Origin of the sequence: Helicobacter aurati, from assembly GCF_003364265.1 — a bacterium.
GTDB classification, from domain to species: domain Bacteria; phylum Campylobacterota; class Campylobacteria; order Campylobacterales; family Helicobacteraceae; genus Helicobacter_A; species Helicobacter_A aurati.
Map to the genome: position 1 here is coordinate 1 of NZ_NXLW01000009.1, position 57,671 is coordinate 57,671.

Consider the following 57,671-nt stretch of genomic DNA (forward strand, 5'->3'; position numbering starts at 1 on the left):
CGTTATGAGATTCCATTCTGTGTTGCAAATCGCAGTAGCGAAAAACTTGATTTTTTTAAATCTTATGCAGAAACGAAGAACTTCACGGAAATTGTGTATGAAGTAACCCACGCAAAACATGATATATTGGAATATGACATCATTGTTAATGCAACAAGTGCTGGTCTTAGCAAGAATCTACCATTACCTAAAGAAATATTACAGTCATTATTCACGCGTTCAAATTTAGCATTTGATTTAATGTATCAACAAGGCGAATTAACAACATTTTGCAAACTAGCAAGTCAGTGTAATATCCCGTTCTTGGATGGTAAAAATATGTTAGTATATCAGGCTGCAATATCCTTTCTGTATTTTCATTGCAACGAAAATTTAGAGCATGAAGCAAGGAATCTTATACTTCAAGATATTATCACGTTGATGAATAGCGCGCTTGGCATACAATGAATTATTGTAAATTGTATTCTCCTGCTGCATATTGGTGCGCATCGCCACAGATTCTAATAAATTCAGCTATATTAGAAATTTCTATATTTACCGTATAGTTATTAGGAGAATTGCCGCGAGAATTATCTTGCCGAGTAAGAAGAATCACTGTTTGCGGAATCAGATTGGGTCGCAGGAGAAATTTTTTCTGTTTTTTATTTTTTTCTTGTGCTTCATCTACAAGCATGCCCTTTGCGTATAGCCCGCAGTTTTGCGATTTGCCCGTATATATAAAGGTAAAATCAATTTTAAAATCCACGTAATTATTTAATGCACTTAAAGAAACTTTTTCCCAGCTTGAATCATTAATATTTCGTATATATTGCCTTTCAAAAAGCCATTGTTCCTCTTGTAACGAAGCCTTTGAAGAAACCGCTGTATCATAAGAATCTTTTTTCTCACAACCAACTACTACTATCCCCACAAAAATAACAAGCAAATACAAATATCTATTCATCCACATCCATTACTGTTTTGCAGAATTATACTTAACTTCCAATTGTTATAAGAAAAAATTCTCACTTTTATTGCGTTATATAAAGCAACAGCAAAACAAAATATTCGCTTGCCGCTTAACAGCCGCACAAGAGTAATCATAAACACAAATAACAAGTTTCGCTAGTGTGCCTTAAAAAGTATATTGCAATTCAGTTCTTGTTTTAAGAAATTCAATATCTCCTAGAAATGTTGCCGCAAAGAAAGAAATTTCTAAATTATTAGTAAATTTATAGTTAATTGACGGAGTAATCTCTACAAATGCAGCGTTCCAAATAAATTGTTGTGAAAGGGTGGAATGCGTAATAGTATTAGGACTCGCCGAAGAAGCTTTTAAATGTGGCATATTAGTATTGCCAAAAATATAGGCAATATCAAGTCCAATTTGTAATGGAATTTTAAACCCATATTTGGCAACCATATAGGCAACATTGATACTACTATTATTAAAGCTACCAGATCCTAACAAACCCAATCCTTCATAAGTTGCAGTAAGATTCCCATTCCAGACCTTACCCCCTGTAGATATGCCTCCTTTATAATCTACAAGAACACCATATCCATCACCAAAGCTCCCTAGATAACCTATGCTTAGAGAAGACTTGGCAATTTTAAATTGTGTTTGCAAATTATAAATACCTCTAAACTGTGCCGCACTACTTAATTCGGTATCAAATTTACTAGTAGCAGCATTGCCTTTAAAACCAAGCTCTAATCTCGCATTGCGACTAAGTGATGCTAAGCTTGTTTGTGCAAGAAAAACAAGTTGCATGCTATCGCTCAATTTCATCTTATAGCTCACATCACCATACGAAACAATATCCATAAATCCCCAAATGTTCCCTCCATAGACTTTAAATTGCCATTCCTTGAAATCGCCACCTATACCAAGCAATGTAAAATTATTGCCAATACCAATGCTCCCAGACAATTGATTTGTGCCAATGCTTGCGCCACCAACTACTTGAGGTGTTCTTCGTCTAATGTTGTAACCAACATGATCTCCACTCCAACTATCAAAAAATGATCCGTAATAGCTGAGACTCCCTGTGCTAACCTTTTGTTTCGCATTCACAACAATGCCCGTTCCCAAATCGACTTTTTTATCACTCAACGGAGATGCAATATTTATCTTGCCTACATCTATAGCTGCTTTCCACGAATCGCGAACAAACTCTTTGCTTGCATAAATCTGTCCAATATTGAATCTATCTGAAAAATTATCGTTATAAGCCGTTCCTCTGCCCCCTTGCACAGCACTGTCGGTATTTCCACCTGCATCTGGTGTGCTTGAGCCTTGAGAGAAAAAGATCCCTGCTGTGGCACTAAAGCCCTTAACTTTCCCGGTAGTTACATCGAGTTTCAATCGATACTGCTGACTTTGTGCATTTTTCCTCGCGCTATCAAATCCGTTCAAAGTAAAATATCTCGCAAAGCCAAACCCTTTAACCTTTATGCCTGTAAAAATATTTTGCAACTCAGAATCTTTTTTTACTTCTTTTGTAGCTTCATGCACGTTTTGCGGCATCGCAGAGGGCAGCTCTGAATTAGCCATAACAAGATTCTGTGTGCTCAAAAGACCTGTAACAATAGATGTGCGGTATAATATCCTTTTTACAAAAGCCAGAGATCCTGTATTTCCTGTTGTCATTTGTTCATGTATCATAATTCGTATCCTCTCTAAAAAATTGTAATATTTTAAACGGAGGCTGTAAAGATGAAAAACAAATTCTATAAAAAAATTGTAAAATGTTGAATTGGCACAGCTTAACCTCAACAAGGAATGATATGTATATTCTTATACGACTCCCCAATTGGTTGGGCGATGCAATCATGCTTACACCTACAATTGTCTTACTACGTAAAGTTTATCCTAATGTGCGCTGTATCCTAGTGGGTAATGCCCTTACTGCGAATGTCTTCTGTCTAAATGACCATATCATTAAAATCTTTATAGATGACAGTAAAAAAGCAAAAAATATTATTCAACGTCTACAAGCAATCAATGCGCTTGCGGCTAATATTAATGTTTACCTTGCACAATCACAAATCAAACTTGATTGTGCGATAACGGCGCAAAATAATTTTTTCTCCGCATTTCTACTTTCAAAAATTTCAGCGAAAATGACAGTGGGCTATGGTGATAAAAACGCTTTTGGGGTACGTAAATTTTTACTTACACACAATGTCAAATTTGCAAGTGGCAGACCTCCTGCATGTAATCATCAGGTATTAAGCTATGCAAATCTCCTACTACCCATTTTGCCGTACTCATTCTTTCAATCTATTGACTTACAGACAATTAATTACATCAGCAATCCACAAGCAAGTAGTCTGCAAAATAAACTTTTTTCACAAGTTGAGCAATTACATTTGATTGACAATGAAACTAAACAACAAAATCACAATAACGCGTCTATTGTTGCCATAAGTACTGGAGCTAGCTATGGAATCTCAAAAATGTGGTTACCAGAGTACTTCAGCGAAGTAGCAATAACGTTACTAAAAAGGGGGCACATTGTCCGACTTTATGGGGCAAAAAATGAAGAAGAGTATAATGCGCGTATAGAGCGCAGCATCCTGCATATATTGCCACAAGAGCACCATACGAGATTGCAGAATCTTACAGGCGCAACAAATATTCCTAGTCTTATTCAATCGCTGCAGCAATGCTCGCTTTATATTGGCAATGATAGCGGCTCTATGCATATTGCCAAAGCATTAAAAATCCCTAGCATTGTTTTCTTTGGTCCTATGCCACTTGCATGGTGCAGCCCATGGAGTCCTAATTTTTATCAACAGCAATTCCTTACGCAATCGCACAAACAACAGGCACATTCTGCAACCCACACAGAATCTATTGCCATTGATTCTAGTATTATTGTCAAAAAAACTTTGCCCTGCATGCCTTGCTATAAACGCGTATGTCCGCTTTCCCATCACAATTGCATGCGGCTTATTACCCCCGATGAAGTACTTAATATTGCTGAATCGCTACTGCTGCAAAAACAATAAATTTCACATTGCATAAAAATTTAAGATATAATATATTCGAAAAATTAGCAAACTTTAAGGTTATAGGAATCCCCCTTATAAAATAACAGCTCAATCGTTGAGGAATTTTGTGAAAAAATTACTTGATTGCTTTGATTACATCAAACAATATCACTCTGATATTTTGGACGTTGTTAATATCATGCTTGAGCTCTTCGTCTTTCGCAAAGAATCTTCAGAAACCATGTCTCAACTTATTACAAAAGCGCACAAAAGACATCCTATTAAAGAAGAGTTTGCAACAGCTCTGCACAACCTCATAGGTAATGAACTCTATATTCCTATTAGCAAAACGCTCAATATCCTTAAAGTATTAAAAATCCTGTATTCTAGTAATGTTGAGATTGGTGACGTCGAACATTTTTTGCATATTATTTCGCAAAAAAGGACAACCAATAAACTCTATTATTATTCCACGCCAAAAGAGGTTAATGATTTGCTTATCCTACTATTGGAATTACACGATGGAGAATGCGTCTATAATCCGTGCTATGGTATCGGAAGTATTTTTTTGTCAATTGGCAATAAGAATCCCTATATTACACTCTATGGTGAAGAATTAGACTGGAAACTCTCAAACATTGCAAAACTCATTGCTCGCTTTAGTGGCATCAAAGAATACAAATTATATGTCAATGATATTCTACGCAAGCCATTATTTAAAGAACAAGGCAAACTAACGGAATTTGACAAAGTGATTTGTAACCCGCCACTTTATATTCACATGGGCATAGAACAACTAAAAGAAGATGAAAGATTCAGTAAAACGGGCATGCTCGCGAAGAATTATCCAGAATTGGCATTTCTTACTCATGCTCTTTCTCATTTGAAGCATAGGGGCGTATTTATCGTGCGCAATCAAACATTGCAAAAAAGCTTTTTAGAAGAAAAACTAAGAGAGCGATTAGTGCAAGAGCAAATGTTAGAAGCCGTAATAGAGCTACCCAAAAACATATTCCCTCATCAATCCCACGATTTCTCAATACTCATCATCTCGCACAACAACCAAAACATACTGCATATCAATGCAAACAATCCTTATTTCTTCACAAAAGACGGCAAATACAATCAACTCACGAATATTCACGAAATAGCCAATATTTTCAAAAAGAAAAAACAAACGCAGTTTTCGAAACTTACAAGCATAGAAGAGATAAAAATTCATGATTTACGCGCAAGCTATTATCTCTCTAACGCTCAAAATCATAGAGATTCCCTCCGTTTGGGAGACATGGGGATAAATGTATTTCGCGGGCAACGCGTCTATGGGAGCAACAAAGATAGCAGCATCGAATACTATGATATTGGCATTGCAGACTTCTCACCTTGCGGTTTTAGTACTCACTTTGAAAATAAAAAAACAAGCGGAGATACGCAAAAAATTTATAAATACCGCTTACAACCCTATGATATTTTATTGTCATTGAGAGGAACCGTTCCAAAGATGACGATTCTAAGTAACACCGTTAGTAATTTCATCGCCGTAGCGAATGCTGGTATTCTGATTTTACGATTGCAAAGCAAGGGCGAAGCCATTGGATTATATTGTTATTTTTTCTCGCTGAAAGGGTTTGAATGCCTCTCTGAAATGTATAAAAAAAGCGGGGAAAACATCATTTATACTAATGAACTCTTAGAAATCAGAATCCCCTCTGATTATCTTATTGGCAGTATCGCAAAAATGCAAAAGATAGAAGAATTAAAAGCTGATTTTGAAATTTTAGAATCAAGATTAGAAAGACTTAAGCAAAGTTAATGTTTTCATTGCATTTATTGTTTTCATAGATGATTTCCTAGTATAGCTCGCTTAACCAAAATGCAAAATCAATAATGCTCTATCAAAACCAATCAAACTATTACAATAGCTTTTCTGGCATAATTTTTGCCAGTGTCTTATAGATTCTAAGCCATAGACTTGTATTGGGGGAATGATAGAATTTTTGCACACATTGCTGCATAGATTCTTGAGTGTCTTGCTCTGATTTAGCGAAATCGGATTTGGGAGAATGCGCTAGAGATAGCTCCCAATGGCAACGTTTTGTCATGCTATCACAGACTATCGCGTAAGATTCTGCCATTTGTGCTTCTGTGATTTGTTTAAGTTGCTTAGCTAATTCTTGACTTTTAAAAAATACGATACTTTCCGTATTGAGCATTGCGGAGCGATAATCAAGATTGAAACTTCCCACAGCAATAATACGATCATCAATTATCATATTTTTAGAATGTAGGCTTACTTTACTCTTTTGCGCATTATAGAATTTGGCTTTGTTCTTTAACCTTGCTTTTTGTGCCGTAAAATTTGGATATTCATACACCTTTGCCCCCATAAGGGCAATCTTGTCTCGATAATTCTCCCAGTGCGAATATACGGGGATCACATCTATTGCGGCTAATGAATTTGTTAATATTTGAATGTCTATTCCACGTTCAATAAATCTTTTCCACGAATCTAAAGCGGCCAAACCGGGAACAAGATAGGACGAAGAAATAACAATAGAGTGTTTGGCTTGATTGAGATTGTACATAAGAGCATCTAAAATAGGAGTCTTAATCATATCGTTGCCTCTATCAACTTTATCTGGTAAATCTGCCAAAAATATTCCATCGCCCCAAGAAATATGAAATTCTTTCTTGTAGTATTTGGTTTTAAACTCCTCTATGTCACGGAGATATTCCTCCCACTCGTCATTGCTAATGCGATATTTTTTTGTTGCTTGCAGACTTTGTGCCTTTTTGCTGTATTTTCTTTTAGTACGTTCGCTAGGGAAAAGATTGGCTGGGATACTACGTTTATAATTCCAAAACTGTTCAAAATTTAGTTTCGCATCTTTAGCGATATTCCCAATAAAAAGCAAATCTGTATCCGTAAAGTTCACTGAAGCATTATCGAAATACGCATCGGCTATATTTCTTCCGCCCGCGATAAGAGCCGTATCATCAAAAATAAAAAGTTTATTGTGCATACGTTTGTTAATGCGACTAAAATCAAAGAGTGCCTCAAACGCACGTAATGCTTCAAATCTAAAAAAATAAGGATTAAAGATTCTTACTTCTATATTTTTGTGAGAATCTAACTGCATAATGTCATAAAAATCTGACGAGATGCCGTTATCATCAATTAAGATTCTAATTTTAACGCCCCTATCCGCAGCCTTGTAGAGCTCATAGAGCAAAAGTCGTGAGGTAAGCTCATTCTTATAAATATACGTTTGAATATCAATGCTTCTTTGTGCCATTTGCACAAAAGCAAGCCTATGCAACAATGCGCTAGTGCCATCGGCAATAATTAAGGCTCCATCTTGATTCCCTCGTAATTCCTCTTTATAAGGTGTCGCAATGGGACTAGTAAAAGTATTGTATTGTGGCATATAATCAGAGCGCGTGCTATGATTGATTGAAGTTAAAGGAGAGCATGCGGTAAGAATAAGGATAATTAATGCGGCAAATAAAAAGGTGCTTAAGCATGTAACAAACGTGCCAAGGATCGAAGACAAATAACCAAAAGACATGCGCATCATGCTTCTAACACTGAATCATATTTGGCTATAAAGTCTTGAAGAATCGCAAGTATGATTTCTATACTTTCAATCCAAACACATTCATTAAGGGAATGCGGAGAGTTGATTGTAGGTCCAATGCTTAACGCAACAATATCTTGCAATCCCATATCCTGCAGGCAAGCAAGCAGAACACCACATTCAAGCCCTGCATGTAACTCCACAATTTTTGGCTTAATATCCAGAGCGGAAAGCTTAGACTCCATACTATGCAACAAAGAATCAATAATTTCTTGCGATTTTGTAGCAGCTAAAGAATGTGTGGCTTGTTGCCTCTCCCATGGAATATAATATTCGCTCATCTGCAACACAGAAGTATTTGGAATCTGACTGCTATACGATTGCGACAAAGTTTCGCGCAAATTCTTGAGATTAGAATCCAAAAGTGATTTTGTGTTTGCTCTACCCATAAAAGACAATTCAAGATGTCCATTTGCAAAAGAAATATGCGATAAACTCAAAGAGCTTTGAACTTGTTCGCCTTTGCTCTCTAATACGCCTATATCGAGACTTTTTATTATTTCATAAAGAATAGCAAACGTCGCGGCACGCGGTACGTCTAAAAAATCTTCATTCACAGAATGTAGCTTGTCGCTTGCCTTGTATTCCTCTAGCTCCTGCATGCTAAAGAATTTTGGACATTTTTTATTAATCGATTCTAAATCAAGCTGTTGCAGAGTCGCCAAAATTATTTTAGAATTAATGGGAATAGAATTGCGCTTTTCTCCTCCCTGCCAATTAATAACATAAAACGATTGTGTTGCTGAATCTTGTGTGTCCTGTACTTCGCATAAGAACTCCGCGCTTGCTAAAATGGCATTCTGAAATTCAGGTTTATCATTATTAATATCTAACCCACTATGCCCACCTGCAAAATTATGCGATTGCAAAATATAATAATGCCAATGTGGCGCAATTTCTTGTATCTCAAAGTCGCTTGCAAAAGAAAAATCAAATCCTCCCGCGCAGCCGGCTGTAATTTCACCCAAAACTTCGGAATCCAAATTAATAAGAATCTTAGATTCTATGGGTATTTTTAAATTCTTTGCGCCTATCATACCTATTTCTTCGTCGTTTGTAAAAAGAAATTCAGCAGTAATTCCCTTGCTCATAAAATACATCATGATAGCTACACCTATTCCATTGTCTGCGCCTAAACTTGAATCTTGCGCTTTGAGCCATGTTTGTTCTCTGCCATTTTCGCAAGTTTTATTATTAATGAGTGTAAGAGGGGAATTCTGCATTGCCGCACCAACGCACACCATATCATAATGACTCTGCAAACAAACAAACGGCTTTTCGCCCTCTGTATAAACTAACAGATTCCTTGCTTCGTCTTGTCTAACTGCATAGCCATACTTTTTTGCAAAAGATTCTATAAACGATCGCATTGCTTGTGTATTGCCGCTCCCATGTGGAATAGTGGTAAGCTGATAAAAAATAGAAAGAACTTCATTTAGCATAATATCCCCCATACCAAAAAATCACAATATTATAGCTATGTTCTATATGATTTTAGGCAAGGTTATAAGTTTACAAATTAGCTGCCTAAAAATATTGTAAAATATACATAGAGACAAGGAGCATGTATGCAAAAGGAAAAAACACAATATACCATTAATGAATCTTATCATAAGGGAAATTATTTTAATCGTGAATTAAGCTGGCTTCGATTCAATACGAGAGTCCTTAATGAGGCAAAAAACACAAAGTTGCCTCTCTTAGAGAAGTTGAAGTTCCTCGCTATTTATAGTACAAATCTTGATGAATTTTATATGATTCGTGTCGCAGGGCTACAAAGACTATTTTCTAATGGCGTTAGAGAAAGTGGAGCTGATAAGCTTACGCCTTTGGAGCAACTTACAGAGATTAGAGAATATATCAATAAGGAAAAACAAGAGATTGTAACTTTATATAACGATATAAAAAAGGCTCTAATCAAGGAAAAGCTTATCTTGCGTAACTTTGCAGAGCTGGACGCAAAAACAAAACAAGAAGTACATCAATACTTCACAAATTACCTCTACCCGATTATCGTGCCGATTGTTGTAGATTCTGTCCATCCATTTCCACATCTCAATAATCTTAGTTTCGCGATTGCTATTATGTTAAAAAATAAAGAAACCAAAGAAATTAAATATGGCATGGTAAGAATACCGCGTGTCCTCAAGCGGTTCGTACGTGTCAATAAAGACTCCTTTATTTTCACAGAAAGTATTGTAGGAGAATTTGCTGACGAGCTCTTTGAGGGCTATGAAACTCTTGCGTATATGCCATTTCGCGTTACAAGAAACGCCGATATGGAAATCGAGGAAGATGAAGCAGATGACTTTATTGTACTTATGAGCGAAGGTTTAAAATCCCGCAAGAAAGGCGAGATTGTACGATTAGAAGTAGGTATCACAGAGAGAGAAGCAGAACATAAAAAACTGCTTGAATTTGTGAATTCGCAGCTCAAGGTTCCAAAAGAAGACGTCTATGAATACCAAACGCCTCTTGGGTTTAATTCATTCTGGGAATTAATAGGATTAAAGGAATACGCCTATCTTACTTCCACGCAATATGCCGCAAAAGTCCTGCCGCCATTAGATGGTGCTGGCAATATCTTTGACTGCATTGACAAAGGAGATATATTATTGTTTCACCCCTATGAAAGCTTTGATTCGGTAATAAATTTTATCCAACAAGCAGCAAAAGACCCCGATGTACTATCAATTAGGATGACGTTGTATCGTGTAGGGAATAACTCTCCTATCGTAAAGGCTCTTATGGAAGCAACAGAAAACAAACAAGTAACGGTTCTTGTAGAGCTTAAGGCACGATTTGATGAAGAAAACAACTTGCATTGGGCAAAATCTTTAGAATCTGCTGGGGCACATGTTATCTATGGAATACCCAACCTTAAAGTGCACGCAAAAATTGCCTTAGTTATCCGCAAAAAAGACGATAAGCTCCGTGAGTATGTGCATTTAAGTACGGGGAATTATAATGCACAAAGTGCGAAAATCTACACAGATGTCAGCCTACTAAGTGCTAATACGCTTTTTGCTAAAGATGCTGTGAAGTTCTTCCATTCTCTGTCTACTGGAAGCTCCAAACATGTAAGATTAGAATCTCTCTACACCGCACCAACACAAATCAAAGAGCAACTTTTACAGCTTATCGCCAACGAATCTACGTATAAAGAGCAGGGTAAAATCATTATGAAAGCCAATGCGTGCGTGGATATAGATATTATCAACGCTCTTTACAAAGCTTCTCAAGTGGGAGTAAAAATAGACTTGATTATTCGCGGAATCTGCTGTTTAAAGCCCGGGGTAAAAAACTTAAGCGAAAATATTCATGTCTACTCTATCGTAGGGAAATACTTGGAGCATGCCAGAATCTATTACTTCAAGCACGCTAAAGAATCTATTTATTTTGCAAGCGCAGATATTATGCCAAGAAACTTAGAAAGACGTATCGAATTATTAACACCCGCCATAGAATCAAATATCGCAGAAAAACTAATGCAAATTCTTACTCTGCAGTTAAACGACACATTGCAACGTTATGAATTAAAAAGCGATGGGGAATATTATAAAGTTCCAGCAAAAGAAGGGGGATTAAATTCGCAAGACGCATGGGAACGTATGACTAATCAAATCCACAATGCCAACAAAAAAGTCAACGAGAAAATGAAAAGATTGATTACTAGAATGATGGGAGAATCATAATTTCTACCATACCCACAACACAGCCCATCCCTGCTCGTCCTACTTGTCCATTATTAAAGCATTATGAATCTCAAAAAGACTAGGGTTGCTCTTAAAATCCGCAATAGCTTCTTTATACACATCCAAGATTCTATCAATACTTCTATCGAGCGAATAGTTCGATGCCGATTCTTTATATTTACTTTTCATTGCCTGTAATTCTTGAGGATGCTCTATCCAATAATCAATCTTCGCACACAAATCCTCCACGTTATTTGTTATAAATAAACTACGTGAGTCGAGGGCAAATTGATTAGTTGCGCTCACTTTTGAATCTGCAATCACAGGAACCACGCCCACAGAGACCGCCTCTAAACATGAGATAGCTTCACTTTCTACTTGCGCGGGATGCACATAAAGATTCATACATTTAAGCTTTTTGATTAAATCATGATTATCGATGAAACCAAATTCTACTTGATTGGGCAAAAGACTATCACATAAATTGCGCAAATACTTTTCTCTAGGACCAAGCCCGTGCAAATGCAGTTTAATGTTTTTTACGTATTTACTTTGAGCAATGGCTTTGATTAAAACATCTTGTCTTTTTTCTTTAGAGAATCTACCCACTGAAATAATATGAAAAAAAGAATCATCAACATGTTGCGTTTCTGATTCTGTAATATTCAACTGAAATCCATTGCTAATTACATATTTCTTGCCTGCATATCCTGCCCTCTGTATTTCATCTTCCATAAGTTTACTTGGGCAATGAATATGATGGGTATAACGGTAAAATACCCTATAAAATCTCCTAAATAAATACGCATTAAACCATGCAAAATCCATATTCATATTGTAACTAATATGTTGCGGCTGAAGATGAAATGCACCGATATAAGGGATTCGCATTTTTCTGCATATTCGCATTCCCGCAATTTCCAACGCAAAAGGCAAATAAAAATGCGCAATATCACACCCTGTAAGGGCAGATTCTAAAACTCGTGAATCCGGATAACCAAAAATCATGTGCTGCTTATGCGAAATCTCTGTAACAAGCGGGATATATCGCTCTCTAACAAAAAATAACTTCTCTCCTTCGCTTCCCATAGCCTCATGCCGATTCTCTTGCGTGTCCGTTGCTACCACACGTACTTCATGCCCTCTCTTAATGAGTTCTCTTGCAAAACGAAAGGCTGTCATAGAAGTTCCATTACTTCTATCGTTATAGCTATCTACAATAATGGCTACAATCATTAATTATCAAATTTCAATTTAAAGATTTTTTTGTCGAATACAGCAACGTAAAATATACCGTAAAAGATTTTAATATCTAATAGAAAGCCTTCTACTTTTATTTCGCATTTTTTAGTGTCGTCTTGCAAGGCTTCGGCTTTAAAAATAACTTCGTGTCCCAATTCAATGGGTGCCAAAAACTTTACATCAGCACCAATAATAAGACTGTTTTTTTTATTGAGGGCAGTTAGGGCGGCATGGGCGGCTGAACTAAACACAAATCCACTATGAATCAGACGTGAATCTACGCACATTTCTGGAATAGGGGTAAAAACTACTTTAGAGAGATTATTTGCAAGTCCCACTAATTCACCTGAAAATTTAAAATTTAAATCCTTAGCGATACTTCTATCTTCTAGGTGATTTGTAAAAGGGGTACTTTGCACAAGATTCTCTTCTGACATCATAATCCTCCTTATAATCAATACAAACATTTTAAAATAAGATTCTAACACAAAATTAAGAACTTCACATAATCAAGAGCAGAACTCTATCCCGCAATGATACAATAGAGTTTATGTTTCATTATCGAGGAAATAATGTATTCTTTGCTTACAACCAATCCAGATCCTACAATTCCGATTGTTTCAGCTACCTATCAAGTCAAACAATCAGAGTTTATTGCCTATCTTTACACATTTTCGGATATAGCACATACAAGCAATATGGAAACAAGACAAACGCTAGATTCGATTCTAGCTAATTTGCACAACGAGCATAAGAAAGCTGCCCATTTCACATTGGCTTCACGTATGATAAATGCCAACAGACAAATTGTCGAATCTAGCAGCGATGATAAAGAGCCGAAAGGCAGTGCTGGTATGCCTATATTGTCGGTTTTACGCGGCGAACAATTAATTGATGTTTTATGTGTGTGTGTCCGCTATTTTGGTGGAATAAAGCTTGGTATTGGTGGGCTTGTGCGCGCTTATACACAAGCAAGCCTTAAGGCAATTACACAAGCCAAAGAAAACGGATTCTTAGAATCTTATAACTTCAAAGAAACCATTATCATTACGGATTCCATTACACAATACAACCGCATTGCGCATTATGCCAATATTCATCACATAAAGATCGTGCAGCGAGAATTTCTGGGGGAAACTTTTAAGCTTATTCTACAAGGACAGCCACAAAACATTCAAAATTTTCTAACCAGCATTAAAAAATACTAAAGCAAACAAGCCAACGGAGTTTTGCTATAATGTTCTTGAATTACAACCACAAGAGTAAATGATGATATTAGCAATGTATAGCATATTCGTTTTTATCTTTATTGGCTATGTTGCAAAAATACTACGTCTAGTGGGAAATAAACAAAGCGGTATTCTACTTGGATTTTTACTTAATTTCGCATTGCCCGCGCAAATCTTTAATGGCACATATCACGCAGAGATTGATATTGCTTTTTTATTTATGTGCTGCATTGCCTTGTTGTGCAACATTTGTGCAGCAATGATTCTCTTATTAATAGGCAAACTTTTTCATATCCATAAAGACAATATTATTGTGCTATGTCTAATGGGCATGCTAGGCAATACACTCTACTTGGGGTTGCCCATCATCAAAGGGGCATTAGGAGAGGACTATGCTAATCAAGTTGTGGTTTATGATCAGTTTGTAACGGGAATCCCTTTTGCATTTCTCGCGCCAATTATATTGAGTTTGGGAGGCAAAGGCACATTTTCATTACGCGCTGTCATGATTCGACTTTTTAAAAGCCCCCTCTTTTTATCTTTAATATGTGGATTTGCTTTTCGATTGATTCCATTTGAAATTCCACAAGATTTATTTGTACCCCTGCAAAGTCTCGCTCAAACTGCCACTCCTGTCGCGCTTTTTGCTATTGGCGTGCAACTTGAATTAAAAGGAATATTAGATTGGAAGCTTACGTCATTGTTGTTGACTGCAAAAATGATTCTTGCTCCATTAATCATGTTTTGTTTTGTGTATTTTGTTATAGGCGGCTTTACAAATCAATGGCGCATGGCATTGCTAGAAGTTGCAATGCCCCCTCTTGTTAGCGGAGTAGTGCTCGCAATAAAAGCAAAATTGAATGGTAGATTGGCACTTAATAGTGTGGCGTTTGGCTTGTTGATAAGCTTTATCACAATTCCTGCTTGGCTGTTTTGCATCGAAAATATATAACAAGCAAGGGGGATCTTCTTTGATTCTAATCCTACTCTTTTTGGGACTATAAGCGACTCTTGTATTTGGCTTTGTTGTGTAGAATACAGCATTATCAATAATATATCCTGTTCTAAACCTGATTCTAACGTCCAATTGTATCTTTTATGACGTCATAAACAAACGTTGTGTCATGTTTAGTTTTCATGAAGCTCTCATCGCCAACCAATGTATTATCGCCCGGGGTAATAGCAAGAATTTTCCCGGGATAATGTAAGTCTTTTCGTTGATAAAACATCTCTTGAAATTTTTTAAGGCTTACTTTGATATTGCCAAAACTTGGATCGGCTAGATAAACGAAATGCTTGTCTATGCCTTTATAGACAGTAAAATGTTCATTGTCTCTTATTTTGACGTAAATAATAACAGGGGCTTTGAGCTTCGCAAGAGATTCTAAAGTGAGTGCCAATCCTAACGCTTTCATTCCTTTTTTTTGGGCATAGTTTGCCAAATCCAGAAAAGAAAGGTTTGCTTCTTTCCGCAACTCCTCATCGTTTTCGATTTCTTCTTTTTTGCTGCTGTCAATGCCTTTTGATAAAAGGATAGAATCCAAAATTTCTTTTTCCCCTATTTCGAAATGATAATAGTAGTTAAGAATCGTTGCAAGCGAAGCACTTCCACAACTATAATCATATTTCTGTTTGATAAGATTGCCGTCTCTTATCTGTGTCCATGAAGTAATATTTTTTTGCAGCACGGTTGAATCGATATTAATAAAAACCTCTGCACAACAAAAAGAGAGGCACAAACATACAAAGGGCGCGAATTTCATGATTAGATTCTGTAAGAAAATGTAAAATTAACGGCATTGCTTACATAATTGTCCGTTTCAAGCCTTTCGATATTTGCAAAGAAAATAAGATCTTGACGTATTTCGCAAGCAACCCCAACGCTATAAGCAACAGAAGAACCTTCCCACGCAACAACATTACCGTCAATGCTATCTTTTGTCTTATACTGATACTTTATGCCGAAATTCAAAGAAACATAAGGATTCACAGCAAAATATACTGTAGGGCTAATGGAAATAATTTCTCCATTATTGCTAGACAGATTCTTAAATTTATTTTCTAAATTTATTCGAAAGCTTGCCTGTACAAGAAAAACAATAGGATCAACAGTATAAAAACTTGTGGCAAAGAATGAATATCCTTTAAAATATTGTAGTGCATCGCTACCATCGCTAAATCTCGTTACGTTCATTATATCTACACTGCTACCAACAAGCAAAGAGGGGGAATTTGCCTTCTTTTTTTGCTTCTACCAAGAAGCCAAGATTCCATGTATTGAAGTTTCCGTTGTTTGTTGTAGTAAAAGTTCTATTCGCGTTTGTGGTATTTTGTTGCCAAAAAGCACTAAGGGAGCTAAAAATTTCTGTTCTCTCATAAATACCGTATCGCGCCGACAAGGAGAAGTTTAGGTAATCTTGATTGAGATTAGTGTAATTCGTTATAGGAATGCGAATAAAGCTTCCATCTGGCATTTGATATGGAATAGAAGTTAACAGAGCATTTTTGCTTTTAAGATTAATATAAGAAATAGAGGGAAGTAGTCGCAACTGCTTCTTTTTGCTAAGAATTTCATCAATATTAACAGACCTTGCTTCTAAAGAATCTATTATCGCAACAAAGAGTAAAGTTGATAAAGTTGCTCTACTCCATGACATCATGGGTTATAACTTTCACACATTGGTTGCCACGTTATAATCTCTTATTATTTTGAATTTGTTGTGAGATCTCTATATGCTTGGTCAATAAGGATTCCAAGAAGAAGTGGCCAAAATTCGCCTTTTGTCTCTTTCATCTCTTTAGAATCTAAAATAGCTACTTTATTTGTTTCAATTCCGTTAAATAAGAAATTGGCATCAGCTTGTGAAATTGTTGCTACTTTATTGGTAGCAGTCATTGATTCAAGATTCTCATTTATTGCTTTTGCCTGCATAAAACTTAAACTTAATACTGAACTTAAAATCAGACTTGAAACTATCTTTGTCATATTATATTCCTTGTAAGTAATTTAAAATTTTATTAGGGTCACAATAAACTAGCCCTAAGTAAATTATATCATAATCTATAGTATAAGATAAAATTATATTTCATATTTATAGAAATAATGATGTAATAAATAATTAAAATACTGATACTAATATTTTAATAGTTAACTTCAAAATACACAAAGATAAACAACCTTATTCTCTCAAATAGCTATAATTGCATAACTTACCTAAGCACAACAAGAAAGGAATCATAATGAAACGATATAGCGATGAAGAAATCCTTGATATGATGCAAAATATGCCGTTAAGAGAATTAGGCAAAATGGCAAATAAAAGAAAGGCGGAACTCCACCCTAATAAAATTACTTCTTTTATCGTTGATAGAAACATCAACTATACAAATATTTGCTGGGTTGATTGTAAGTTTTGCGCATTTAAGAGACGATTGGGCGAAGATGGCGAATATATTTTAAGCTTCGAAGAAATAGATTCCAAAATCGAAGAACTATTAGCTATTGGAGGAACGCAGATTCTCTTTCAGGGAGGCGTGCATCCAAAACTAAAAATTGATTATTATGAGAATCTTGTTTCACATATTGCAAACAAGTACCCCACGATAACTATTCACGGTTTCTCTGCAATAGAAATAAACTTTATTGCGAAAATTTCTAAACTAAGCATTAAAGAAGTTTTAGTGCGACTACAAAAAGCAGGGCTTGCTTCTATTCCGGGTGCTGGCGCAGAGATTCTTAGCGATTCTGTGCGGGATTTAATTGCCCCTAAAAAGCTCTCTAGCGATGAATGGATTGAAGTGCACGCCCAGGCGCACAAAATCAGTATGAAAAGCACAGCAACAATGATGTTTGGCAGCCTCGAAAACAATCTTGATATAGTCGAACATTGGAGGAGAATACGAGACTTGCAAGATGAGACAGGAGGATTTCGAGCTTTTATATTATGGAGCTTTCAACCAAATAATACGCCACTCAAGGAACAATATCCACATATACAGAAAGCTAGCTCTAACCGCTATTTACGACTTTTAGCCTGTTCTAGGCTCTATTTGGATAATATCAAAAATATTCAAAGTAGTTGGGTTACACAAGGAAGCCACATCGGACAATTAGCACTTCTCTTTGGCGCAAATGATTTGGGCAGCACAATGATGGAAGAAAATGTCGTTTCATCTGCGGGCGCATGTAATTCCATGAATCAAGATGAAATGATAACTTTGATAAAAGACATAAATGAAATCCCAGCAAAAAGAAATACGGCTTATGAAATATTAGAAACATTTGCGTGAAATTTATTTAAAAAGTGAAATAGTTTCGTTCGATAAATGATAACAAGAATAGGCTTCAAGCCAATTTTTATTATTATTGCGATTCGAGTAGACTTCATTGTTAGAGCATTTTGCAATGCGCTTGAACTAAAAGAGAATATTTATTAAAATTTTAGAGATTCTATCGGAAGGGTGCGAGCAAAAGCTTCCTAGCCCACTCCAACGACACATAAATCAAACAGACATTGCAATGAGCCGATAAAAAGGAAGAATTTCTTAAAACACAAAATCTACATTCAAATAAACTTGTGCTGAAGTTTTTGTATATAATGAGCCGTTGAGCGCAACACCGCCAAAGGTAAAGTTGTTGCTTTGGTCATGATATTTAGAAAAAGGAATCTTTGTCCCTAATTCTAACCTTATTTTAGAAAGACTCCACGACATACCTAGATTGGCATAAATTTGACCTGGGTTTGAAGGATCTGATGCTTTAATAAAATCTCCAAAAGCATAGTTATATCCTGCACCAAGAAAAAGACCAAATACCCCGCCAAAATTATGTAGATAGTCAAGACCTCCGCCTGCCGTCATGTGATAATAATTCTCGTCGTCTCCAACTGTAAATCGCCCCGCTGTAAAATCAGCATAGATTCGAAACGCATTTCTTTCATTCAATGCGGCTATGTAACCCAATCTTGCACCATAAATAAGATCGAATGAGGTTTTTGTGCTAAAGCCAGAGCTTGTTTGAGTACCGCCTGGAATATTGGTTGTAATCGTTGTTTCCGAATGGGTGGTATTAAACCCATTGCCCAAAAATGCACCAACAAAAAATCCACCTTGTTGTTCAGCATGAGCAGAAGCCATACCTAAAACCGATGCTAAACCTAAAGATAAAACGCTCTTTTTCATAATATATCCTTGTTAAAATTTTATTTATTTAATTCAAACAAAAACAAGTTAATAACTACTATGAAAATACAAAATCAAAGACGACTATTAATTATTAGATAAGAAAAGTTACACACAAGATTGTGATAATCCCCTCTTACATGCAAGAGGGAGACATTCACTAAAAATTAGAGGGAATCTAAATTCAAATGAAGACTATTGTAATAATCTTAGAACATTTTGCTGGACGGCGTTTGCTTGAGCCATTGCAAAGCTACCAGATTGTGCCAAGATATTATGCTTGGAGAATGTTGCAGATTCTTGAGCAAAGTCCACGTCTCTAATTTGACTTTCAGCCGCTTTTACATTAACTTGAGTAATAGAAATGTTGTTGATTGTTGCAACTAATTGCATTTGAACAGAACCCATATCCGCACGAATTTTATCAAGTTGCTTAATAGCAGATTCTGCCATATCCATAACAACCATTGCCCCTCGTAAAGAAGTAACTCCTGCACCAATTCCATCGATATTCTGTACCGCCTGTGCAGCATTGGCATTCGCGCCAGACGCACTTGCAATATTTTTATCCATGTTACCTCGCACAGAACGTAGATTCACTGTGTATTGTGCGATTCCCTGTGCAGAATGCAATCCTATATTACTAAAATTCACCCCGCTAATAATAATATCTCTTGCATCGGTTCTAACAAGACTTAAGCGTCCAACAATGGCATGCTTATCGCCATCAATACCATTAAAGCTTCCGCCACCAAACACACGTCCTGTTTTGCCCTCTGTATGCACAGAAATTGCTCGACCATCCAAACTTCTAAGGTTTAATTTACCTTCAATATCGACGTATGCTTCGACTCCTGTACGTTCTTTGATTGAATTAAAAGCATTAATCAAACGACCATCGGAATCATTCTTGCGAACGTCATTGATTGTCCCGATTGTTGTCCCGTTTACTACTAAGCCGTGTACAGTGCCAGACTGAATAGGAACTGCCCCTGTCCCTAAAACGGTCGCATAAGCGCGTACGCCAAGACTATCAGAAAACTTATTGATTGTGTCAGCTAATACTCCTATCCCTGTACCTGCACTTGTGGAAATAACGGCTGTTTCTAATTTATAATCCTTTTTCCCGTCAACTTGGCGAAACTTCAAGGCAATCTCTTGTAGATTCTTAGAGCCAGCACTTGCAAGCATACCAACACCTGTTACAGAAGAGCTTTCTAATCGAACATGCCCTATTTTATCTGAACTTGTTGGACCGATAGAGGCTTTCACTGTGGTATTAGAGTAAGCTCCGATTTGAAATTCTTTGTTTGAAAACGCGCCAGATAACATTTGTTGCCCGTTATAGCTTGTAGTGTTGGCAATGTTATCAAGTTCCTCTAAAAGTCTTACAATGTCATTTTGCAGTGCTCTTCTTGATTCGGTAGTTTGTCCATCTTGTGCTGCCTGAATCGCTTTCACTTTCACAGTGTCAAGAATCTTTAGTTGCTCATCCATTGCCTTATCTGCAATTTGAATCATACCAATTGCATCATTGGCATTGCCAATTGCCTGACCCAACGAGCTAGCCTGACTGCGCAAGCTATCCGCAATCGACATACCAGAAGCGTCATCCGCCGCCTTATTGATTCTTAACCCAGAACTTAACTTTTCTAACGAACTAGCTATGAATCTATTATTTTGCACACCAATGGTATGTGCGTTGAGTGCCGCGATATTTGTATTTATCCTAAAACTCATCTTTGCATCCTTTGCGAAAAATTTGAATACAAAGCCCTTTAAGCAAAGTTTGTTCCTAAACAATGGGAACATAAACGCAACGAATTTGATAAGCTTTATCTATTGAGAGCAGAAAGTATTTTTCAACTTAATTTCAAGACTTTGCATTTGGAATCTGTCAATAAATTTGTTAATATTGCTAAGTATTTTATTAAAGATTGGCTTACAAGGATAAAAATGAAATTACCGAGTTTTTTACTAAAGATTTTATGGCTTTGTGGCTTCATATTCCTTTTGAATTTCTCTTACGCAGACGATAAAACGCTTACAATTACCACAGAAATACAAAATACTCCCAATATTCAGGTAGTAAGTAGCGATGATTCTGAAAATACTATGAAGATTTATAAAATGCTTATTCAAGACCTTAAGACACTAGGACACTTTAATGTATATTATGATGACACGCTTACGACCAATATTTTGAAATATGATCAAGCTATTCAGGATTACAAAGCAGAAAATATACATTTTATTGCGCAAATATCCCACAGAAAAGAAGGCAAAAAACTTATTGGAATCTTAACTTTGCGAGATTTGGTTGCAAATAGAGAAGAGGTTACCGAATATGCCCAAGAGGAGCTAGAAGCATATCCTTTCATCGCCCATACTATGGCAGCTTATCTAAGTCGTTATATCAAGGCAGAAAATGCAGATTGGATCAATAGATATGTAATTTTCTCAAAGTATGTAGATTCTGCAAAAAGCGAAATTGCTTTGGCAGATTATACTTTCACTTACCAAAAAACCATCATTGCCGACGGACTAAACGTCTTTCCTAAGTGGGCGAACAGCAATCAAAGAGAGTTTTATTACACGTCTATTGGCCATGAAGCAACTATCTATAAATACGATCTTTATAGCGGCAAGATACAGCGGATTCTTTCTTCACAAGGTATGGCAATCGTTTCTGATGTTTCACGAGATGGCTCTCAATTGCTTATGAGCCTTTCTCCTATTGGATTGAGCGATATATTTCTTTATGATGTAAAAACAAAAGCAGTTACACAACTTACTACTTATTCTGGTATTGACGTAAACGCGAACTTTATCAATGATGATACTGCCTTTGCATTTGTATCTGATAGACTCGGGTATCCTAATATTTTTATCCAAGAACTCTCTCCTGAAGGCAATGTCTCTCAAGCTGTTTTTCGCGGTAGAAACAACAGCATGCTTGCAACATTTGGGAACTATATCGTTTTCTCTAGTCGAGAAAATTCAGAAAAAACATCAACTGGTGTAAATGGGTTTAATATTTATTTGGTATCTTCACAAAGCGATTATATACGCAAGCTTAGCAAGACAGGGATAAATCGAATCCCAAGATTCTCTTATGATGGAGATTCTATTTTGTTTTTGAAGCAATCTAATGGCGAAAGTGCCATCGGCATTATTAGATTATCGCTTAATAAAAGTTTTCTTTTTCCGCTAAAAAACGTAAAGATTCAGGCATTTGATTGGTAAAATTTATATTTTTTTGATAGAATAGAGATTTCATTTAAAATGCGAGGAGATTCTTGTGAAATATGTAGTGCTGTCAGGAGTTTTACTAACATTATTTTTTACCATTGGCTGCGGTTCAAAGACTGTTGATTCAACTGGAAGGGGGGAGAAACAAACTACCCAGAAAGAATCGGCAGAAAATCCTACTCAAGAACCAGAAAAAATTGCACAAAATGACGGGGGTTTTATGCCTGTGCCTGGTCCAAATGGGGGAAATTTAGGCAATGAGGCAAATGGTGCGGATTATAGAGCAGATTCGAACTCAAATAATTTCTCAAATAGAGATACTAGCGAGAATCAAAATAGCAAATATGTCGACAACAATAATAACGTCGAAGGAGAGGACTCGGTTGACGGCGACTATAGTGCGACAATCCCGGCCGACTCTTTATATACTATTTACTTTGATTTTGATAGATACAACATTAGAAACGACATGAAGCCATACATTAAAGCTGATGCGGAATATATCAAGCAGCAAGACATTAAAGCCGTTGTTTTGCAGGGCAATACCGATGAATTTGGTACAGACGAATACAATTTTGCATTAGGACAAAAGAGAGCGGTATCAGTGCGGGATGCGCTAGTCTTACAAGGTTTACCTAGAAATATGTTTTCAACCGTATCATTTGGGGCAAGCAAACCCGTATGTAAAGAAAAAAGCCCAGAATGCCACGCAAAAAATAGGCGTACTGACATAGTTGAAAAATAACAAGCAATTATAAGGTTTGATATACCAAATAAAGATTCTATAAATTCTGTAATCCCCCAACAGCATCATTTAGAAATCTTTTAATCAGCAGTGAGCATAAAATGATAAGACTATTATCAATGTCTCTCGTTAAGTCTTCATGACAGCTAATTACAAACAAAATACCAAGGTTTTATGAATGAATATTATAAGGTATTGGATTTTCTTCATATTCTCTATCATTGTAATACCAAACCTTTATGCAGAGCCTTCGGCTTTCGAGCTACAAAGCGGTGCCACAAAAAAAGACATGAGAGACCTCAAAGATCTTGCGGACTTCACTCGCTCTGTCATTTCGGATTTCCATACTAAAATTGCGAATCTCGAACAGGCAATAGAAGGATTAAAGACTGTGTACGAGGGGGTTAGTCTCACTTCAAGGCAAGATAGCCTCTTACTCAAAACCCAAATTGACAAAATAGCCAACATGCAAGATACCTTAGAATCTCTATTGCTATCCCAAAAATCAAAATCAAAACTTACAGAGAAACTAGAGCTCCAAGTGGCTACAAATACTCAAAATATTGCACAAATTAACCAAAAGATTGACAAACTATCTGAAGCTTTCCTACAAGCAAATGAAGAAATACTTAAGCAAATCGAGGTTTTAAGCCAACAGGCACTAGCATTGCAAACTAGCATTCAAGCAATACAAAATCAGCCCGCTGTTAATCCCCCAACACACGACAGCACTCCAACCCCTGAACAAAAACACAACTTTTCAGATAACAATAGCGACAATCTTAAGGAAGCAAAAAAATTACTAAAAACAAAGAATCTTGACGATGCTAAAGCTTACTTTGAATATCTCATTAGCAAAAATTACGCAGTAGCGGAATCTAATTATTATTTAGGTGAAATCTATTATGCGCATAAACAATATAATGACGCTCTGCCTTATTATAAAACCAGCGTAAGTTTAGATAGCAAGGCAACTTATATGCCAATTCTATTATGGCATACCGCTTGGTCATTTAAGTATCTCAACGATACAGAAAATTACAAAAAATTTTTACAAACTTTGGTTACCTTGTTTCCAGAAAGCGAACAAGGACGTAAAGCCAAAGATATACTTAGCAAATAGGAGAAAATTATGATAGAGCACAATAAAGTCGTATCGATTAATTACGAGGTTGTAGATATATTGACAAAGCAAACTGTTGATAGCAACAAAAATAGCAAGCCTCTAGAATTTGTCGTAGGGCATTCTCAAGTAATCGAAGGGCTAGAAAAACAAATTATAGGTGCAAAGATTGGCGATTCGTTAAATTTTGACGTTGAGCCAGAATATGGTTATGGCATTCGTAATCCAGAATTATTGCAAGAAGTTGACAGAGAACAATTTAGCAATATTGAGTTAGAAAGAGGCATGACACTTTTTGGTCAAGCCGAGAATGGTATGCCTGTACAAGTTATCGTAGCAGACTTTAATGACAATACCGTACTTATCGATTATAATCACCCTTTGGCAGGTAAAACATTGAATTTCAAAGTGGACGTCTTAGATGTAAGAGATGCTACTCCAGATGAACTCATTGCGGGCATGGGAGGAGGTTGTGGATGTTCTAGCACAGCACACGGACAAAATTCTGGAGGCTGTTGTGGCGGAGGTGGAGGTTGCGGCTGCCATTAACATAAAAATAATTTTACAAACAAAAGTCGCATGGGTTTATTAAAACAGCGTTGCGACTTACAATAACTGCAGTACATGTCTTAAAGAGGGTAACAGCGACTCAATGGTATTTCTCTTTGTCATTGAATCGCACAAAGGCTTAATTCCTCTACAAGATTTCATTTCCCAATCAAATAAACACCGATTAATAAACATATCTTTTTCAAAGTCCCAATACTACCAATAGCACAAAATACGATACAATTTAACTCAAATTATTAGTAGGGGATAGCATGATCCAAGCCGTCATTGGAAAAATATTTGGGACCAGAAATGACAAAATTTTAAAACATTACCAGCATCGTGTTAAAAAAATTAATGCCTTAGAGCCCCAAATGGAACAATTAAGCGATACAGAACTGCAGCAAAAATTTCAACATATTTACAATGAAACCTTACGAAAAACAGAAAGCCTCGACAATAATGAAACCGCAATTTCTTTAATCAATTCTTTTTTAGATTCCAAGCTTGAAGAAGTTTTTGCCCTTACAAGGGAGGCTAGCAAAAGAGTACTTGGTATGAGGCATTTTGATGTGCAATTACTTGGAGGAATGGCTTTACATGATGGAAAAATTGCTGAAATGAAGACAGGGGAGGGCAAGACGCTTGTAGCCACGTTGCCTGTAATATTGAATGCGTTATCCGGCAAAAGCGTGCATGTAGTCACAGTAAATGACTATTTGGCAAAACGCGATGCAGAAACTATGATGCCTTTATATGAATTTTTCAACTTAACTGTGGGCGTTATTACAAGCAAGATTCAAAGCGATACAGAACGTTTAGCGATTTATGCAAACAACATTGTTTATGGAACAAACAACGAATACGGATTTGATTACTTGCGTGATAATATGAAATACAACCTTACACAAAAAGTGCAGAAACACCACTTTTTTGCCATCATAGACGAAGTGGATTCTATTCTTATTGATGAAGCTCGCACTCCACTAATTATCTCTGGTCCAATCAATCGAAAAATGGAAAATTACCAGCTTGCTGACTCGGTAGCTAAGGCAATGAAAATTGTACAAGATTTTAATATTGACGAAAAAAATCGCGTTATCCTCACTACTGAAGAAGGTATCAAAAAAGCAGAAAAGCTTTTTGACGTTGAGAATCTTTACGCTATTGAAAATGCCTCCTTATCACATCATTTAGACCAAGCATTAAAAGCAAACTATCTTTTTGTTAAAGACAAAGACTATGTTGTGCAAAACGGTGAGGTAGTTATAGTGGATGAATTTACGGGTAGGCTTAGTGAAGGACGTAGATTTAGCGAGGGGCTTCACCAAGCTTTAGAGGCTAAAGAAAATGTTGCCATTAAAGAAGAAAGCCAAACCTTAGCGGATATTACCTTTCAGAATTACTTCCGACTCTATGACAAATTGGGCGGTATGACAGGGACAGCGCAAACAGAAGCAACTGAATTTTTAGAAATTTACAAGCTAGAAGTCATCTCAATACCAACAAATCTCCCTATTGCAAGAAAAGACTTAAATGACTTAATTTACAAAACAGAAAGAGAGAAATTTGATTCTGTTATTGCAAAGATTACTGAATTACACAAATTAGGACAGCCTGTACTTGTTGGTACGGCGAGCATTGAAAAGAGTGAATCTTTGCATGTATTGCTCAAAAAAGCTAGAATCCCCCACAATGTGCTTAATGCAAAACAGCATGAAAAAGAAGCTGAAATCATCAAAAATGCAGGATTAAAAGGCGCAGTAACAATTGCCACCAATATGGCGGGACGCGGTGTAGATATTAAAATCGATGAAGAAGTTAAATCTTTAGGTGGGCTATACATTATTGGCACAGAAAGACACGAAAGTAGGCGCATCGACAATCAATTGCGCGGACGTGCCGGCAGACAAGGAGACCCTGGTGTTAGCCAATTCTACCTAAGTTTGGAAGACGCTCTACTTAGAATCTTCGGAAGCGATAAATTAAAAGGTATCATGGGTAAACTTGGTATGAAAGACGGAGAAAGCATAGAATCAAGCATGATTACCAAATCTGTGGAAAAAGCACAAAAAAAGGTGGAAGCTCTCCATTTCGAATCGCGCAAGCATTTACTAGAATACGACGATGTTAGCAATGAACAACGTAAAGTCATTTATAGATTCCGCAATGAATTATTACAAGAGCATTTTGATATGCACGAACGAATAACAGAAAACAGAATAATGAGTGTTCAAACTCTTTTAGAAAGATGTCAGATTCTACCCCACGATGTTCCAGAAAATTATGATATAAAAGGCTTATTGGCGATATTAAAAGAGGAATATCTACTTGAAATTACAGATTCCTTACAAAATAAAACCTATGACGAGATAAGTAATTTCCTTATAGAAATGCTACAAGCAAAGTATGAAGAAAAATTCATAAATACTACGGCAGAAATGCGCAACGAACTGGAACGTATAATTTATTTGCAAGTCGTTGATAATGCTTGGCGGGAACATCTCTATGCGATAGACCATCTTAAAACAGGAATTGGCTTGCGAGGCTATAACCAAAAAGATCCTCTAGTAGAATACAAGAAAGAAAGCTATAACCTCTTTTTGGAATTGGTGGAAAATATCAAAATCGAAGCCTACCGCACATTACAAATTATTCAATTTGCCCCGCAAGATGTCGCACAAGAAGAGGAAAAAATTAGAACAGATCTTGAACAAGAAAATACTAATATTGTCCTCAATTATAACACATTAGATGAAGAAATTAAGGATAAAAAACCCGCTAGAAATGATATTTGTCCTTGCGGTAGCGGCAAAAAATATAAACATTGTCATGGGAAAAGTGGACCAAAAAGAGGGATACTAGCCAATTCAAACGCATAGTCGAAACATAGTCCATAAGTGAAATCCCTGTTTATTTGCGACCTAAGCGGGGCACCTATATATTAAAATAATCGCTAAGACCTACATGTGCTACCAATAGCAAAATCAACTATAATTCGCTGTTTACTTCAAGTAACTTAAATATTCATACCACCATAAATTTGTGCAGTATTTGCTTCTCTATCATCAGCATCAAGCTTTTCCTCAATTATACTGCGGATTTCATCATATTTTTTTGCCTTAGCATAATTAAAAAGCCAACTGTCCACCCATTCTGGTGTTACGCCTCTCGTATTCCAGCCCACAACACCTGTATAACTTGCATTTACCATACTAGCAAATTCTTTTTTCTTTAGCTTTAAAATTTTTAATTGACTTTCAAAATCTTCTATTGTCATTAGATACCTCTTGATTAAAAAATAATTAACAAAGACTTCACTTCTATTAGCAATACTATTCAACTAAAATATACAAATATTGTAACTTACATACATTATATTCTATCACTACCAATAAAAAATTAACGCAAAAAATTGTGTTTAGTAGTGCATTATGTATTTACATAATAGAGATAAAGGTATAGATTACTAAATTATAACCTAAAAAATATTTGAAAATTAGTTGATATATTATTGACATAAAAACTTTTGTTAATGAAAGAAAATTTTTATTAAAAATCTACATAAAAGCAAATAAACAAGCAATTAAGACAAATCAAACTATTAACGTCTTAAGAGTTTTTGCATGTCTGTAATAACCATTTTTTATAAGATTTGCTTATATGCGATATTTTTGTTGTAATAAATTCAGGAATATCGTAGCTATGCTTGTTGCGAATAGTTTTGTAAATTTTCTTGAGATTCTTAGAATCTGTTTTACAAACCAATACAAACTCTTTCTCGTCAATCATTTTATCTAGCCACATATACTTGGTCTTAGTCTTATATATTTGTGCACACGCAATAAGCTTTCTTTTCAAGAGAATAGTTGCTATGCGGCAGAGCTCTTTTTTCTTATTGGACGTTGTTTGCAAAAGCACTAACATATACACCTCTACTAACAATATTTTGCAATCAAGGTTTCTTCTTTAAAGAAGAAACCTTGACATTTATTATCAAATCTAACAATTAATTGCATATTTCTTTTGTAAATATAATTTGCGGACAAGGAATAGTCCTAAACGATGGCTACTCTTATAACGGTTCTGGCAATAAAAAAGCATTATAGAATCATGCTTACACAAAATATCATCACTAACCTTGATAAAACCGTGCGTCAGTGCATTTGTGCAGCAACTTCTGCGGCAAAATTATCAACCTTTTTCTCAATGCCTTCACCAAGCTCAAAATTGATAAAACTCACGACTGTTATGCTATTACCAATCTCCTTACTTTTTTCAAGGATAACTTGCTCTACTGTTTTTTTATCATCAAGAATATAAGGTTGTGCTAATAATGTTAATCTTTGGTCTAACAACGTATTATCAAGGATAAATCTCTCAATTTGACCGGGCAAAATCTTATCCCATATTGTTTCGGGCTTACCGCTTTGCTTGAGTTGCAGACATAGTGAATCTTTTTTCGCATTTAGCACATTTTCGTCTAACTCTATGCGGCTCACATATTCTGGAATACGATTTAACGGTTTTCCTAATCTTTGCAATTCTTCATTTTGCCTTTCTAGTTCGGCAATTATCGCTATTTTTTCTTTGACAATAAACTCACTGCTCATATCTTTATAGCTTATTACTTTAGGCCTCATCGATGCGGCTTGCATGCCAAGGAACTTCGCCAAATCTCTAAGCTTTGCCGTGCTTTCTGCATTCCCGCATTCAAGAAGCACCATAGCACCTATTTTTTTATTATGATGGAGATACCCGCCAACAATCTGATTTGGTTTGCATACTATTGTATTTGCGCGTCTAATAACGATATTTTCACCAATGATAGCAATTTTTTGTTTGAGGTATTCCTCAAATATTTGATTCTGAATAGTAAGCTGCATAAGACTTTCTGTATCATTAAGCACACGTTTAAAAGCCAATTCAAGAACATTCTCAACAAGCTCTTGAAAGGCTTCGTTTTTGGCAACAAAGTCTGTCTCGGAATTTACTTCTACTAAAGTTGCTTTGCTACCATCGTCGGCAACTTGTAGTCCTATTACGCCCTCTGCTGCAATTCTATCTGCTTTCTTTGCGGCTTTGCTTAAGCCTTTTTTACGTAAATAATCAATAGCTTCTTCAATATTTCCTGCGCATTCTTTGAGTGCATTCTTACACTCCATGATTCCTGCATCAGTCCTATCCCTAAGCTGTTTTACAAGTTTTGCAGAGATTTCTTGTGTTTTTGTGCTTACTTCCTTTGATAAGTCTTTTGCTTCTTCTTTAAGCTGTGCCCCTAACGCGCTTACAGCTTGTTTTACATTTTCTAACGCCTCTTTAGTTTCGTCTTTCATATTATTGCTCCTTTATTTGTCGCTTATAGAATCTACTTTAAACTCTTCTGGCAATGCGTCTTGTTGTAGCTCATTAATAACTTCTTGTTTCTCTTTATCAGTCGGAGTCGGATTCTCGCTATCTGCATTCGCATTATTTTCAACGTCATTCATTTCTCTACCTTCTACAATAGCTTCACTGATCTCTTTGCAAAAGAGTTGAATAGAACGTATTGCATCATCATTCCCTGGTATAGGATAATCAATCAAGTCAGGGTCGCAATTCGTATCAAGAGGGGCAACAATAGGGATTCCTAGTCTCCTTGCCTCACCCACTGCAATTTTCTCTTTAAGTGTATCAATAACGAAAAGCATGTCGGGGGCTTTTTTGAGATAACGTATCCCTCCTAAATATTTATTTAATTTTTCTTTTTTGCGCAATAACATAAGCTTTTCTTTCTTTGTCAAAAGTTCCATTTGTCCGCTAGATTCCATTTCTTCTATAACTTCGAGTTTGCGCACAGATTTCTTGATAGTACTAAAGTTTGTCAACATTCCACCTAGCCAACGATAATTAACATAGGGCGCATTAACTTTCTCTGCAAATTCCTTTAGAGTATCGCTCGCTTGTTTTTTTGTTCCGACAAACATAATAACCTTGCCTTCACTTGCCGCGTCTCTAACAACATTATAGGTATAACGAAAATAACGCAATGTCTTTTGTAAATCGATAATGTGAATATTTTTACGAACACCAAAAATAAATTTTTTCATCTTTGGATTCCAACGTCTTGTTTGATGCCCAAAATGAACACCGCATTCTAAAAGGTCTTTCATACTAACCATAAATTGCTCCTTATTGATATGTAATTGGTTTTGCCGCCATGTTCCTTCACCTTTGTTTTACAAAATTTTACAAAAGCAACCAATAAAGGATTAACATGTGAGTTTTGACAAACTTATATTCTATAATACTTTTGTGTATTTTGGTTAAATATTTCTATTAACCTCTATAAGTTATAGTGTTTGGATTTTAGAATCTTTATCAATTTAATCATCAGCAATGAATGGCAATATTGGCAATTCAATAGGGTCCAAATTTCCACGTAAAGAATGCAGAAAAGCAATGATTTTGTTTATATCTTTATTGGATAAATTAACTCCAATCTGTATTTGTCCCATTTCCCTAATCGCGTCTTCTAATTTTGCAAAAGCACCATTATGAAAATACGGTGGTGTTATCGTAACATTACGTAAAGTGGGAACTTTTAGCATGTTATTAGAATCAAGTGGCAAATTTCCTAATGACTTGAATCTATATTCGCGCATGATTCCAAAGGGCTGCATGCTACCGCCTAAGTTTATGCCGTTATGACAAGCCACGCATCCGCGTTCAATAAAAATATTCAGCCCTTCTGATTCTTCTAAGCTTAGTGCCTTAATGTTCCCAGCCAAAAAATCATCGTAGCGACTAAACGTATTGAGAGTCATAACGAAACTTGCAAGGCTCTCTGCAATAAGTTCGGGAGTAACCTTAACTTTCGTTCCATAAGCACGTCTAAAATAAGACATATATTCTTCTGACTTTGTAATGTCTGTAAGAATTTTATTGATATTACCCCGCATTTCATTCTCTGCGGTTAAAGCACGTAAAACGGCTCTTGCAACAATATTATTTGGAGTGAAATTTGTTGTATTTTTATCAGCCCTATCTATCTTGTTAATGCTGCCTTGATAATAAAGAGAATCGTTAAACATCACGTTAAATATCGTGGGCGTTAGTAAGTGTTGAGGATTATCTTGTGCGACACGAGCATTTGTTCCAAACAAAGAAATATTATGGCAAGAATTACAAGAATACTGCTTATTGCCACTAAGACGAGGATCAAAGTAGAGAATCTTGCCTAATTCAATTTGCTCTTTTGTCATCTTTGCCGTGTTTAACATATCTTTTTGCATAGCAAGCAACTTACTTTGATTAGGCAATGCCCGCAATCCGCTTGCATTGGCTTTGTCCATAATCTCCTGCACTCGCAAAGAAACATCAGTAAACCCCGAAGCAACAGATAAGAAAATTATGCAAAGAATCATAATAATACTGCTATACAGAATCTTTGTATCAATCATAGATTCTGTATGAAATGTACGGCTAGATATTTTAGTTGCCATCCTCAAACAATCCTTTAGAATCTCTACTTGTCTCTGTCGTAGAATCTACAATGTTAGCAAACTCTCTGAATAGCTTGCTGGCTTCTCTTGGTCCTGGACTTGATTCAGGATGATGTTGCACTGAAAAAATAGGGTAATCTTTATAGCGAACACCTTCAATAGTGTTATCAAAGATATTGCGGTGTGTAATTAATGCAATTTCGGAAATTGATTCTGGTACATTGTAATTGTGATTTTGTGCCGTAATTTCTAAAACATTACTTTGAATATTCCTTACGGGATGATTGCCTCCATGTTGCCCAAATTTTAGCTTATAAGTAGGATGCCCAAAAGCATTGCTTAGCAACTGATGTCCCAAACAGATTCCAAACATAGGAATTTTTGCCTGAATAAGAATCTTAATTTTATTAATTTCATTCTGTAAGAATTGCGGATCCCCTGGTCCATTGCTAAGGAATATTCCTCCGATCTCTTTTTGTTTGTATCTTCTGACTAAATCCTCTGCATTGAAATCATAGGGGATAACCTCCACTAGCAAACCAACGGCACTTAACTCATTGAGGATATTTCGTTTTATACCAAAGTCAATAGCAACAATCTTTTTATATGCTTGCTTTGTAGCTGTATTGCTTATTGTAGGCTGCATCGATGAATCGCTCGAAGTATCAAGAATCTGATTTGACTCTTGATATTCACATTCCTGTTGCAAAGCATCTATTGAACGGTAGGCAAAGCTCTGAAAATCAAACAAAGAATCCTTATGAATATACGTGTGCTTTGTGCTTACTTCTTGGACAAGATTAACTTCACGTATGTTTTTTTCCTTTTCTAATGCAATCCTAAGCGATTCGCTATCTTGCAAAACACAAGAAGCTATCATCATCATTGTGCCATTATCACGTAGCATTCTAACAAGTCCTCGCGTATCAATATCGCAGATTCCCATTAAATTATGTTCTTGACAAAATGCAAGCAAATTTTTCTCCGCGCGAAAATTAGATTTCATCTGATTAAGATTGCGAATAATAATGCCTCTAGCAAACGTCTGCTTTGATTCCATATCCTTCTCGTTGCATCCTACAATACCAATCTCTGGCATACAAAAGACAATAAATTGTCCTGCATAGCTTGGGTCTGTAATAATTTCTTGGTAGCCCGTCATAGAAGTATTAAAAACTGCCTCTCCAACGATATAGTCAGCTGCGGTGTTTAAATATCCAAAGCATTTTGCTTTAATAAAAAGATGATTTTCAAAATACAAAAAAATATCTTGCAACCCCATATTAGCCTCTTTTGCTCAATTCTTCTTCATAGAGTTTTGCAAAGACTAATTCATACTCATCACTTCCTGCAATAAGCTTTTTCTTGTAATTCTTAAGTTTAGCAATAACGGCATCATAAGCATCTTCTTGAAACTTCATGTAATTTTGCATTGATTGAAGCATGATATTTTTGACAGTATTTTCAGGCACTTTGCAAACAATATACTTTTCTTCTATAAACTCATCAAGGATTCTATGTGCCAATTGACTGTATCGCTCATTATATGAAAGTAAAAAACCCTCTTCTTTTGCAATTTGCTTTTTCACCATCATAAAAAGTTGTTTTTCATTCACTTCGTCTTCTTCAATTTCCTCTTGGTATTGCTCTAATATATCGCGCGCTTTCTTTTCAATATTCGCTTCTTGTTGTATGTCTTCTCTAATAATATCAGTCGCTAGTCGGTTGAGATTCGCTAGAGTAGCAGTTATTTGTATGCTGTGAGATTGGCTTAAGTCCAGCACAACATGATTGGCGAGAAATTGAGCATGTTGTGGTTTTAACTTCATTATTGCTCCTTGTGTGAAATTATAAGAATCTAAATACAGAGATTAATTTTACTAAAAATTTCATTAAAATTTTTATGAATCCTTGCTAACGGAGGAATCATACAGGCTAATGGCATGCCCCCAATGTCAACGCAAGAAAGAACTACATTAGCAATTTACAATTTAGTTATAATGCGAAGTAATTATTAATACTTAAGAATGGAACTTAAAGGGATATTATGCGATTCTCAAAACTTTTCACCCCCACAATAAAAGAAACCCCTAAAGATGCTGTGCTAAAGAGTCATGTTTATTTATTACGTGCCGGATTCATTCATCAAATCGGAAGTGGAATTTATAATTTCTTGCCGCTAGGTAACATCGTGCTTAAGAAAATTAAACAAATCATAAGAGAAGAAATGAATAAAGCAGGAGCAAACGAGGTTACAATGGGCTTCCTTACGCCAGCTACCCTTTGGGAAAAAAGCGGCAGATACGCACAGTACAGTGAGTTAGCTATCTTTAAAGATAGAAAAAATGCAGAATTTGTATTAGGACCAACACACGAAGAATGTGCAAGTGAAATCGCAAAGAGTTATATTAAGAGCTATAAACAATTGCCTCTTAATCTCTATCAAATTCATTTAAAATTCCGCGACGAAGCCAGACCGCGATTTGGCTTGCTCCGCGCAAGAGAATTTGTAATGAAAGATGCTTACAGCTTTCATGCCGATTCAGATTCCTTAGATGAAGAATTTATGAATATGTATGCTACTTATAACAATATCTTTACAAGATTAGGGCTTGATTTTCGCGTTGTAGAGGCTGATTCTGGGGCTATTGGCGGTAGCGGTAGCCGAGAATTTATGGCATTAGCAGAATGCGGTGAAGACACGATTGTAGCATGCAAGGAATGCGCCTATACTTCCAATATCGAAGCCGCCAAAAGAATGGTAAAGACTTGTGATGATATTGCTCCTCGAGCAACAACCCCTTATCATAAATTTCATACACCAGGGGTAAAGACCATAGACGATTTAAGCCAATTTTTTAAAGTTAATCCCTTTTATCTTATAAAAGCAGTGGTACAAAAAGTTCTTCTACAAGAAAGAGAAGAAATTGCCATATTTTTTATGCGCGGCAAAGACAAATTAGAATCTACAAAAGCTCTAAACGCATTAAAAGCCATAGATTCCAATGTTATCGATATAAAAGAGGCAGACAATGACTTTTTACGTAACTATAATCTTCCTGTGGGCTCTATTGGTCCCATACATTTACGCAATGTCACGCAATCGCGTTTTATTATCTTTGATTGCGAATTACGCGATGGTGAAGATTTAATATGCGGCGCAAATGAGCATGAATTTCATTATGTGGGTGTAAACCTCGCAGAATTTGAGGAAGTATTTTATTACGACTTAGTTGCAGTACAAGAGGGAGACTCATGTATAAAATGCGGCGGCACACTCTATTATACAAAAGGCATTGAAGTAGGGCATATTTTTAAACTCGGCACAAAATATTCTCTGCCATTGCAAGCCAACTTTTTAGATTCACAAGGAAAATCTAGTCCTTTTATTATGGGTTGTTATGGTATTGGTGTTACGCGTTTATTATCTGCAATCCTAGAGCAAAAAAGCGATACATTTGGCTGCGTTTGGGGGAATGTCGCTCCTTTCCAATTTGTTATTATTATCTCGAATATGAAGAATCAAACAGAAGTTCATAAAGCAGAGGAAATTTATAAATATTGTCTAAAATTTGGCATTGAAGTAATACTTGATGATAGAGATCTACGATTTGGAGCAAAGATTAAAGACTTTGAGCTTATAGGCTTCGCCTATGCTCTTATTATAGGTAAAAAACTTGAAGAAAATATGATAGAAATTATCAAACGTGACGGCTTGGAGAAAAAAGAAATTCCATGTCATATTCTCTTTGAAGAACTAAAAAACTTAACGTAGCTAAACAGAATCTCCTTGCATCAATACTGCATTGGACTTCTTGAGAGTGATATTGCAACCTATTACAATCTTCTGCGATCTTCTTAAATAAAAAGAAGCCATATGACTTAGAAAACGTTGCATAACTTCACAGGTCAAAAGACTTATCGCAAAATTTGCACTCTTAGAATAAAAATCCATTCTGTAAAATCTTACATTCCCTACATTCTTTTCACATTCTAAAATTTAGAATCAAATCCATTCAACGAAAAAGGCTGTGAGACAAATTGCTAAAGACAAACGGTAAATTCAGCTTGTGTTTTTGCCTGAATCTCTTCAAGAGTTACATTAGGCTGCAATTCAATAAGCTGCATTACTCCATCCTTAAAGTCAAAAACTCCCATGTCGGTTATTAAGCGATTCACGACATTTTTGCCTGTGAGTGGTAGATCGCAGATTTTTTTTACTTTACTTTCGCCTTTCTTGTTAACATGTTCCATAACAACAACAATCTTTTTTGCACCATTGACTAAGTCCATAGCACCGCCCATACCCTTAACCAACTTTTTAGGTATCATATAGTTTGCCAGATCGCCATATTGCGAAACTTCCATACCACCTAAAATAGCCAAATCAATATGTCCGCCTCTAATCATAGCAAAGGATTCTGCGCTATCAAAGAAGCTAGCACCCTGTACCGCTGTTACTGTTTCCTTGCCCGCATTAATTAAATCCGCATCCACTTCGTCTTTCGTAGGATAAGCCCCAATGCCTAATAATCCATTTTCGGAATGTAAGAACACATCTAAGCCTAACTTATCTATCTCATCAGCGATAAGTGTGGGGATCCCTATACCTAGATTAATATACATTCCGTTTTTCACTTCTTGCGTCGCCCGCTTGACAATAACTTCTTTTGACATATTATTCCTCTCTTGTAATGATTTTTTCAATACGTTTTTCATATTGTTTGCCCAAATAGACAAAATCCACGTAAATCCCCGGCAAATGAATAGAATCTGGGTCTATTTCCTCTACAATTTCTTCAACCTCGACAACGCTAACATTTGCTGCCATAGCGCATAATGGATTAAAATTTCTCGCTGTTTTGTTAAAAACTAGATTGCCATGTTTATCTGCCTTTTGCGCTTTGATCAACCCAAAATCCCCTGTAATCGCTCTCTCTAAAAGATATTCTTTGCCATTAAATGTCTTAATCTCCTTGCCTTCGGCTACTGCTGTGCCAATACCTGTTGGTGTATAGAATCCAGCAATACCAGCACCGCCAGCCCTAAGCTGTTCGGCTAATGTGCCTTGTGGCGTGAGCACAACTTCCAATTCACCACTAATAAACTGTTGCTCAAAGAGTTTATTCTCTCCTACATACGAAGCAATAATTTTCTTAATCTGTCTATTCTGTAACAAGATTCCAAGCCCGCAATCATCAATCCCACAATTATTGCTAACAATAGTAAGATTCTTTACGCCCTTTTGTCTAATCACTTCGATACAGTGCTCTGGAATACCGCATAGACCAAATCCACCTACAAGCAATGTCGCACCATCAAAGACGTCTTTTAATGCGCCTTCTAAACATTCAACAATTTTATTCATTAAGTTTCCTTCTAACTATTCTTCTATTTCAACAATCGCACTTATACCTTGACCGCCGCCTATACAGAGTGTCGCTAATCCCAAAGATTGTTTTTTGCGTCTTAGGGCATGCACGAGTGTAGTAAGGATTCTCGCGCCACTTGCTCCAATAGGATGCCCAAGGGCAATAGCCCCACCATAGATATTCACTCTATCAGAATCTCTCTCAAGCTGCAATTCTCTAAGGGTAGCGATACTCTGTGAAGCAAAGGCTTCATTAGCCTCTATTAAATCTATATCTTTTATCTCTAGTTGTGCTTTTTGTAGTACCTTTTTTGCTGCGAATGCGGCACCGATACCCATAACGCTCGGCTCTACTCCGACACTACCAAAAGCCTTTAATGTCGCCAAAATAGGAAGCGATAATTCTTTTGCCTTGCTTTTACTCATCAATAAAAGCATTGCGGCTCCGTCATTAACGCCCGAAGAATTTCCCGCAGTTACAGTGCCATCTTTGTCAAAAGCTGGCTTGAGCTTTGCTAAAGATTCTAAAGTTGTATCCGACTTTACAAATTCATCAATCGCAAAGATTCTTTGCCCCTTTTTCTCTTTAATGCTTAAAGGAACGATTTCCTCTTTGAATCTCCCCTCATTAATTGCCTTGCTTGCTTTTATTTGTGAATCTAGCGAAAATCTATCTTGTTCTTCTCTGCTGATTTGATATCGCTTAGCAACATTTTCCGCTGTTATTCCCATGTGATAATCTTCAATCGCGCACCATAATCCATCGTGTATCATGGTGTCAATACAAGTCTGATTACCCATTCGATACCCTTCTCTAATCTTCTGCAAAGCAAAAGGTGCTAAAGACATATTTTCTACGCCACCTGCTAAGGCAATATGACTAGCACCAAAAGCGATACTTTGATATGCTAACTCTACCGCTTTTAATCCCGAACCACACACGTGATTAATAGTAAAAGCATAAGATTGTGTGGACATTTGAGACTTTATTGCAACTTGTCTCGCAAGATTCTGTCCTTGCCCGCTTTGTAATACCTGCCCTAAAATAAGGCTGTCAATCAACGTAGCATCAAGCTGTAATTCTTTGATAATAGTCTGGCTAATCGTTGTAGCTAAATCCAACGCTTTGCTATTTTTTAAACTTCCCAAAAAAGAACCTATTGGTGTTCTTTTAGCGGCGACTATTACGACTTCTTGTAAGGTATTTTGCATTGTTCGCTCCTTTTTTAGAATCTATCATAGCAAAATCCTATAATTGCTTCTTATGCGCTTTTGTATTTGTTCCTGCTTATCCTTTAAAAAGTGTAATTTAGTAACATAATGAAAATGTCATAGAATAGTCATTTATACAAAAAGTTATGATAATATCACTCTCACATTTTACAGGCAATCGTTTATATGATAAATATTTGCACTTGCAAATATTTATTCAATGTATTCATCAATAGCTAAACATAGACTAGTCATTATGAAATTATTGAGAACGAGGCATTGCAAAACGAAATTAAGGAGTAACTTTGAAAACAAATAGAATAATTTCTAAACACAAAAGCACTATTGCCTTTTTGCGCGTATTTCCTATCTGCATTGTTATGTTGTTTTTGCTGACTAATCAGTCAGGATTCTCATCTGGATTTCGTTTAACTGAACAAAGCCTCAACGGTACAGCACTCAACTCTGCTTTCATTGCTGGAGCTTATGGGGCAGATTCTACCTATTATAATCCCGCAAATATGAGTCTTGGGCAAGACAATGAAAACTATGAATTTGAGATTAACGGGACACTGATCTTTATTGCACCATTCACATTCGACACGGAAAATAGAGATAAGGGGATTAATGTGGAGGGTAGTGGCATAACAGGTGCTTTAGCCGCAGGTCATTATTGTGGCGTCAATGGAAAATCACAACAAACTACTGGCGCACAACCCAACCCCAATAACGTTTGTGGTAATGCCACAGTAAGCGGTCATGCAAGGGCGACATTTCAGCCCGTCCCTAAGTTTTTCTTTAAATCACGTTCTTTTAAGCTCTCACCCAATCTTCGTGCAAATTATGGAATCTCATTTACTACGCCATCTGGATTATCCATGCAATGGGATGGAGAAGGGGGAGGATTCTTAAGAGATGTAAGCATAGCGATGCTTGAATTTAATCCGGTCGTTTCTGTTGCATGGAGAGATTTCCTAGCCATTGGCGGAGGGTTTCGCGCAATCTATACCTTTGGGGAATTTAATAATACGTTGTATGTGCCTTTTCGACAAACCGTGTCTCTTGGTGTATTGGGTTCAGTTTTAAGTTACGGCACTACCAAAGTCGAGCAAACCTCCGATGCGTCCGCATGGGGATTTGGCTATAATCTCGCAGCAACAATCAAGCCTTTCGCGCTTTTTGATTCTGAAGCTTATAACAGTATCAAAGACCTCTCTATTGCTGTAACGTATCGCTCCAATGTACATTTAGATATGAATGGGAAGCTTTCTGCTAAATCTTATGTTTTTCAAGGGAAGGGGATTACATTGGTTGAAGGCTATATCGGAATGGACGCACACTTGACGCTTGGGGCAGATGTACCTCCTATTCTTAATGTCGCAATCGCTAAAGACTTTGGTAGGCAAAGGGTAGAGTTTGTGTATGAGAGGACATTCTGGGGAAGTGCGCAAATCTTTGAATTTACCTATGCTAATCAAATATTTGATAAAAGCAATTTAACAGGGAGTCAAACGGCACTTGGTCAAATTAATCCCGAAGAAATGCTAGCAGGAGCTGATTATTCAGCCGTCGCCTATGGGAACGGCTGGAAAGATTCTAATGCGTATCGTTTAGGCTATACATATTTTGGCAAAAGCTATAAGGTTATGGGTAGCCTTGCCTATGACGAAACACCTGCACCACAAGGGCAATTTGGAATCCCCGATGCCAATGCTTATATGTTTGGGCTAGGATATAGGAAAAAATTATTCGACGACAAATTGGATATAGGTATAGCTTACTCACTTGCACTAAAGGACAATAGAAAGAGCTTCATTGTTTCACGCGATGGATTCGGGCAACTTCACCTCTTGACAATTGGAGCAAAATTACTATGGTAAAAGAGCGTTTGCTATACAATAATAGTTGCAGATTCTAAGCTTTAAATGCAATATTTTAAACAATAGAATCTTCTGATTATGCTAACACAATTCTATATACAAGCCATTGCGTCTAATCTTACCTTGTAATTCATATTCTAAAACTTGATTGCCAAATTTTTGCAACGCTTCTACAAATAACCCGTTATTGCTTGCAAAGTCTAAAAGTCCATCTTGTTCTTTTTGTTGAGGAGTGAGATTCCATGTCTTGGATAGAGTGCTAACAAAAGATTCTATATTGTAAATAGCCTTAGCATCTCCTTGATTAAGTAACTCTTGTGTTCCTAAGCTTTCATTGATTCTTTGCGGCAAGACAAAAAGCGGCTTTTGCAGTGCTTTGCAAAGCCTAGCAGAAGAGCTAGAACCACTCTGCAAATCAGCCTGCGGGATAATCACAATATCACTTAATGCAACAATAATGCGATTACGTTCTAAGAAATGATAGGCACGTGGCGACGCATTATCTGGATATTCACTTAATAACAATCCATACGTTTGAATCTGCTTGAAAAGAGCTTTATTTTGTCGAGGATAGACTTGATGAAGTCCTACAGGGGAAACTAAAATGCTATTTGATTCACTATTAAGATGTGCTATCGTATCGATACCAATCGCACCGCCGCTGACGATAACAAAGCCGCTCTGCGACAACTGTGCCGATAGAATCGCCGTATATTGCTTAGAGTATTGATTAGGAGTTCTTGTTCCAATAATGGCTATCTTGGGCTTCTTTAAAAGATGAAGATTCCCAGAATAAAAGATTCCACAAAAATCCTTATAAAGGTGTCGGCTTGAAAGATTAAAGGTTTGTGCAATATCTCGCATAGAAAGCAACAAATATGTTTTTTGTGAATCTATGTATTCCTCTAATTGTTGCACATTAAGAAACAAAAATATTCCTTGATTTCTCTTGCAACCTACTTCTTAGGTTGAGGTTTATTTTGTGGAATGTTACTCACAGTAATATCATTCTTTATCTTATCAAAGATTGCTTGCCCGATACCACTTACTTGCATAATGTCCTCGATTTTCTTAAAACGAGTTTTTGTGCGATAAGCAATAATTGCTTTTGCTTTGGCTTCTCCAATCCCGCTAAGTGCCATAAGCTCCTGTTGATTCGCTGTATTAATATTGACTGCAGCAAACAAAAAACTTGGGCACAACAAAATGAACATGAGCAATTTTTTCATAAACGTACCTTTTATATTAAAATTACATTATCACTATTGTAGTATATAAACTCTTAAATAGCTAATAAAATCGTAGAAATACAGGAATATTTTCTTACATAAATAAGAGTAATAATTCTAAAATTCTACATCTATTCTTTCTCTATAAAACAAAAATATTACTATAAGTTACATTTAATAAAATTAAAAAAGAAACATGTTGACCTACAAAGCAAACGTGCATTTTTATAGTAAAATTAAGAATATGTAAACTTTAAGGACAGGTAATGGAAAAGACAACGTCAAAATTACAATCTATCACGAACACTCATCCTCCTTTAACACAACACAAAATAACATTGGATTACAGTCAAAATCCGCTAGGCGATAATCTTGAATTCACCACAAAAAAGGGGTTATTCCGCAAAATTAAAACAAGATTAGATACTCTGGCAAAATTACCTTCTTTACGTAAAGGCAATGCTAAAGAAGAGTTGAAAGATGTTCTACAAAAAAAGGGAATACAAAGACGTGATTTTATGAAATGGGCAGCAGTTATCACAACTTCACTTGGATTACCTGCTTCGTTTGCCCCACTCACAATGAAAGCCGCTGAACTTGCGGATAGAGTACCTATTATATGGTTGCACATGGCAGAATGTACGGGTTGCAGTGAAAGCTTGCTCCGTACAGAGGACCCGGGCATAGATTCTATTATTTTTGACTATGTGAGCATGGAATATCATGAAACTATCATGGCTGCTTCTGGCTACCAAGCAGAAAAAAGTCTAGAAGATGCAGTAAAAACTTATAGCGGAAGATATATTATGATGGTTGAAGGGGGCATTCCAAAAGGAAGCGAATACTTCCTTACCATAGGTGCTGGTGCTAGAACAGGGGCAGAAGAGTGTAGGCATGTCGCGGAACATGCTGCGGCTATTTTTGCAATTGGTACTTGTTCTAGTTTTGGCGGAGTACAAGCCGCAGCTCCCAATCCTACAAACGCTCAACCATTAACAGAAATTATCAATAAAAGAGTGATTAATGTCCCGGGCTGCCCGCCAAGCGAAAAAAATATTGTTGGTGCGCTAATACATCATATTCTATTTAAAGAATTGCCTGCAGTTGACGCTTTCAATCGACCAAAATGGGCTTATGGGCATAGGATTCACGATTTATGCGAAAGAAGAGGGCATTTTGATGCTGGAGAATTTGTGCAACATTTCGGCGACGAACACGCAAAAAATGGCTATTGTCTCTATAAAGTAGGCTGTAAAGGTCCCTATACATTCAATAATTGTTCTAAATTACGTTTCAACTCACATACAAGCTGGCCTATCGGAGCTGGGCATGGATGTATTGGTTGTAGTGAGCCTAAATTCTGGGATACCATGAGCCCTTTTGAAGTACCTTTAGGCAATCGGTATCAAACTGCTTTTCGAGGTGCTGGGGCAGACAAAACTGCTGATACGGTTGGTGTTGTGTTGTTGGGTGCTACTGCTATTGGTATAGCGGCGCATGCAATAGTTTCTGGCGCAATAAAACCCAAGTGATTCTTGAAATCTATTACTATACAAAATATTACACTTTTATCAAGGAAGCAAAATGTCAAAAAGAATTGTTGTAGACCCCATTACGCGCATTGAGGGGCATTTACGAATTGAAGTTGTCGTTGATGATAATAACGTAATCACTGACGCATTTTCTAGCTCAACCTTATGGAGAGGATTAGAAACCATCATCAAAGGAAGGGACCCGCGGGATGCTGGATTTATTGCGGGTAGAATCTGCGGTGTATGCACTTACTCGCATTATAAAGCTGGCATTACTGCCGTTGAAAATGCACTTGGTATTGAGATTCCCTATAATGCAAAATTAGTGCGAACGCTCATGAATCTCGCTTTGTTTTTTCATGATCATATTGTACATTTTTATACTCTACACGGGCTTGATTGGTGCGATATTATAAGCGCATTGAGTGCCAATCCAGCAAAAGCAGCCAAACTTGCTTTTGACTATACAGATACACCGCTTGCCGCTGGAGAAAACGAACTTAAATTAGTGCAACAACGAGTAAAAGACTTTGCAGGGAAAGGTTCACTCGGACCATTTGCAAATGGTTATTGGGGGCATAGCACTTACCGCTTCACTCCTGAACAAAACCTCATAGTTCTTTCGCATTATCTTAAACTTCTTGAAATTCAAAGAGAGGCAGCAAAAATGATGGCTATCTTTGGAGCAAAACAGCCCCATCCACAAAGCTTAACAGTTGGCGGTATTACCTCTATTATGGATATTTTAGACCCAACTAGACTTGCTGAATATAAATTCAAATTTGAAACAGTGGCAGATTTTGTGAATAGGGCATACTACCCAGACTTAATCATGGCAGGTATGGAATACTCTAAAGAGCCGAGTGTCATAGCTGGTTGTAACCTCAAAAATTTCTTAAGCTTCCAAGAAATGCAGGTAGGCTACAATGAATACTTACTTGATAGTGGTTATGTACTTGATGGTAACATTAATAACCCTCAAGAAGTCAATCTTGATTTAATAGCAGAAGAAGTAACACACTCGTGGTATAAATACGAAGGTAAGCATAGCGATGGGAAAGAAATCAAGCCAACAGATGCACTACATCCTTATGACGGGCAAACAACGCCTGATTATATCGGTATGCAAGACGGAATGAGTATTGGACCAAGTGGCAAAGACGAAAAAACTAAGCTTCTCAAAACAGATTCTAAATATTCGTGGATAAAATCTCCTCGATATGATGGAAAACCTATGGAGGTAGGACCATTAGCCTCCATAGTGGTAGGACTTGCTAAAAAGAATCCGCATATACAAGAAGCGGCAGAAGCATTTCTCAAACGAACTGGGCTAAGTACCGAACATTTGTTTAGTACATTAGGAAGAACTGCCGCAAGAGGATTAGAAGCAAAAGTGTTAGCGGAATATGGGCTAAAAGCCTTTGATGAATTAGTCAAAAACCTTAAAACAGACACAACAACTTGTGCTCCTTATGTTATTGATAACAATAAAGACTACAAAGGTTACTATATTGGTAATGTACCTAGAGGTATGCTTAGCCACTGGGTTAGAATTTCTGGAGGTAAAGTATCAAATTATCAAGCTGTCGTTCCTTCTACTTGGAATGCTGGACCACGAGATTCTAAAGGACAAAAGGGACCGTATGAAATGAGTCTTATTGGTACTAAAATAGCAAATCTTACGCAGCCTTTAGAAATTATTCGGCACATTCATTCATTCGATCCTTGTATCGCTTGTGCAGTGCATGTTATGGATACAAAAGGCAATGAGCTCGGAGAATACAAAGTTGAACCTGCATTTGCAAGATTTTAGTCCCAAATACTGCGTTTCAATTATTTAATTCCCAAGATTCTTATAGATTCTTAACTGAACAAATATCCAAGAATCTTGTGGGCTATATCATAATTTAAAGGAGCACAAATGCTTTCAACAGAGGTAGATAAAGCTATTAAAAAAGAATTAGAGCAACATTTAGAATTTGGTGGTGCTACAAGATTCTTACATTGGGTACGCGCCTTTATGATTATTTTTCTTACTGCAAGCGGATTCTATATCGCCTACCCTTTCTTGCAGCCTGATGCAAGTAGTGAACCTATAAGTTTCTTACAAGCGTATAGTCGCGCTTTTCATTGTATAGCTGGCTTTGTATTGATTTGTGCCTCGATATTTCGGGTATATCTCTTTTTATTTGCGAAATCAAGCCGACCTGAGAGATATTCTATTGGGCAAGTTTTTAATCCATTAGTCTGGATTAAAACTATAGGCGCATACTTATTTATAACAGCCCATCCGCATATCAAAGGTGCTTATAACCCACTGCAATTTTGCACATATTTGGCACTTGGAATCTTAACATTAGTGATTTGTCTTACAGGTGTATCATTATATAGCCATGTCTATCATGATGGCTTAGGTTTTATAATGGGTTCTTGTTTCGGTTGGGTCGAAGTTGTATGTGGCGGCTTAGCAAATGTAAGAGCTATCCATCATATCGTTACATGGGTTTTTATTATCTTTATTCCCATGCATATTTACCTAGTCATCTGGAATTCCGTCAGATATCCAAACGGCGGGGCAGATGCAATGGTAAGTGGAATACGTTATGTGGATAACAGACGAATCTAATTCATTAACGAAAGCCACACAACGTGAAACTGCTTGTGCTTGGAATTGGTAATATCCTTTTTGGCGATGAAGGCATTGGCGTGCATTTATGCAACTCTCTCAAAGTCAATTATGAATTTACTTCTACTGATAAAACAATCGATTTTGTGGATGGTGGCACACTTGCAAATACGCTTATACCTCTTATAGTGGAGTATGATCATGTGCTAATTATGGACTGTGTAAATGTAGTAAACGCAGAAATTGGCACAGTTTATAGCTTTGGATTCGATAAAGTGCCGAATTACATAACATGGGCTGGTAGTGCTCATGAGGTAGAAATGCTACAAACATTACATTTAACTAAGCTTATGGGCGATTTGCCAAATGTTCATATCATTGGAATTATTCCCGAAATTATCGGGGAAGACACTGCCTTTAATCTTAGCAAATCTCTTTTGGAAGGCGCAGTTACTATGGAACAAGAAGCAATATCTTATATCGCCTCTCTTGGTTTTCTTGTAAAAAAAATACAATCGATTCCACTACAAGAAATCGCCAATCAGTCTTATAGAGGCTTTTAACGTTATTTAGAACACTGATACATTCACATTACCTTAGCTAAAGGCTTTTTGCATTGAAAGAAGAAGTTATTACTGCAGAGACAGATTCTCTTAATAAAGCATCCAACGATAAAGCTCTTACTTGTATTTTTATTTTTTATTACACAGAATCTTTAAGCGCACAAGCAATGATTATGCTGCTCAAAAATCTTACATACTCATTCCTACGCAACACAATACAATCACTATCGGATAACCACGAGCAAAAAGACGATTCTATTTTGTTGCAATATCAGTACGATATTGCACATCCAACTCACCACATTAACACGCAGCATCACTCTAAAAAATTCTCTATTCTCATATATGCAAACCCACAAACAATCTTGGCTTTCTCTGATATGCTTTCTAGCCATTTGCCACTTTCATTGCATTTTGTTTTTAGTAAAATACAACCGTTAGATTCTCAAGATTTACATACAATTCGATTGAATAAATGGGAATCTTTTAATCCCGCCGATATGCAACGAATAAATCCACCAATACCTACAGTGAAAATGCTCGAGGAAATAACTGATAACCAAAATCCAAATTTCTGCTGTATAAATAATTTTATCACGCCTATCAAATGCAGTCTAGATTCTTATAACGCTCGCTATTCTCTCCAAGATTTCCATCATGTTTCCTCGCAAAAATATCTTATAGAATGTCTTACAACTGAATTACTCCTGCAAAAACAATTACTCCTGCAATGCAATAACGTATGTTACATGCTCTCAATACATTTACACAAAACACAAAGTAAAGCTATCCCCCATATTATTTTTGCAGATTTATATAACGCAATAAGTTATTTGCGATTGCATGATTCACAAAAGAAAGCTCTTGCAAGCATTGAAAAGCCCTTTGTTCTTGCGCATTGTAAAGAAGTCTTTACCCAAGCCTTTAATGCTCAAGCAGATGATAAAATATTTGCAAGCTTACCTAATGATTATCTGCTCTTATTACTATTACATACCCTACAAACAATCCATAACATAGATTATCTATTCTTTACTATTGTAGATAACAGCACCAAAGAGCCTTTATTGAGCTACAAAGAAAATTATAAAATAAGCGATAATAAACAAGTTTGCTACACAATAGCAAGCCATAGTTCTTATTCCCTATCCCATAATAGATATGGGGAAAATCTTTTTGAACTACTAGCTATCAATCCCCTATCTTCACTCAATACCACAAACATTACAAAACGTCTTGTTGTATGCCTCTCTCGCAAAAATCCAAGTGCTTTTTGGATTGAAAACTCACAAGGAGAAAAATATCAACAAATCTTAGATATTAATTTTTCACCTCTACTATGCGATCATCTACAAAGACTCTTTCATTATAAGAATGGTGATAAACTTTTACACAACTTTGCTAAGACACATCAAGAAATAACGCAACATTGGGGATTGGAGTCGTCATTTTTGCAAACAATCATACAAGGAGATTACCGCACAAATAAGACACAACAAAGCAAAGAATCCAACAGCATTCAAAACAACAAACAATGCTCCAATCTTTTGGAACTTTTTCAGCTCATACAGCAAATGCTTCAACTTGATTCGCATGTTATGGAATACGCAAATAAATGCGTAAGAGACAGAGGACCGCGCATTGATTACAAACTAATAAGGGTAGATGACAATATCGAGCTAGATTATCCCCGCATTCTACGAAGTGTTATGAGTTTCTATCTTGCGGGAGTAGAAAATGAGCTACTATGCTATGGTGTAATAGAATCCCTAGCGGAATTTGTCGGTACGCTTGCGGGAGATATGCTAATCAATTATGGCATTGACAGAGTTTTTGTTTGTGGGGATTTACTTTTGGAACAATGTTTTTTAGATAAAATTATCCAAGCTATTCCAAAAAATATCTCGCTGGCTTTACCTAATGAAAACGGAGTAGATTACTTATAAAGAGCAAACATGTATATTTTAGGAATCGATCCTGGAAGTAGAAATTGCGGCTACGGAATTATTGCAATCGAGAATCTTCGGCCTACGTTAGTTGATGCAGGTATTATTAAAATACAAACTCGTAACCTACAATCCCAAATAGTAGAGTTTATTGAAGGCATTGATATTATTTTTAAATCATATACGATTAATCAAGTGGCTATGGAAGATATTTTTTATGCGTACAATCCAAAAACCGTAATTAAACTAGCGCAATTTCGTGGAGCAATTAGTCTAAAAATCTTACAAGACATTGGGAATTTCGCCGAATATACCCCGCTACAAGTCAAAAAATCTCTGACAGGTAATGGTAAAGCCGATAAAAAACAAGTCGCTTATATGGTAAAAACATTACTTAAAATTACGGTAGATATACAACCTCTTGATGTAAGTGACGCCTTAGCAGTGGCTTTAACACATGCACAAAACATGCGCTATAATGCTCTTTCCAAAAGATAAATTGACTAGTATCCCGCAAAATGAATAGAAAGAAATAGATAAGTTTCAAGGAAAAAGCGCGATACTCTCCAAAGCAGTATTCTCTGGAAAACCAAAACGAATATTAAGATTCTGAATAGCCGAACCTGCCGCCCCTTTTACAAGATTATCAATCGCACCCATCATAATAACCCTTTTGTTGCGTTTATCTAAACACGCACTAATATCTACAAAATTACTCCCTCTAACCCATCTTGTTTGTGGAGCAACTCCTGATAAATAACGTACAAAATATTTATCAGCACAAAATTCTTCATAAATAGAATCTATATCAGCCTGCGTAATATCATTATATCTTTCAGCAAGGTTGGCATAAGCAGTAATCAAAATTCCTCGATTCATAGGCACTAAATGCGGTGTAAAAGTTACGCTCATATCATCAAGACCTTGAGAAAACAGATAGAGGTTTTGTTCTATTTCCGCGATATGCCTATGTTTTATCAACCCGTATGCCTTAATATTTTCATACACTTCGCAGAAATTATTTTCTAATTTCGCATTTCTACCCGCACCAGAAACACCACTTTTTGCGTCAATAATGATACTAGAATGTTGAATAATATCACGTTGTAATAATGGCAAAATGCAAAAAGTACTACAAGTCGGATAACAACCAGGATTAGCAATAAGATTTGCATTATAAATATGCCCCTTATTGAGTTCACATAAGCCATAAACAGCACTTTGCAATAACGTTGGATTAGGATGTACAAAATGATAATACTCCTGATATTTATCAGGATTCTTTAAGCGAAAATCTGCAGACAAATCAATCACTACCACGTTGTTTGTAACTTCACTTGTAAGGATTTTCGCTAAAAACTCATGTGGTGTAGCCGCAACAATACAATCATTATCCTCTGCAATTTCTAGCAAATCATTTTTTTGCATAGTATTATCAAAAATTCCCAGAAACTGTCCAAAGCTCTGCGAAATTGAAACTCCAGCTTGTGTATTAGCTCCAAAATGATTGATAGTAACGTGAGGGTGCTGGTGTAGTATTCTTAAAACTTCACTACCGCCATAACCTCCAACACCTAAAACCGCTACTTTTAACATTATTGCTCCTTAATCTCCACATAATAATTATATAAAATTCTCCTACATTATAGCACAACGAACAAGTTTTGGATTAGAGCAAAATCCTTTAATGGTAAAATAGCATTTCCCATCAAAATGAAGATTCCATTACAAAGGTTAATTATTATGCAATTGCTTCCCTTAGAAAGCATCAGAAAAGCAGCAGCGAGATTAGAGGGCATAATCGCCAATCATCCTTTAGCCTACGCTCCTAGATTAAGCAAAATTACAAATGCGCAAGTGTATTTAAAAAAAGAGAATCTCCAACCAACAGGTGCATTTAAAATACGTGGCGCATTTAATAAAATCGCTTCCCTCAAAGAAGCAGATTCTCAAAATGGGACACAAATCCTTTCACAAGGTGTTATTTGCGCTAGTGCGGGCAACCACGCACAAGGAGTAGCATTTAGCGCGCAACATTTCCAAACCAGAGCAGTGATTGTTATGCCCGAATCAACACCTTTACTGAAAATTATGGGTACGCGTGCAATGGGTGCTGAAGTAGTCCTTGTTGGAAATAATTATGATGAGGCTTATAGTCATGCCTTAACGCTTGCCAAAGAACAGAATCTGCATTTTATTCATCCATTTGCAGATAGCGAAGTAATTGCCGGACAAGGAAGCATTGCGCTTGAAATGATACAAGAAGAGCCACTAGACGTTTTAATTGTTCCAATTGGCGGTGGCGGATTAATAAGCGGTATTGCAAGCGTCTATAAAAGACTTAGCCCTCAAACAAAAATTGTTGGCGTAAATGCCAAAGGTGCTAATGCTATGAAAACAAGCTTTGATACAAAGAAGATCAGCAATTCGCATTCTGTAAGAACCATAGCAGATGGTATTGCAGTACGAGATGTCAATCAGTCGGTTTTTGAGTATATTTTACAAGGTGTCGATTGTATCGTTGAAGTCGATGATGATGAAATTGCGAGTGCTATTTTGTTTCTTTTGGAATTTCAAAAACTTGTTGCTGAAGGGGCAGGTGCTGCGGGTGTAGCTGCGTTATTACATAATAAATTACAAATAGAACCAACACAAAAGGTAGGTATAGTCATTAGCGGAGGAAATATTGATATAACCATGCTTAATGTCATTATTGAACGCGCATTGCTAAAAAGTAGTCGAAAAATGAAATTTCAAGTGATTCTAATCGATAAACCGGGTAGCTTGCAAAAACTCACGGAGCTATTAACAAAACAAGGAGCAAATATTGTTTTTATCAACTATTCTCGCATTAGTACAAAGCTTGAATACGGCGATGCTATCGTGGAAATAGCCCTAGAAATTAAAGGTAAAGAGCATAAAGAAAACGTCTTTCAGACTTTATTGAAACATCAATATGTATTTCACGAAATATTCTAAGACTTTTCATATCGCGTTGTATTAAGCAGCGCAATGATTCAATGATTATCAAGAAAATAAACATTGCTCTTTGTAGTAGATATTTATCTCATGCCTTGCGGTAACAATTCTATCAGTGGTGCAATAGTACTGCCGCAGTAGCAAGTCAAAAGAATCGCAACCATTAAAACACGGTACTATATCCTACCTGCGAAATAAATCTATCTATGCTTTGCTTGCTTGCCTCCAAAATCGCGCTCGAACGATTATTATAAGTAGCAATAGGATTAAGTAGTGAACTTGCATAGTCATAATACCCGGGATTAGTGAAAGTGAAATTTTTGCCATCACGATTGAAACTGAATCGAATATTCATGTAGATTCTATAAAACGTCGCAAATCCCTGTGAATTGGTTGCAATCACATTGTCTTGAATATTTTGTACATACACTTCAAGCACCGTATCGCAATCCTCTAAACTCGATAACTGCGAATGGAATCGGGAAGCTATTGCTTCATTAACAATGTCCTTTATTTGCACAGACTCTTCGGTATTTTCAAGGTTTAATTCCAACTTTACATACACTTTATTTCCAAGTGCTTTATTGGCATAATAAGACATTGGTTTGTATCCGCAACCAAGCAAGCTTACATAAACAATCAAAAAAGAACAATAACACGCGATTCGGATAAACGCGCAAAGAGTAATGTTAGTTAAAATCGAAATCCCCAACTTGCCCTCGATTCATGCTCTCATAGACAGCATTTACATAACGCGTGCGCACTTGACACTCAAATATACTATGGCATTGCATACAAGAAGAAAATCCATGCTGATTCTGACATTGTTGTAATTCCTGCTTGCTAGATAAAAGCATTTGCGTATAGCTATCACGTTGGGTATTTTGCGAATCTTCTAAGAATTGTTTGCCTATTTCCATAGAATCCCTTTACTCTAAAATATCTTACAATGCAAATCGCTGCTTTAAGGCATACAAATCCTCTGGTGTATCCACTCCAATGCTCTGACTCTCTACAATACTCACTAAAATCGGCTTTCGATAATAAATAGCCCTTAGTTGCTCAAGCTTTTCAGTATCCTCAAGCGCACACTCACAGAGGGAAGCATAACACTCAAGACTCGACTTAAAATAACCATAAATTCCAATATGTCCTAAAAATTGTTTTGGTGCAGAATCCTGGCTATCGCGGCAAAAAGGAATTGATGAGCGCGAAAAATATATCGCTTCACTTTTGTGATTCAAAATAACTTTCACTATATTGGAATTATTGGCAGTAACGCTATCTATATATTTTGCGCAAGTGCCCATAAATTGCGCTTGCTGCATGCTTTTCTGCAACGTTTCTATTACATGAGTTTCCAAGAAAGGCTCATCGGCTTGGAGATTAATGATTATCTCATCGTCTTTCAATCCCAAGAGGCGACTTGCAGCAAGCACGCGTAAAGTACCGTTTGCAATCTCTTGCGATGTAATAACAGCCTTGATGCCAAATCTCTGCGCTATATCATACGCTTCTTGAGAATCCACCGCCACAACTACATCATCAACCTGCCTTGCATTAAGGGCACTTCTTACAAACATCGGAAGACCATCAATATCACAAAGTATCTTGCGCGGGAATCTAGTACTAGCAAGTCTTGCGGGAATAATAATCATGTGTTACCTCTAAAGAGAATCTAAAATACTTTTATAAATAATAGCACCTAAACGAATTTTATTTTTGTTTGACTTCAGGCTTGATTCGGTAAGATAAGTGTCAATTTGAATAGAGTGCTCTCTATCGCCCTTACAATCTTCAAATATCAAATAAAGACGTATAGAATCATCATGGATTATTTTTAGACGTAAAATATTCTGCGCGTCTTGACTAATAACAATAAATTTATTTAGCTCTCCAGAAATAATGGCAAGAATATCTGAATCTAGTTTAGGAGATTCTATAACTAAATTGTAGCTTGGCTTTGACATTGCAAGTGCGCCGTATGCTTTCAGCCGCTGATTATAAAGAGAGAAATTATCAGTGAGGCTTTGCAATAACATGACGTTATTTTGCCATTGCTTAAATGTAGACTGAAAAATCCGAAACGATTTCAAAGAGAGAGAGTCGCATTTCTGCAAGAGAGATTCTAAAGAATCTTGCATAATCTGTACTTTTTGTGCTATTTGCGCTTGGAGTGATGACTTTAGGATTCTTACATGCGCTATCGTCTGATTATTTTTGTGTTGCACTCGTTCTACCTCAAGACCGCGCAAGTTTTTAAAATCAGATTCAAAAAAAGCATACTGCATACCAGATGATTCTAAAGATTGATTATTGTGGGTGGTGATACTATGCGTTTGGAATTGAACGGTTACTTGTAAATTAGTTATTAAATCTCGTATCGCGTTTTCTTTAGCTTTATTAATATCGCTCCCATGCCCAATCCCATAAAAATACATGCTATTTTTTATAGGATTATTTATTGGTCTCTCTGCATTGCATGCTACAAAATACAGGCAGCACAGAAAAAGAAGTCTAAAACTCCACACAATACGCATCTTCTACTCTCTGGTATTTTGCAATAATTATAGCTTTATTTTGTATGTTTTCTATGGTAAATTTTTCTACATAATCTCTGACTAGGATTGCAAGTGAGTGCGAATATTCCTTTTGGATTTTCTACTAATGTAAACTGCGCATATTCTTTGCCTATAGTAAGACGAAATTGATTTTTGCCTCTCCCTTGAAATGAAAAGAATTTATTTTGAGTGATTGCTTGTTGTAATATTGCTTGAAACTCTAAGCTCACATTATCTTGAGCCTTAAGATAATGCTGATAACTCATTGCGCTTAATCTTTTCTGCAAGATTTGAATATGTAGGCTTGCCCGTTCTAAAGCCAATACATTGTTGTGGAAATATTTCATTACGGGAATACAGAGAATCGAAACAATAAATAAACACAATGATAATTCAAAGAAAGAAAAGCACTTACTTATTTGCAAGAATAATCGCAGAATCATTGCGTATTGCGATTAAATATCTAAGTTTCTTACTTCTCGCGCATGCTTTTGAATATATTGTCTCCTAGGCTCTACTTCATCTCCCATAAAGATATTAAACATTTCATCAGCCTGTTCGTCATCATGAATTTTCACTTGTAATAATGTTCTATTTTGGCGCGACATAGTTGTTTCCCAAAGTTGCGATGGATCCATTTCACCTAGCCCTTTGTAGCGGCTAATTGTTGCGCCTTTTTTTGTAGTATTCTCAATCTCTTCAAGACTTTCTATAATATCCCTACCTTTAAGAAAATCTAGTTCGCGTTCTTGTATTCTTTGAAATATTCTTTTGCATTCTTGAAAGTTAGAGTCAGAGAAAAGCTGGTTTGAGATTCTAATCTCTGTTATGCCGAGGTTTGTTTGTATATTAAAGACAATAGAGTTTGCGCTAATTTGTTTTTTAAGAATATTGTAGGTTTTATTCGTGAGATAATCCTCAATAGAAACACTCAATGATTCAAAGTCATCAATATCAAGCTGATTTTCAATTAGAAAACGTAAAATATATTGTACGGGATACCTACGTTCTAATTCATTAATTAAAAGCCGATAATGCGAAATGATTCTAAGAATCTGCAATAACTCATTGTTTCCGATACCTTGAAAATTAAAATTTTCGATTCCATTTTCAATCAAAAAATCGCTTAATGCCTTATCATCCTTTAAATACACTTCCTTTTTCCCTTTCTCGTAGCGATAAAGTGGGGGTTGTGCTATATAAACATAACCTTCTCTGACTAAAGGTTTAAAGTAACGATAAAAAAATGTCATTAGGAGTGTTTGGATATGGCTACCATCAACATCGGCATCTGTCATAATGATAATTTTATGATAACGTAGCTTGTCTAAATTAAATTCATCACCAATACCACAACCAAATGCGGTTATCATATTCTTAATTTCTTCGCTTTTAAGAATAGTATCAAGTCGTGATTTTTCAACATTCAGTATCTTCCCTTTGAGAGGCAAAATCGCTTGAAATTTCCTATCCCTCGCTTGCTTGGCAGAGCCCCCAGCAGAATCTCCTTCCACAAGATAGATTTCCGAAATGCTAGGGTCTTTACTTTGACAATCAGCAAATTTCCCCGGAAGTGTTGAAATAGAAATTTTATTGTCTTTACGCGTTAAGTCTCTCGCTCTTTTTGCTGCTTCTCTACTACGTGCGGCAATAAGAACTTTCTGCATGATAAGTTTGGCTTGATTCGGATTTTCTTCAAAAAATTTGCTTATTTTCTCGTAGGTAAGCTTTTGTATGATTCCTTTGACAAAGGAGCTGCCGAGTTTACTTTTTGTTTGTCCTTCAAATTGAGGGTCCATAATTTTCGCAGAAATAATAGCAATAAGTCCCTCTCGTACATCATCACCTAAGACTTTAACATCTTTTTCGCGAGCGTTAGCATTAGTTTCTATATAGTTAAGAATAGCACGACTAAGTCCAGCGCGGAATCCTGTTTCATGTGTGCCACCGTCAAGTGTTCGAATATTATTAACAAAGCTTAGAAGTTTCTCGTCATAACTTTCATTGTAGGCTAAAGCGATTTCTATTTCTGTGTCATTTTCACTTGCTTCGAAATTTACAATTTGCGATATAAACGGTTTTCTATTTATATCTTCAATGAATTGTTTTAATCCACCTTCAAATGAAAAAATTTCCTTGATATTACATCTTTCATCTTGAAAAGTTATTGTAATACCGTGCGTAAGATAAGCCATTTCTTTGAAACGTTTAATAAGAGTTTCTGAATGAAATTCCGTAACTTCCATGATTTCAGAATCTGGGAAAAACTCAATTGTTGTACCGTGCTTTTTCGTATTACCTATAACTTCCAATTCAGTAGTAGGTATGCCTTTTTCAAATTCTTGTTTGTAGATTTTATTATTCTTGTGAATAGTCATAGTGAGTTTGCTAGAGAGAGCATTTACTACACTAACACCGACACCATGTAATCCTCCTGATACTTTATACGTGTCTTTATCAAATTTACCGCCAGCATGTAAAACTGTGAGTACAACCGTTGCAGCTGGAAGGTTTTCGGTTGGGTGCATATCTACTGGTATTCCTCGTCCATTATCTTCTATAATCGCGCTACCTTCCTTAGTAAGTGTTATTGTAATAGAATCACAAAATCCTGCCATTGCCTCATCTATTGAATTATCCACTACTTCATATATCATGTGATGTAAGCCACTACTATTTGTATCACCAATATACATACCCGGTCGTTTGCGAACGGCTTCTAATCCTTTAAGTACTTTTATATTATTGGCAAGATATTCTGGTTTTGGTTTATTTGGCATAGCGATATTACTCCATATTATAATATTTGGGGCATGATAAGTTCTTCAAAATCTTTAAGATCGATAAGTATAGCTGTATTAGGATCGGAAATGTGAAATTCTAATTCTTCGTACTTGGAGCTAGAAATACATTCAAGTAAATATTTATTAGTTAGTCCTATTTGTATATCTTCTGTAATGTTATTTTCAGAATCTATATGAATTGATGCACTTGATCCTTCGTCTTCGATAGTTTCAAGAATGATTGTTTTTGGCGTGAAAGAGATTTTAACTCTGTGACTTACGGCATTGATTTGATTAATTGCCTTTAAGAAATTGGCTTTGTTAATGGCGATACGGCAGGCATTAGCTTGTTTTTTGATTATTGCCTCATAGGCTGGGAATCTAGCATTGATAAGTTTAGTGTAAAATTCAATGTTTTGATAAATAAATCCTATTGATTCAATGTAGCTTTCTTCATCATCTCGTGTATTTGCTCTTTTGATAAATATTTCAAATTCATTATGGAATAGTTTGAGAATCTCGTTAATAGACTTTTTAGGTACAATGCAGGCTAAGTCTTGTATGTCCCCCCGGTATTCTTTGCGTATGAATCCTAATCTTCTTGAATCTGTTGCAATTAATGATAGTAGATTGTTTTTGATTTCAAGTAAAATACCTTGCATTGAAATGTTAGTAGCGTCTTTTGGATCCGCGCAACAATGATAAATTTTTTTGATACCTTGCAAGAATAATTCGTTGTCTATATCAATTTTTTCCATTTCTTGGTAATTATATCTAAAGGGAACATTGTCAATTTCGTGGATTGGAACTTTAAAGCTTGTTTTGTTCTGTTTAATGAATAATACTGTTTCTGCTTCTTCTAAAGTAATATCT

Annotated in this window: 52 protein-coding genes and 1 pseudogene (1 of these 53 running past the window's edge); 21 read left to right on the forward strand and 32 right to left on the reverse strand. The window is 36.3% G+C overall.

Translation table 11 applies throughout. The features are described 5' to 3' along the window. Positions 1 to 447: pseudogene (locus tag CQA66_RS09290) on the forward strand (hypothetical protein); the annotation flags it as partial. 1 nt (position 448) lies between these two features. On the opposite strand, the gene CQA66_RS05475 reads toward CQA66_RS09290, so the two are convergent. Further along, positions 449 to 943, reverse strand: a complete 495-nt coding sequence (locus tag CQA66_RS05475; protein ID WP_104762862.1) for a hypothetical protein — start codon at positions 941 to 943, stop codon at positions 449 to 451. Positions 944 to 1,114: 171 nt separating this feature from the next. Next, the gene (locus CQA66_RS05480) at positions 1,115 to 2,647 is read right to left on the reverse strand and encodes a hypothetical protein (RefSeq protein ID WP_104762863.1); all 1,533 of its coding nucleotides are present in this window, start codon (positions 2,645 to 2,647) and stop codon (positions 1,115 to 1,117) included. 122 nt (positions 2,648 to 2,769) lie between these two features. Between CQA66_RS05480 and CQA66_RS05485 the strand changes: the two genes are divergently transcribed. After that, positions 2,770 to 3,996: a glycosyltransferase family 9 protein gene (locus tag CQA66_RS05485; RefSeq protein ID WP_158657006.1), complete on the forward strand. Its 1,227-nt coding sequence runs from the start codon at positions 2,770 to 2,772 to the stop codon at positions 3,994 to 3,996. A 109-nt stretch (positions 3,997 to 4,105) separates the two neighbouring features. After that, entirely contained in the window at positions 4,106 to 5,791 is a 1,686-nt protein-coding gene (locus tag CQA66_RS05490; RefSeq protein ID WP_104762865.1) for an N-6 DNA methylase, read from the forward strand. Positions 5,792 to 5,891: 100 nt separating this feature from the next. Here the strand turns inward: CQA66_RS05490 and CQA66_RS05495 are convergent, their stop codons facing one another. Continuing rightward, positions 5,892 to 7,547 (reverse strand): phospholipase D family protein, encoded by a 1,656-nt coding sequence (locus tag CQA66_RS05495; protein WP_104762922.1) that lies wholly within the window; start codon positions 7,545 to 7,547, stop codon positions 5,892 to 5,894. Between the two features lie 5 nt (positions 7,548 to 7,552). After that, complete coding sequence (locus CQA66_RS05500) at positions 7,553 to 9,058, reverse strand: zinc-binding metallopeptidase family protein (protein WP_233707714.1); 1,506 nt, start codon at positions 9,056 to 9,058, stop codon at positions 7,553 to 7,555. Positions 9,059 to 9,184: 126 nt separating this feature from the next. Between CQA66_RS05500 and CQA66_RS05505 the strand changes: the two genes are divergently transcribed. Then, entirely contained in the window at positions 9,185 to 11,311 is a 2,127-nt protein-coding gene (locus CQA66_RS05505) for an RNA degradosome polyphosphate kinase (protein WP_104762867.1), read from the forward strand. A 39-nt stretch (positions 11,312 to 11,350) separates the two neighbouring features. Here the strand turns inward: CQA66_RS05505 and CQA66_RS05510 are convergent, their stop codons facing one another. Together CQA66_RS05510 and CQA66_RS05515 are read right to left on the reverse strand one after the other, a co-directional pair. Next, positions 11,351 to 12,547 carry a glycosyltransferase gene (locus tag CQA66_RS05510; protein WP_104762868.1) on the reverse strand — a complete coding sequence of 399 codons (1,197 nt, stop codon included), beginning with the start codon at positions 12,545 to 12,547 and terminating at the stop codon, positions 11,351 to 11,353. Continuing rightward, the gene (locus CQA66_RS05515) at positions 12,547 to 12,990 is read right to left on the reverse strand and encodes a thioesterase (RefSeq protein WP_104762923.1); all 444 of its coding nucleotides are present in this window, start codon (positions 12,988 to 12,990) and stop codon (positions 12,547 to 12,549) included. The genes CQA66_RS05510 and CQA66_RS05515 overlap by 1 nt, the downstream gene beginning before the upstream one ends. A gap of 135 nt (positions 12,991 to 13,125) precedes the next feature. Between CQA66_RS05515 and CQA66_RS05520 the strand changes: the two genes are divergently transcribed. Together CQA66_RS05520 and CQA66_RS05525 are read left to right on the forward strand one after the other, a co-directional pair. Then, positions 13,126 to 13,761: a YigZ family protein gene (locus CQA66_RS05520; RefSeq protein WP_104762869.1), complete on the forward strand. Its 636-nt coding sequence runs from the start codon at positions 13,126 to 13,128 to the stop codon at positions 13,759 to 13,761. Between the two features lie 73 nt (positions 13,762 to 13,834). Further along, positions 13,835 to 14,734, forward strand: coding sequence for an AEC family transporter (locus tag CQA66_RS05525; protein ID WP_244910956.1), 900 nt, complete (start codon positions 13,835 to 13,837; stop codon positions 14,732 to 14,734). A 124-nt stretch (positions 14,735 to 14,858) separates the two neighbouring features. Here CQA66_RS05525 and CQA66_RS05530 read toward each other — a convergent pair whose 3' ends face one another. The 4 genes from CQA66_RS05530 to CQA66_RS05540 are packed head-to-tail and all read right to left on the reverse strand — an operon-like array spanning position 14,859 to position 16,768. Next, positions 14,859 to 15,545 (reverse strand): C39 family peptidase, encoded by a 687-nt coding sequence (locus tag CQA66_RS05530; RefSeq protein ID WP_104762871.1) that lies wholly within the window; start codon positions 15,543 to 15,545, stop codon positions 14,859 to 14,861. A gap of 2 nt (positions 15,546 to 15,547) precedes the next feature. After that, complete coding sequence (locus CQA66_RS09495; RefSeq protein WP_233707715.1) at positions 15,548 to 15,976, reverse strand: hypothetical protein; 429 nt, start codon at positions 15,974 to 15,976, stop codon at positions 15,548 to 15,550. Between the two features lie 13 nt (positions 15,977 to 15,989). Beyond that, entirely contained in the window at positions 15,990 to 16,442 is a 453-nt protein-coding gene (locus tag CQA66_RS09500; protein WP_233707716.1) for a hypothetical protein, read from the reverse strand. 44 nt (positions 16,443 to 16,486) lie between these two features. Next, the gene (locus tag CQA66_RS05540) at positions 16,487 to 16,768 is read right to left on the reverse strand and encodes a hypothetical protein (protein ID WP_104762872.1); all 282 of its coding nucleotides are present in this window, start codon (positions 16,766 to 16,768) and stop codon (positions 16,487 to 16,489) included. A gap of 254 nt (positions 16,769 to 17,022) precedes the next feature. Here CQA66_RS05540 and CQA66_RS05545 point away from each other — a divergent pair, with 254 nt between their 5' ends. Further along, positions 17,023 to 18,072 (forward strand): dehypoxanthine futalosine cyclase, encoded by a 1,050-nt coding sequence (locus CQA66_RS05545; protein WP_104762873.1) that lies wholly within the window; start codon positions 17,023 to 17,025, stop codon positions 18,070 to 18,072. Positions 18,073 to 18,327: 255 nt separating this feature from the next. Here the strand turns inward: CQA66_RS05545 and CQA66_RS05550 are convergent, their stop codons facing one another. Together CQA66_RS05550 and CQA66_RS05555 are read right to left on the reverse strand one after the other, a co-directional pair. Beyond that, the gene (locus tag CQA66_RS05550) at positions 18,328 to 18,963 is read right to left on the reverse strand and encodes a hypothetical protein (RefSeq protein ID WP_104762874.1); all 636 of its coding nucleotides are present in this window, start codon (positions 18,961 to 18,963) and stop codon (positions 18,328 to 18,330) included. Between the two features lie 195 nt (positions 18,964 to 19,158). Further along, positions 19,159 to 20,703 (reverse strand): flagellin B, encoded by a 1,545-nt coding sequence (locus tag CQA66_RS05555; RefSeq protein ID WP_104762875.1) that lies wholly within the window; start codon positions 20,701 to 20,703, stop codon positions 19,159 to 19,161. 216 nt (positions 20,704 to 20,919) lie between these two features. Here CQA66_RS05555 and tolB point away from each other — a divergent pair, with 216 nt between their 5' ends. From tolB to secA, 5 genes are all read left to right on the forward strand, one after another. After that, entirely contained in the window at positions 20,920 to 22,209 is a 1,290-nt protein-coding gene (gene tolB / locus CQA66_RS05560; RefSeq protein ID WP_104762876.1) for a Tol-Pal system protein TolB, read from the forward strand. 55 nt (positions 22,210 to 22,264) lie between these two features. Then, complete coding sequence (locus CQA66_RS05565; protein ID WP_233707717.1) at positions 22,265 to 22,960, forward strand: OmpA family protein; 696 nt, start codon at positions 22,265 to 22,267, stop codon at positions 22,958 to 22,960. A 178-nt stretch (positions 22,961 to 23,138) separates the two neighbouring features. Continuing rightward, positions 23,139 to 24,083: a tetratricopeptide repeat protein gene (locus CQA66_RS05570; RefSeq protein WP_104762877.1), complete on the forward strand. Its 945-nt coding sequence runs from the start codon at positions 23,139 to 23,141 to the stop codon at positions 24,081 to 24,083. Between the two features lie 9 nt (positions 24,084 to 24,092). Beyond that, positions 24,093 to 24,632: an FKBP-type peptidyl-prolyl cis-trans isomerase gene (locus CQA66_RS05575; protein WP_104762878.1), complete on the forward strand. Its 540-nt coding sequence runs from the start codon at positions 24,093 to 24,095 to the stop codon at positions 24,630 to 24,632. A 272-nt stretch (positions 24,633 to 24,904) separates the two neighbouring features. Next, positions 24,905 to 27,514, forward strand: coding sequence for a preprotein translocase subunit SecA (secA, locus tag CQA66_RS05580; RefSeq protein WP_181882244.1), 2,610 nt, complete (start codon positions 24,905 to 24,907; stop codon positions 27,512 to 27,514). 137 nt (positions 27,515 to 27,651) lie between these two features. Here secA and CQA66_RS05585 read toward each other — a convergent pair whose 3' ends face one another. From CQA66_RS05585 to CQA66_RS05615, 7 genes are all read right to left on the reverse strand, one after another. Next, positions 27,652 to 27,912, reverse strand: a complete 261-nt coding sequence (locus CQA66_RS05585; RefSeq protein WP_104762879.1) for a hypothetical protein — start codon at positions 27,910 to 27,912, stop codon at positions 27,652 to 27,654. A gap of 332 nt (positions 27,913 to 28,244) precedes the next feature. Further along, entirely contained in the window at positions 28,245 to 28,559 is a 315-nt protein-coding gene (gene cutA, locus CQA66_RS05590; RefSeq protein ID WP_104762880.1) for a divalent-cation tolerance protein CutA, read from the reverse strand. Positions 28,560 to 28,789: 230 nt separating this feature from the next. Further along, positions 28,790 to 29,968 carry a translation elongation factor Ts gene (gene tsf / locus CQA66_RS05595; RefSeq protein ID WP_104762881.1) on the reverse strand — a complete coding sequence of 393 codons (1,179 nt, stop codon included), beginning with the start codon at positions 29,966 to 29,968 and terminating at the stop codon, positions 28,790 to 28,792. A gap of 12 nt (positions 29,969 to 29,980) precedes the next feature. Beyond that, positions 29,981 to 30,793 (reverse strand): 30S ribosomal protein S2, encoded by an 813-nt coding sequence (rpsB, locus tag CQA66_RS05600; protein ID WP_104762882.1) that lies wholly within the window; start codon positions 30,791 to 30,793, stop codon positions 29,981 to 29,983. A 204-nt stretch (positions 30,794 to 30,997) separates the two neighbouring features. Further along, positions 30,998 to 32,116 carry a cytochrome-c peroxidase gene (locus tag CQA66_RS05605; RefSeq protein WP_181882245.1) on the reverse strand — a complete coding sequence of 373 codons (1,119 nt, stop codon included), beginning with the start codon at positions 32,114 to 32,116 and terminating at the stop codon, positions 30,998 to 31,000. Next, positions 32,106 to 33,398, reverse strand: coding sequence for a glutamine-hydrolyzing carbamoyl-phosphate synthase small subunit (gene carA / locus CQA66_RS05610; RefSeq protein ID WP_104762883.1), 1,293 nt, complete (start codon positions 33,396 to 33,398; stop codon positions 32,106 to 32,108). Before carA ends, CQA66_RS05605 begins: the two co-directional genes overlap by 11 nt. Before the next feature lies 1 nt (position 33,399). Next, on the reverse strand, positions 33,400 to 33,945 hold the full coding sequence (locus tag CQA66_RS05615; protein WP_104762884.1) for a DUF507 family protein: 546 nt from the start codon (positions 33,943 to 33,945) through the stop codon (positions 33,400 to 33,402). Between the two features lie 218 nt (positions 33,946 to 34,163). Here CQA66_RS05615 and CQA66_RS05620 point away from each other — a divergent pair, with 218 nt between their 5' ends. Beyond that, a complete protein-coding gene (locus CQA66_RS05620; protein WP_104762885.1) occupies positions 34,164 to 35,891 on the forward strand; it encodes a proline--tRNA ligase in 1,728 nt (575 codons plus the stop codon). A 269-nt stretch (positions 35,892 to 36,160) separates the two neighbouring features. On the opposite strand, the gene CQA66_RS05630 is transcribed toward CQA66_RS05620, so the two are convergent. The 3 genes from CQA66_RS05630 to CQA66_RS05640 are packed head-to-tail and all read right to left on the reverse strand — an operon-like array spanning position 36,161 to position 38,699. Then, on the reverse strand, positions 36,161 to 36,793 hold the full coding sequence (locus CQA66_RS05630) for a 3-oxoacid CoA-transferase subunit B (protein WP_104762887.1): 633 nt from the start codon (positions 36,791 to 36,793) through the stop codon (positions 36,161 to 36,163). Position 36,794: 1 nt separating this feature from the next. Further along, a complete protein-coding gene (locus tag CQA66_RS05635; protein ID WP_104762888.1) occupies positions 36,795 to 37,484 on the reverse strand; it encodes a CoA transferase subunit A in 690 nt (229 codons plus the stop codon). A gap of 15 nt (positions 37,485 to 37,499) precedes the next feature. Beyond that, positions 37,500 to 38,699, reverse strand: coding sequence for an acetyl-CoA C-acetyltransferase (locus CQA66_RS05640; protein ID WP_104762889.1), 1,200 nt, complete (start codon positions 38,697 to 38,699; stop codon positions 37,500 to 37,502). A gap of 305 nt (positions 38,700 to 39,004) precedes the next feature. Here CQA66_RS05640 and CQA66_RS05645 point away from each other — a divergent pair, with 305 nt between their 5' ends. After that, positions 39,005 to 40,579, forward strand: a complete 1,575-nt coding sequence (locus CQA66_RS05645) for an OmpP1/FadL family transporter (RefSeq protein WP_104762890.1) — start codon at positions 39,005 to 39,007, stop codon at positions 40,577 to 40,579. Positions 40,580 to 40,660: 81 nt separating this feature from the next. Here CQA66_RS05645 and CQA66_RS05650 read toward each other — a convergent pair whose 3' ends face one another. Next, complete coding sequence (locus CQA66_RS05650) at positions 40,661 to 41,509, reverse strand: DNA-processing protein DprA (RefSeq protein ID WP_233707718.1); 849 nt, start codon at positions 41,507 to 41,509, stop codon at positions 40,661 to 40,663. Positions 41,510 to 41,535: 26 nt separating this feature from the next. After that, positions 41,536 to 41,808 carry a ComEA family DNA-binding protein gene (locus CQA66_RS05655; RefSeq protein WP_104762891.1) on the reverse strand — a complete coding sequence of 91 codons (273 nt, stop codon included), beginning with the start codon at positions 41,806 to 41,808 and terminating at the stop codon, positions 41,536 to 41,538. 266 nt (positions 41,809 to 42,074) lie between these two features. Between CQA66_RS05655 and CQA66_RS05660 the strand changes: the two genes are divergently transcribed. From CQA66_RS05660 to ruvC, 6 genes are all read left to right on the forward strand, one after another. Continuing rightward, entirely contained in the window at positions 42,075 to 43,340 is a 1,266-nt protein-coding gene (locus CQA66_RS05660; protein ID WP_104762892.1) for a hydrogenase small subunit, read from the forward strand. A gap of 52 nt (positions 43,341 to 43,392) precedes the next feature. Continuing rightward, positions 43,393 to 45,153, forward strand: a complete 1,761-nt coding sequence (locus CQA66_RS05665; RefSeq protein WP_104762893.1) for a nickel-dependent hydrogenase large subunit — start codon at positions 43,393 to 43,395, stop codon at positions 45,151 to 45,153. Positions 45,154 to 45,261: 108 nt separating this feature from the next. Then, the gene (gene cybH, locus CQA66_RS05670) at positions 45,262 to 45,966 is read left to right on the forward strand and encodes a Ni/Fe-hydrogenase, b-type cytochrome subunit (protein WP_104762894.1); all 705 of its coding nucleotides are present in this window, start codon (positions 45,262 to 45,264) and stop codon (positions 45,964 to 45,966) included. Positions 45,967 to 45,989: 23 nt separating this feature from the next. Beyond that, complete coding sequence (locus tag CQA66_RS05675; protein WP_104762895.1) at positions 45,990 to 46,529, forward strand: HyaD/HybD family hydrogenase maturation endopeptidase; 540 nt, start codon at positions 45,990 to 45,992, stop codon at positions 46,527 to 46,529. A 53-nt stretch (positions 46,530 to 46,582) separates the two neighbouring features. Continuing rightward, positions 46,583 to 48,475, forward strand: a complete 1,893-nt coding sequence (locus CQA66_RS05680; RefSeq protein ID WP_104762896.1) for a hypothetical protein — start codon at positions 46,583 to 46,585, stop codon at positions 48,473 to 48,475. A 9-nt stretch (positions 48,476 to 48,484) separates the two neighbouring features. Then, entirely contained in the window at positions 48,485 to 48,973 is a 489-nt protein-coding gene (ruvC, locus tag CQA66_RS05685; protein ID WP_104762897.1) for a crossover junction endodeoxyribonuclease RuvC, read from the forward strand. A gap of 45 nt (positions 48,974 to 49,018) precedes the next feature. Here ruvC and argC read toward each other — a convergent pair whose 3' ends face one another. Continuing rightward, the gene (gene argC / locus CQA66_RS05690) at positions 49,019 to 50,074 is read right to left on the reverse strand and encodes an N-acetyl-gamma-glutamyl-phosphate reductase (RefSeq protein ID WP_233707720.1); all 1,056 of its coding nucleotides are present in this window, start codon (positions 50,072 to 50,074) and stop codon (positions 49,019 to 49,021) included. A 144-nt stretch (positions 50,075 to 50,218) separates the two neighbouring features. On the opposite strand from argC, the gene ilvA reads away from it, so the two are divergent. Continuing rightward, positions 50,219 to 51,454 (forward strand): threonine ammonia-lyase, encoded by a 1,236-nt coding sequence (gene ilvA, locus CQA66_RS05695; RefSeq protein ID WP_104762899.1) that lies wholly within the window; start codon positions 50,219 to 50,221, stop codon positions 51,452 to 51,454. 163 nt (positions 51,455 to 51,617) lie between these two features. Here the strand turns inward: ilvA and lptE are convergent, their stop codons facing one another. The 7 genes from lptE to dnaN form a co-directional block, all read right to left on the reverse strand. Beyond that, positions 51,618 to 52,055, reverse strand: a complete 438-nt coding sequence (gene lptE / locus CQA66_RS05700) for an LPS assembly lipoprotein LptE (protein WP_104762928.1) — start codon at positions 52,053 to 52,055, stop codon at positions 51,618 to 51,620. An 88-nt stretch (positions 52,056 to 52,143) separates the two neighbouring features. Then, complete coding sequence (locus tag CQA66_RS05705; RefSeq protein WP_104762900.1) at positions 52,144 to 52,374, reverse strand: hypothetical protein; 231 nt, start codon at positions 52,372 to 52,374, stop codon at positions 52,144 to 52,146. 24 nt (positions 52,375 to 52,398) lie between these two features. After that, positions 52,399 to 53,112: a 3-deoxy-manno-octulosonate cytidylyltransferase gene (gene kdsB, locus CQA66_RS05710; RefSeq protein ID WP_104762901.1), complete on the reverse strand. Its 714-nt coding sequence runs from the start codon at positions 53,110 to 53,112 to the stop codon at positions 52,399 to 52,401. Positions 53,113 to 53,121: 9 nt separating this feature from the next. Continuing rightward, entirely contained in the window at positions 53,122 to 53,994 is an 873-nt protein-coding gene (locus CQA66_RS05715; RefSeq protein ID WP_104762902.1) for an LPP20 family lipoprotein, read from the reverse strand. A 35-nt stretch (positions 53,995 to 54,029) separates the two neighbouring features. After that, positions 54,030 to 54,458, reverse strand: coding sequence for a hypothetical protein (locus CQA66_RS05720; RefSeq protein WP_104762903.1), 429 nt, complete (start codon positions 54,456 to 54,458; stop codon positions 54,030 to 54,032). Between the two features lie 12 nt (positions 54,459 to 54,470). Continuing rightward, positions 54,471 to 56,795 (reverse strand): DNA topoisomerase (ATP-hydrolyzing) subunit B, encoded by a 2,325-nt coding sequence (gene gyrB, locus CQA66_RS05725; protein ID WP_104762904.1) that lies wholly within the window; start codon positions 56,793 to 56,795, stop codon positions 54,471 to 54,473. Between the two features lie 17 nt (positions 56,796 to 56,812). Continuing rightward, on the reverse strand, positions 56,813 to 57,671 hold the 3' portion of the coding sequence (gene dnaN, locus CQA66_RS05730; RefSeq protein WP_104762905.1) for a DNA polymerase III subunit beta. The gene runs 257 nt beyond the window's last position; only the last 859 of its 1,116 coding nucleotides appear in the window; the start codon falls outside the window, past its right edge — the gene reads right to left on this strand; its stop codon occupies positions 56,813 to 56,815.

Bases quoted from the DNA above. Each gene is read 5' to 3' on its own strand.
- CQA66_RS05520 (WP_104762869.1), top strand. From the start codon at position 13,126: ATGTATTCTTTGCTTACAACCAATCCAGATCCTACAATTCCGATTGTT.
- CQA66_RS05555 (WP_104762875.1), bottom strand. From the start codon at position 20,703: ATGAGTTTTAGGATAAATACAAATATCGCGGCACTCAACGCACATACC.
- CQA66_RS05500 (WP_233707714.1), bottom strand. From the start codon at position 9,058: ATGCTAAATGAAGTTCTTTCTATTTTTTATCAGCTTACCACTATTCCA.
- CQA66_RS05615 (WP_104762884.1), bottom strand. From the start codon at position 33,945: ATGAAGTTAAAACCACAACATGCTCAATTTCTCGCCAATCATGTTGTG.
- CQA66_RS05495 (WP_104762922.1), bottom strand. From the start codon at position 7,547: ATGTCTTTTGGTTATTTGTCTTCGATCCTTGGCACGTTTGTTACATGC.
- CQA66_RS05665 (WP_104762893.1), top strand. From the start codon at position 43,393: ATGTCAAAAAGAATTGTTGTAGACCCCATTACGCGCATTGAGGGGCAT.
- CQA66_RS09495 (WP_233707715.1), bottom strand. From the start codon at position 15,976: ATGAACGTAACGAGATTTAGCGATGGTAGCGATGCACTACAATATTTT.
- CQA66_RS05510 (WP_104762868.1), bottom strand. From the start codon at position 12,547: ATGATTGTAGCCATTATTGTAGATAGCTATAACGATAGAAGTAATGGA.
- ruvC (WP_104762897.1), top strand. From the start codon at position 48,485: ATGTATATTTTAGGAATCGATCCTGGAAGTAGAAATTGCGGCTACGGA.
- cutA (WP_104762880.1), bottom strand. From the start codon at position 28,559: ATGTTAGTGCTTTTGCAAACAACGTCCAATAAGAAAAAAGAGCTCTGC.
- CQA66_RS05485 (WP_158657006.1), top strand. From the start codon at position 2,770: ATGTATATTCTTATACGACTCCCCAATTGGTTGGGCGATGCAATCATG.
- kdsB (WP_104762901.1), bottom strand. From the start codon at position 53,112: ATGATTATTATTCCCGCAAGACTTGCTAGTACTAGATTCCCGCGCAAG.
- secA (WP_181882244.1), top strand. From the start codon at position 24,905: ATGATCCAAGCCGTCATTGGAAAAATATTTGGGACCAGAAATGACAAA.
- lptE (WP_104762928.1), bottom strand. From the start codon at position 52,055: ATGTCTTATTATGCCAATAAAGCACTTGGAAATAAAGTGTATGTAAAG.
- CQA66_RS05525 (WP_244910956.1), top strand. From the start codon at position 13,835: ATGTATAGCATATTCGTTTTTATCTTTATTGGCTATGTTGCAAAAATA.
- CQA66_RS05570 (WP_104762877.1), top strand. From the start codon at position 23,139: ATGAATATTATAAGGTATTGGATTTTCTTCATATTCTCTATCATTGTA.
- CQA66_RS05480 (WP_104762863.1), bottom strand. From the start codon at position 2,647: ATGATACATGAACAAATGACAACAGGAAATACAGGATCTCTGGCTTTT.
- CQA66_RS05720 (WP_104762903.1), bottom strand. From the start codon at position 54,458: ATGATTCTGCGATTATTCTTGCAAATAAGTAAGTGCTTTTCTTTCTTT.
- ilvA (WP_104762899.1), top strand. From the start codon at position 50,219: ATGCAATTGCTTCCCTTAGAAAGCATCAGAAAAGCAGCAGCGAGATTA.
- CQA66_RS05585 (WP_104762879.1), bottom strand. From the start codon at position 27,912: ATGACAATAGAAGATTTTGAAAGTCAATTAAAAATTTTAAAGCTAAAG.
- CQA66_RS05540 (WP_104762872.1), bottom strand. From the start codon at position 16,768: ATGACAAAGATAGTTTCAAGTCTGATTTTAAGTTCAGTATTAAGTTTA.
- CQA66_RS05640 (WP_104762889.1), bottom strand. From the start codon at position 38,699: ATGCAAAATACCTTACAAGAAGTCGTAATAGTCGCCGCTAAAAGAACA.
- CQA66_RS05660 (WP_104762892.1), top strand. From the start codon at position 42,075: ATGGAAAAGACAACGTCAAAATTACAATCTATCACGAACACTCATCCT.
- CQA66_RS05545 (WP_104762873.1), top strand. From the start codon at position 17,023: ATGAAACGATATAGCGATGAAGAAATCCTTGATATGATGCAAAATATG.
- rpsB (WP_104762882.1), bottom strand. From the start codon at position 30,793: ATGGTTAGTATGAAAGACCTTTTAGAATGCGGTGTTCATTTTGGGCAT.
- CQA66_RS05530 (WP_104762871.1), bottom strand. From the start codon at position 15,545: ATGAAATTCGCGCCCTTTGTATGTTTGTGCCTCTCTTTTTGTTGTGCA.
- CQA66_RS05550 (WP_104762874.1), bottom strand. From the start codon at position 18,963: ATGAAAAAGAGCGTTTTATCTTTAGGTTTAGCATCGGTTTTAGGTATG.
- CQA66_RS05705 (WP_104762900.1), bottom strand. From the start codon at position 52,374: ATGGAAATAGGCAAACAATTCTTAGAAGATTCGCAAAATACCCAACGT.
- CQA66_RS05655 (WP_104762891.1), bottom strand. From the start codon at position 41,808: ATGAAAAAATTGCTCATGTTCATTTTGTTGTGCCCAAGTTTTTTGTTT.
- CQA66_RS05620 (WP_104762885.1), top strand. From the start codon at position 34,164: ATGCGATTCTCAAAACTTTTCACCCCCACAATAAAAGAAACCCCTAAA.
- CQA66_RS05635 (WP_104762888.1), bottom strand. From the start codon at position 37,484: ATGAATAAAATTGTTGAATGTTTAGAAGGCGCATTAAAAGACGTCTTT.
- tolB (WP_104762876.1), top strand. From the start codon at position 20,920: ATGAAATTACCGAGTTTTTTACTAAAGATTTTATGGCTTTGTGGCTTC.
- CQA66_RS05515 (WP_104762923.1), bottom strand. From the start codon at position 12,990: ATGTCAGAAGAGAATCTTGTGCAAAGTACCCCTTTTACAAATCACCTA.
- CQA66_RS05715 (WP_104762902.1), bottom strand. From the start codon at position 53,994: ATGCGTATTGTGTGGAGTTTTAGACTTCTTTTTCTGTGCTGCCTGTAT.
- CQA66_RS05475 (WP_104762862.1), bottom strand. From the start codon at position 943: ATGAATAGATATTTGTATTTGCTTGTTATTTTTGTGGGGATAGTAGTA.
- CQA66_RS05630 (WP_104762887.1), bottom strand. From the start codon at position 36,793: ATGTCAAAAGAAGTTATTGTCAAGCGGGCGACGCAAGAAGTGAAAAAC.
- gyrB (WP_104762904.1), bottom strand. From the start codon at position 56,795: ATGCCAAATAAACCAAAACCAGAATATCTTGCCAATAATATAAAAGTA.
- cybH (WP_104762894.1), top strand. From the start codon at position 45,262: ATGCTTTCAACAGAGGTAGATAAAGCTATTAAAAAAGAATTAGAGCAA.
- CQA66_RS05605 (WP_181882245.1), bottom strand. From the start codon at position 32,116: ATGGCAACTAAAATATCTAGCCGTACATTTCATACAGAATCTATGATT.
- carA (WP_104762883.1), bottom strand. From the start codon at position 33,398: ATGGGGTTGCAAGATATTTTTTTGTATTTTGAAAATCATCTTTTTATT.
- CQA66_RS05575 (WP_104762878.1), top strand. From the start codon at position 24,093: ATGATAGAGCACAATAAAGTCGTATCGATTAATTACGAGGTTGTAGAT.
- CQA66_RS05505 (WP_104762867.1), top strand. From the start codon at position 9,185: ATGCAAAAGGAAAAAACACAATATACCATTAATGAATCTTATCATAAG.
- CQA66_RS09500 (WP_233707716.1), bottom strand. From the start codon at position 16,442: ATGATGTCATGGAGTAGAGCAACTTTATCAACTTTACTCTTTGTTGCG.
- tsf (WP_104762881.1), bottom strand. From the start codon at position 29,968: ATGAAAGACGAAACTAAAGAGGCGTTAGAAAATGTAAAACAAGCTGTA.